The sequence below is a fragment of the Actinomycetota bacterium genome, assembly GCA_013152275.1.
Lineage (GTDB): Bacteria > Actinomycetota > Acidimicrobiia > Spongiisociales > UBA4744 > BMS3Bbin01.
In genome coordinates, this window is the sequence record JAADGS010000026.1 from 101,016 (window position 1) to 153,770 (window position 52,755).

Sequence of the window (52,755 nt, forward strand, 5' to 3'; positions counted from 1 at the left end):
AGGAGACGAAAGCGGCTGCCACGGCCTCCATTGCTCTCCGGAGATGGGGAACTCCGGCGGAGATCGCGTCTGCAGTCGGCTATCTTGCATCGGACGAAGCTTCGTACATCTCGGGTCACGTGCTCGTTGTGGACGGAGGGTTGGCTCTATGACAGAGAGGAAGAATCATGGATCGAGCGGAGATCGAGGTCAGGCTCAAGAACCTCCTCGTTTCGGAACTGGGAATCGACGAGACGAAGATCACGCCGGAGGCGAGATTCGAGACTGATCTCGAAGTCGACTCACTTGGTGTCGTCGAGCTGCTGATGGCTCTCGAAGATGAGTTCGGGGTCACGATTCCGGACGAGGATGCCGAAGGCATCGGGACCGTGAGCCAGGCCGTCGACGTGGTCATCGCCAAGCTCGGGGCCTGATCGACGTGCATGGTCTTGACCGGCGTGTTGTCGTTACCGGGTTGGGAGTCATCAGCCCCATCGGGAATACCGTGGAGGACTACTGGAGTGCCCTGCTCTCCGGAACGTCGGGCGTTGGACCGATCACGTTGTTTGATGCTTCGCAACTGCCTGTCCGATTCGCAGGCGAGGTCAAGAACTTCGACCCCGAGGAGTACATGGCCCGGCGCACGGCCCGGCGCATGGATCGATTCGACCAGTTTTTCTACGCTGCAACCACCCAGGCTCTCCTGGACGCGGGAATCGACTACTCCGACGACCCTGACTCCGGCACCCGGGCAGGTGTGGTGGTCGGTTCGGGCATCGGAGGGCTCATGTCGATGCAGGAAGGTATGGATACGATGCGGACTCGGGGTGCCGAGCGGATCTCTCCCTACCAGGTGACGAGAATGATCCCGAACATGGCTGCGGGAGACGTGTCGATCGGATTCGGGTTGCTGGGCCCCGTGACCTGCACGGTGACTGCCTGTGCTGCGTCCACAAACGCGATCGGTGACGCGGCCGAGATCATTCGGAGAGGTGCTGCCGACGTGATGGTGTCCGGTGGCGGCGAAGCCTCGATCTGCGAGTTCGGTATTGCTGCCTTCGCCCAGGCGAGGGCGGTGAGTACCCGCAACGAAGACCCGCAAGGAGCGTGTCGCCCCTTCGATGCGACTCGCGACGGGTTCGTGATGGCGGAAGGGGCCGGCTCCCTCATTCTCGAGGAACGTGAACATGCGCTGGCACGAGGAGCGCAGATCTACGCGGAGCTGCTCGGCTACGGGATGTCCTCCGACGCCTACCACATCACGCTGCCCCGCCCTGGTGGCGTGGGAGCAGCCCGAGCGATGCAGGCAGCCCTGGACGATGCCGAGATCGAGCCGTCACAGGTCGGCTACGTCAACGCCCATGGCACCTCGACGCCGGCGAATGACGTGACCGAGACGGCGGCGATCAAGCTCGTTTTCGGTGAGCACGCCGCACGGCTCGCGATCTCGTCGACGAAGTCGATGACCGGACATCTTCTCGGCGGTGCCGGTGCGGTCGAGGCGATCGCCGGCATCCTCGCCATGCGCGACGGCGTGCTTCCCCCGACGATCAACTACCACAATCCCGACCCCGAATGTGATCTCGACTACGTACCGAACGAAGCCAGGAAGCAGGATGTCGGGATTGTCATGAGCAACTCGTTTGGCTTCGGCGGGCACAACGCGGTGCTGATCTTCGGCAGATAGAGGGTGATGCCGGTCGTGAGACACGTAGTCGGTGGATCGTATTCCGTAGTGTGAATTTCGTGCCTCGTATCCCGACCGTGAGGCGATGCAGGACCGATGGGCGGGCGTGGGGGCTCGCGCGTAGGCCTTGCGACCATGCCCATCTGGCTGCATCGGAGACGTGTGCCAGGTGTTGCTCGGCCGGCTCCTGATGAATCGGAAGTAGCCTGATGTCGTGAATTGGCCCGGCGAGTTCGTCTTCTGTCCCCGGTGTGGGATGCGTCTTGGTCGGCGTACGGTGGACGGACGCGACCGAGTCGCATGTCAGGCGTGCTCTTACGTCCACTTCCGCAACCCTGCCGTCGGGGCGGCGGCGATCGTCCGTGACGAGTACGAGCGTCTCCTCCTCGTGCGAAGGGCCTCGGGTCGTCTCAAGGGTCTCTGGTCGGTACCGGCTGGATTCGTCGAATACGGCGAGGACATCAGAGACGCCGCAGCTAGGGAGTTGCTCGAAGAAACAGGTCTCGAGGCGCGGATCGGAGCGGTCGCGTTCGTGGCCTCCAATTTCCACGATCCTGCGAAGCTGACCGTCGGGGTGTGGTTTCATGCGACAGTCACCGGCGGCCGTTTGCAGGCAGGCGATGACGCAGCAGAGGCCCGGTATTTCTCTCTCGATCATCTGCCTTCGCTTGCATTCGAGACGGATCGAGAGCTCTTCACGCAGCTCGCCAAGTGAATGGACCGGCTGCATGATCCGGATCACTTCTGAACCGAGCGGCTTGGCACGGTAGACGCATGAAGCGCAGCCCCTTTGCCGAGCCTGTCTTGCACATCGATGTGGACTCGTTCTTCGTTGAAATCGAACGACGTGACGACCTGTCGTCGTGCAGCCGCCCCGTTGTGGTCGGTGGCATGGAAACCGGGGGAGCGGTCGCGTCGGTGTCCCACGAGGCAGGCGCGAACGGAGTGGCCTTCGCGATGCCCCCGCGCGTTCGGCGGGTCTGTAGCGACCCCGCGGTCCTGCCGGTCGATCACGTCAGATACCGGGAGGCGTCTGGGGACGTCTTCTCGATCTTCCGGAGCTTCACACCGCTCGTCGAAGGAGTCTCGACAGATGAGGCGTTCCTCGATGTATCGGGTCTCGAGCAGCACCACGTGGGTTCCGAACAGGTGGGCGGCTTTGAGCGCGCATGCGAAGGGCAGGGAAGCTTGGAAAGCTGCCGGTCGTGAAGGTCCGTACCAGATTCGGGGACCATGCCATGGTGCCGGCCCGCCTCGCAGCAACCTCCGAGGCAATACCGGAACGAGGGGTATCATGGGTGCAGATGTGATTGAGGACTATCGACTATGCCATTAGATGAGCGCGAACAGAAGATCCTTCAGGAGATCGAGCAGGGCCTCTACGCCGAGGATCCGAACTTGGTGCGCAAGGTCGGCAAACTCGGCAGGGTCCCTTCGAGACGAGCAATGATCGCGGCGATCTTCTTTCTCTTGGGACTGGCGATGACCCTGGGAACCTTCGCCTTCAATCAGTGGCTCGCCCTCGGCGGGTTCGTGGTCATGGTGCTCGCCGGAAGCGCTTTCGTGCACGCCCACAGGGCAATCACAGGGACTGAGGATGCGAGGTGGATGCCCCGGTTTCTGGGTGGAAAACGCAAACGGCAGTGACCGTCTCGCGACGCTAGAGTGAGAGTCCCGGCGCCCATATGCCGGTTCGGAGTTGGCGGTCGTCGTGGCCGCCCATTACATCGGGGAGAGATGACAGGTGGATGGATTCACGGCGCAGCAAGCTTCCAAGCTGACCGGTTGCACAGCACATCAGCTCAGGTACTGGGATCGTGTCTCCCTTCTCGAACCTTCCTTGCAGAGCACCGGCGGCCGTCCTGGTGTGCGGCGGCTCTACTCGTTTCGAGACCTCGTTGCATTGCGCGTGATCAAGAGCCTGCTGGACAATGGGATGTCCGTGCAGCGGGTCCGCAGAGCATGGGGCTACCTTCGGCGCAATGGTGGCATGGACCGCCATCTGGCCGAGGTGAAGCTGGTGACCGATGGTCAGAGTATTTTCTCCATCACCGAGGATGACGAGCAACTTCTCGACGCTCTTCGAGGGGGACAACTTGCGTTCTTCGTCGCGATCGACAGCATCACGCGCTCCGTCGAAGACGATGTGAGCAAGTTCGAACTCGATCGTGAGCGTTTTCTCGAGATGATCCGCTGGAGCGAAGAAGGCGTCAACGAGGAAGCCGTGGACGGCTGAGCCGGCAGCCGGTTTCCCATGGCCGGTGGTCGGTGCGGCGCCGGGTTGTCTTTTGCGGCTCGCGGCGTTCTCTTCCTCGACACGCCTGAGCCGCTACACCCGCCCCGCGGTCTTGCACAGGCCCGCGGTCGCGATACGAAGTACGAAGTGCAAGAGCGGTCTAAGTGGACCCTCCGGGTCGCAACAATGACTTCAGGCGCAACCTCGCTCGAATACGATCTCCGATCGGGTGGATGGTTCGCAGGTATGTCTCGGTTTCTGCAAAGGACGCGGCTGCCCGGTCGATGAGCCGATCGTCGAGACGTCCCTGCGGTCCGAACACCTGTGCCGTGACGCCATCGGCGAGGGGGCCCATCGAGTGGTGTACCGACGCTGCCACCTCCAGGGGTGTCCAGGAGGGTGAAGATACGTCTCCGTAATCGGTGAGCCGATCGACGATCTCATCCCAGGCGCCCGAAATATCGCCATCTCGAAAGCGAGCGAGTCTTCTCCGTCTGCGGATCGCTTTCGCCATCGGCACCGATGAGAACATGAGCAACACCGCAAGCAGGACGAGTCGTGTCGGCGTGACGATTCGTAGTGGAGTCCGATCCGAGTCCGCCGAGGAGGATCCGGGCACGAGTTGTCGCTCGTCGAAGTTGGGATCGAATTGTCGTGGCGCAGCGGGCTTTTCCACATCGGGCGATTCTGTCACTTCGGGCGGCGGAGGGATGTACTCGCGAGGGTCGAAACCGACGGTGCTCATCGTCGACGGATTGTCGCCGAGTGATCGCGGTGTCGGATCGAATCGAACCCAGCCTTGGTTGTTCATCCAAAGTTCCACCCAGGCGTGGGCATTGCGATCCCGGACGATGATCGTTCCATCCGCCTGGACTTCTCCGGGCCCGAATCCGGTGACGACTCTGGCGGGGATTCCGATCGAACGAGCCATGACGGCCATTGCCGTCGAGAACTGCTCGCAGTAGCCGGTCCGGTAGCTGGGGCTGTCGGTCGTGAAGAGCCAGTCTGCAAGATCCTTGCTCGCGTGGCCCGGGTCGACGTCGAGTGAGTACGTGAAAATGGTTGGATCACGAAACCAGGCCTCGAGCAGGAGCGCCTTCTCGAACGCGCTGGTGCCGCCCTCGGTGAGTGCGCGTGCCTGGGTGCGGATGATCGGGTCGAGCGTCGGAAGCTCCAGGGCGTCGGAGAGCGAGGCAGGCCTGTTGATCGCCGGTGTCGGAACCGCCTTTCCATCGAACGCGCCGCGGTCGGCAGCCTCCTGGAAAATGGGGGTGAGTCTGCCCCCGGTGCTTGCGAGGGCGTTCAGGTCCGGTGCCGGCATCAGTGCGGCTTCCTGGTAGGTGAGGTCTTCCCAGGTGAGCAGGTCGAACTGGATGGAACCATCGGTCCGGACGCGAAAGCTGTCGTTGAACAGTGCCGAGTCGGAACCCAACCACGTGGGGGAGTACACGATCGGCAGGTAGTTCTGACGGAGTTTCGCGATCGTCACGGACGCAGACACCGGGACGACCGGGCCGAAGAACGACATGTCCGGATCCTCCCACACGTTGCTGTCGGGTCCGTGGGTTTCTCGCGCCTTGGGGATCCAGTTCTCACCGTCGAACGTTTCGAGGGTGATCAGCTCCCAGTAGATGGATGAAGGGTCCACATCGCCTTCGACTCTCGCAGTGAAGACGGGTGTGTCGGTTTGCGAGACGAGTTGCTGTCGGATACCGGTGAAAAGGTTATAGGACACTCCGACGAGGATCCCTCCGCCGATACTCGTGTGGCTGCGCCAGTCGATGAGACCGGTGGGGGGGATCACTTTGGAGACGAGTCCGGTGCCGCCGAGCGCGATCAGGACCGAGATGGCGACGAACGCGCCCGGATACACGTATGCAGGCCTGGCAGGACCGCCTGAGCTTCGCATCTGGAGCGTCGATGACGATCGTTGATCCTCGGCCACGGCGATGAACGCCAACGCCACGGCCCCGAGAAATGCGGCTTTCCACAGGAGTCCCGGAGCTGCCTGGTCGATGACCGCCAGCTGAAGGTAGAACAGCAGCGGTGGTGCAAGAGCGATGATGGGATGTCTGTGGCGGATACTCCACGCCATCAGAGCCGCCAAGCCCCAAAAGATGGCGGTAAGGATGAGGACGAGCCCGGCGACCGGTGAGACAGGGGCGACACCGAGCCGAATCAGATCGGTGCCCAGGCGAAGCTCTGCCAGGAATGCAGGCAATGTACCGGAGCTCGGTAGCAGTCCGAAGGTGAGCGTTCCGGGTACCGTAATACGCAGGCCGACGAGGGTCAGCGCACCGGCGTTGGCAAAGATGGTGGTCCACCGGCCTCGCAGGGCCCAGGTGATGATGCCTCCCATGACCGCCCCGGCGGCCACGGCGATCGGCCAAGGCGCTCCCTCGACCGAGGGTCGCAGGAGGCGTTCGAGGCGCAGAATCGCCAGCGCCATGCCGGCAGTCCCGGCTATCCAACTCCAGCGGTTGCCCATGGCATCGCTTTCATCCAGGCGGTGGCCCACGCCTCTCCAGGTCGGATGGAGACGATTATCGCGCCACCGCGGCCGAAGCTGACAGGTGCCGGATTCGAAGAGACGGTGAGCAGCACCGTTGCTCCTGCGTGGTGGGTGAGGTGCCCTGTGACGGAGGACACCTGCGGGTCGGGCGTCCCTGTGACGATGACAAGCGTGCCACCCCGGCCTTTCAGGCGAAGACGGGTCGCCGCCGAGCTGAAATCGAAGGCAGGGATCGGCTGCAGTCCGGCAAGTACCCGCATGGCAGCCTCGTAGGGGTTCACATCCAGACTCGTGAGGTCACCTCCGGTCCACAGGTCGGCTTCAAGTCCGGCCGAGAAGAAGTGGTGAATTGTCGAAGCCGCCCCGCGTATTGCAGTTTCGAATGCTTCCTGGCTGCCGTAGACGGCAGATCTGGGATCGACGACAACGAGCGCACGCGGTTCCCACGGTGCCTCGAACTGACGGATCATCATTTCATCGCGCCGTGCCGTCGTCGGCCAGTGGACCCTTCGTAGATCGTCGCCGGTCTGGTACTCGCGCAGGCTGAAGAAGTCTTCGCCGCCTCGCTGGACGGTTTCGGAGCGTGCCGCCTGCATCGAAGGGTCTACGCCTCGAAGTGTTGGAAGGCCGCTGAGCCGTTCCACCCTGGGATAGACGATGAGCCTGTCGATGGCGCCGATTCGCCTACTCGTTTTGGTGAACATGAAGGGATCGCTTCTCGAGACCGTTGTCGGTCCGAGTTCATAGATGCCTCTTGTGTGGCAGGAGATCTCGTAGGCGCCGAAGAAGGTGACGCGAGGAGCGAGCGAGCCTATCCGGAAACGCGCTTCTCCCAACTGGCGGATCTCGTCGTCGATCGTGATGTATCTCCATGGCCGCCGTGCGTCGTTCCTTGCGATCAGCTCTACGGAGACGGTGTCTCCCTCCTGCACGAGCGCAGGGTGAAGGTGCCGAGAGACGGTGATGTCCGGGATGCCCCCGCGTATGCTGAGCCAACCGAGGAAGACGGCGGCGGCGATGAGGAGACCGAGGGCTGCGAGTTCGACTTCTCCGAGAAGAGCCCACAAGACGAGGAGTGCGAGGGCGGCACCGAGACCCGCCCATCCTCGCTCTGTGATGGTCATCCCGACCTACCTTCCGGGCACGCGGACATGGCGCAGCACCGAGTCGATCACTTCGGCGATCGTGGTTCCGTGCATCAGTGCTTCCGGGCGTAGCACCATGCGATGTTCGAGCACCGGACGTGCCAGCTCCTTGATGTCGTCGGGCGTCGCGAAGTCGCGTCGCTGCATGGCGGCGCGGACACGGGCGACGCGCTGGAGGTGTAGCGCGGCGCGGGGAGAGGCACCGAGGAGGAGTTCTCCATGGCGACGGGTCGCTTCGACCACGTCGACGATGTATCCCTTGAGGGAGCCGGCCACGTGAATGTTACGAGCGATCTCACTCATTTCCCGGACATCCTCCGCCGTCGCCATCGGTTTGAGGTCGTCGAAACTCGAATGTGTGCCGTGAGTCTCGAGCATTTGTATTTCTTTTCCGTGTGTCGGATAGCCGACGACGAGCCGCATCATGAATCGATCGAGCTGGGATTCCGGGAGTGGATAGGTTCCTTCATGCTCCAACGGGTTCTGTGTCGCGATCACCATGAACGGTGGGGGCAACGGGCGAGTGACACCGTCCACGGTCACCTGGAGTTCTTCCATCGCTTCGAGCAACGCAGCCTGGGTTTTTGGTCCTGCGCGGTTGATTTCGTCACCGAGAACGATGTTGGCGAAAATCGCTCCGGGTTTGAAGATGAACTCCGTCTTGGCTCTGTCCCAGATCGATACACCGGTGATGTCCGAAGGGAGAAGATCGGGTGTGAACTGAACGCGATGGAAGCGGCAGTCCAGAGACCTTGCCAGCGACTTGGCAAGGAGCGTCTTTCCGACTCCCGGGACATCCTCGATGAGGACGTGGCCTTCTGCCATCAAGGACATGGCGATCAGTTCGATGATCTCACGTTTGCCCTGGATGACGGTTTCCACGTTCGAGACGATCGCCTCGAACAGGTCGGCGAAGCGGTCGATACGTTCTGGAGCCGGGATCATCGTTGTCAATAGGGTCTCACCTCCGCGCCGGAGCCTATCAGCGCGACGGAGATGCGTGCAGCGTGCGGAGGGCTCTTGAGGACGAGTAATGGCGACGAAGGCCTCCGTCGGTGGCGAATCCAAACCGGGCGTATTCGAACGATAAAGACCGAGCGTGAAACTGCGCGGTATGATCAACGTGTCCTGGGGAGCTTGAGGAGGCACGTGGGCGGGGTGAAACGGGCAGTTGTCCGCAGACCTGATCTATGGATGGAGGCAGCGCGTTCAGCCTTCGCGTTCGCTCCAAAAGCCTGGTGGAGAAGGTTTCCGTTCCTTCCCATTCCCGAAAGTCGCTATCTCGCGTGGCGCCGTTTTACGGCGTACGGATCTGTGGACCAGGCACTGTCCGGCGAGGATGTCGTCGCGTATCTCGAGTGGCGGCGTCGGCTGAGGACCTCACGATGAGTGAGGTGCTCGATCGCGCGATCAGCGAACTCGACGGAGTTGCATCGGCTCAAATCGAGACAGACGGTCGTTCCGTCGTGGGTATCAAGGTCACTCTCGACGAGGGTGCCGACGAACGAGCCGTCGCGTTGGCAATCGGCAGGATCCTCGAATCACACGGATATCGGTCTCGTGTGGCCCCGGAGCGTGTGAAGGTCGAACCGAGTACTCCACCGATGCCGCCCATCGAAGTCGCCACGCGGCCGAAGCTCGAGCATCCGACGAGTCTGGAATCGGTGAGCGTGGAGGAGGACCGGGCCGGTGCGACGGTAACGGTCGTGGACTCGGCCGGCGACACCGTGACGCTTCGGGCAGGATCCACGGGCGAAGGACGCAGGAAGGCCATCGTCGACGCCGTGGCCACCTTGCTCTCCGAGAGCGCTGCTTTGCCTCCGCGTCTCATCGAAGTGACGGAGCGCGAAGACAGCGTGTTGCTGGTCGTCCTCGAGGATGCCGACGGCGCCAGACTTGCCGGAGCCTCTGTCATTCGCTCAGGGTTGGACTTCGCCCTCGCCGCTGCGGTGTGGGCGGCTCTCACCGGGTAGGAGCGACTCCGAGTGCTCGGCGGTTGGCGATCGATTGTCGGTCAGATGTGACTCGGAACTGCCGAGGGACCGATCGAGTGCGTGGTTCCCGCCGGCACCGGTGGCAGATGCATGCCGAGTCTATGCGCTCTGTGCCGGGATGAGCTCGATCACGACGTCCCCTTCGGAGCCGGCAACGATCTGGTCGTCCGGAGAAGCCGGAGTACCCATGGCCCGTTCGTACTCGGCTCGGCGGGCGAGGACGTCACGTATGAGCAGTCTGGCGGCATCCACCCGAGCGTCGGCAAGTACTTCGACGTCGGCTTCGGCGGTGCTGATCACCCTGACGCCGCGATCGCGCAGATCCTGAAGGATGACTTCCTGTATGAGCAAGTCTGAAGAGAATGCTTCGAGTGAGGGAACCACGATCGCATCGGCATGCCCTGCACCGACGATCTCGAGCAAAGCTCGAAACCCCTCGTCGAGAGGCTCCCCGCTCGGGCTTCTCACATCCTGACACATTGCGAGGAGTTGGTAGCCCTGTTCGGAGCTCCAGCGTCGAATCCGTTCGGATTGAGCGAAGATCGATCCGCCGTGCGAACGGTCGGAAAGCTCTCTCACATAGCCGACGACTCGCATACGCTGAGTCTTGCCCCGGTCACGCTCCGTGTCAAGGACTTGTCGCTTCGGTGCCCACCAGTCATCAGCCATCAGTCGTCGGTAGTTCAGACGGTGCCCTCTTGCAGGGAACGCTCTGCTGTCTGATGTCTAGATGCGAATCAGGAGCACTGGGCATGGGGCACGTCTCGCCAGCCGAGTACTCGTGGAGCCGAGGAGCCCTTCGAACATTCCGCGGCCATGCGCTCCGGCACAGAGCAGGTCTACGTGCTCACGTTCAACCGCCTCGAGGATCGGGCGTGTGGGATCCGCGCCCTCTACGGCGACGGCCTCGGCGTTGAGTCCGGCCTCGGTGAGTGCTTGAACGAGCGGTTCGGCTCTCCGCTCCCGCTGGTCGTCGACGTAGCGGGCGAGGATCGTGTCGTCTCCCGGCCAGTTGGGAGAGAGTGTGGTGATCGGTGTCGGAGATACGTATTCGTCGTCCGTGTCGGCTCCCTGAAGGACGTCCCGCTGTTCGAACAGTGCTCGCAGATCTGAGAGGAGAGAGCGTGGAATCTCTACGACCGTGAGCACCGTCACGCGATCGTCGGGTCTGATGAGATGTTTGAGGAAGTCGGCCGTCTTGCCGGGATCGAGACTGCCGTCGGTGGCGACCATGATGTGCATGAGGTACTCCCGCGGAATGGGCTGGCTCTCAGCCTAGTGTGCAAGGGCCGGTCGGCATGCACAGAATGTCCGTGAGGTCCTCGTTTCGGTTACCGGTCGGCAGCCATCGGCCGCGGACCGAGGCCTCCTCGTTCGGCAAGCCGAGGCATGCAGCACAGGGCACAAGGCGCGGAGCAGTGCTGTCAGCTCGCGTCGATGCCCGTCCACGGGTCGCTTCCGATCCAGTCGCGCGCATCGAAGCGGGATCCGGTTGGTTCGTCGACCTGAGCATGCGCAAGCCGGAGGAAGATCGGAGTGATCTCCATGGGTGTCGGAAGTCGGGTCGGATCCTCGTGCGGAAACGCCGCTGCACGCATCCGGGTCGCAGTCCCTCCGGGGTTGACCGAGTAGACCTTTCCGTTGAGGGTCCACTCGTCTGCAAGAACCTCCAGCCATCCCTCCAGAGCAAACTTGGAAACGGCGTAGGCTCCCCAACCTTTCCTGCCGACTCTTCCCACGGAACTGGAGACACCGATGACGGTCGGGAAGGGGCCGTAGTGAGCGGCCAGGGTTCGATGCAGAAGCTGAACGGCCACGATGTTCACTTCGAGGACTCGCCGGAAGGCCTGCTCCGGATAGTGTGCGAGTTCGGTTCGAGGGGGACCGAGAACACCTGCAGCGTGGACGACGACATCGATACTCTCGCCTTGGAGCGCTTCCACGATCTTTGCCCGAGTCTCCGCGATCGTGATGTCCCCGGAGATCGATCGCGCATCTTCTGTCTGTTCGGTGCGCGCCACCGACCACACATCGGCCCCTTCGTCGCGATACGCGTCAACGAGGGCCCTCCCGATGCCGGAAGAGCTGCCGGTCACGAGGATTCGACGTCCGACGAGATGCATCGTGCTCAGCTTACGGTACGTCCGGCCACACGATGGGGCATGGGGGAGCGAGGTGGTTGACATGTGGCGCGAAATGGGCCATAGTGGGGCACAGTGGAGGACCGTAGATGCAATTATCGGAGACTGAGCCGTGTTCCTCGGTGAGCATCGGCACACGCTCGACCCGAAGGGGCGCGTCGTGCTGCCCGCCGAGTTTCGTGCTGAGCTCGCCGACGGTTGCGTCGTCACCAAGGGGCAGGAGCGATGCCTCTACATCTTTCCTCTCGACCGATGGGCCGAAGAGGTGGAGAGATTGAATCGCCTGCCCCGCACGAACAGAAAGGTCCGCGCCTATACACGTTCGGTGTTTGCCGGTGCCAAGAAGGACACCCCTGATCGGCAAGGGCGGATCATGCTTCCCGAACGTCTTCGCGAATACGCCGCTCTCAACCGAGAGGCTGTCGTGGTGGGTGTTGCGGACCGCATTGAAATCTGGAACCAGGAGAGCTGGGAGCAGCTCTCGTCCGAAGCCGACAATTACTACGCAGACATCGAGGAGGAGTTCGGCATCGAAGGAATCTAGGCGCACCCAGGACTGGTGCATCGCCAGCCCCCCGGAACCATGAGGAAAGCCCCTTACTCCGCCCGCTTCCCAATGGTGCCAGCGCCCGGGGGGCTGGCAATGAATCAGACACCGGACAAGAATCGATATCACAGGCCCGTCATGGTCGACGAGGTCGTTGAAATGTTGCGTCCCATTCCGGATGGCATCATCGTGGATGCCACCTACGGCGGCGGCGGCCACAGTCGAGCCCTGACCAGGCAACTGGGCCATCCGATCCTCGCGATCGACAGGGATCCGGATGCCGTTGCTCTCTCCGCCGGGGTCCGCGCACGAAACTTCCGAGATCTCGCGACCTTGCTCGAGGAGGAAGGTGTCGAGGAGATCTCTGGTGCCTTGTTCGATCTGGGCGTTTCTTCACATCAACTCGACGAACCGACTCGCGGCTTCTCGTATCGAACCCACGGACCCCTGGACATGCGTATGGGGCCGGACGCGACGACGGCTGCGGCCGAGATGGTCAACGAGTGGGACGAGAACGACCTCGCGCGCATCTTGCGGACATTGGGTGAGGAACGATTCGCCGGCCGTATCGCAAGGGCCATCGTCCGGGCGCGCCCGATCCGAGACACCGTGCAACTCGCGGACGTTGTACGCGATGCCATCCCTGCAGCGACCCGCCGAACCGGTGGACATCCGGCCCGTCGCACGTTTCAGGCCCTCAGGATCGCCGTCAACGACGAGCTCGAAGCGCTCGAGGCGGGGCTCGACACTGCAATCGACTCGCTGACCCCCGGAGGCCGGTGCGTGGTGATCTCCTACCACTCTCTCGAAGATCGCATCGTCAAGCGCCGGTTCCTCAGTGGCGGCCAGGGATGTGTGTGTCCTCCCGATCTGCCGGTATGCGGATGTGGCCAGAGCGCGGAACTCCGCATTCTGACGCGGCGACCGGTGACACCTCGAGCAGAGGAAATCACCGATAACCCGAGAGCGCGCAGTGCGAAGCTTCGGGCTGTCGAGAAGGCCGCGGCATGACGGCTCGACCAGAGAGCGTTCCCCAGGCGGGAGGCCGACTGAAGGTTATTGTCGGCAGGCGATCGGTGCGGCCGAGAGTCGGCACGTGGGTGCTGTTCACGGTGCTTGCCATCGGACTCTTCTTCGCTCTCATCCTTTCTCGTGTGGCGCTGGACAAGCCGGCACTCGAACTGAATGATCTCTCCAAACAGATCGAGGCCGAGCAGGTCCAGTACCAGCAGCTACGCCTCGAGGTCGCGCGCCTGCAGGCTCCGGAGCGCATCGTCCCACTCGCGGAGGAGTTGGGACTGACATACCCCGAGCAGGTCCGCGTTGTCATTGCCGACGGTGTGGGCGACCGCCGGCCTCCAACCGAGGACCGCTTCGCCGATGTGAAGTCGATTCTCACCGCATCGCCATGAGGATTACCGGAACCAGTGCTGGCGGCCGGAGCCTCGCGGAGAGAGTGTCCCCGGAGGCGCTCACCGCGATCTTTCGGCCGCGGAGCTAGTCATGGGCGGTGGGCCGGGAGGCCGCCGCTCGGGCCGAGGACGTTTGCTCGTCGTGGCGGTGGTGATACTCCTTGCCTGGTTCGGCGTGGGCATGCGCCTGTTTCAGCTACAGATCGTCCAAGCGGCGGATCTCAAGGAGATGGGCCTCGAGCAGAGGGCGAAGGTCAAGGTGCTCGCTGCCGAGCGCGGCACGATCTATGACAGGGATGGGCGTGAGCTGGCCATCACCGTCCAGGGTAAGACGATCGGTGCGGATACGAAACATCTCCAGCAGCCGACCCAGGTCGCCGAGCTTCTGGCCGTTACCCTGGGTCTCGATCAGGCGCAGGTGCTGGCGACCCTTCGGTCCGGTCGAAGATGGGTGACGGTCGCACGTCAGATCGATGCCGAGACCGCGGCGCAGGTGGAGAGACTCGAACTGCCCGGCATCTACTCGTATCCCGAAGCCATGCGTGTCTACCCCGAAGGGTCCCTGGCCGCGCAAGTCCTCGGCTTCGTCGACCCCGACGGCAACGGTCTCGAAGGTCTCGAGTACCGATACGACAAGCAACTCAGCGGCACACCGGGAGAGGTCCGATTCGAGCAGGGCCTGGACGGGAATGTGATCCCCCAGGGCCAGTACGATGTTCGCCCTGCCATTCCTGGCAGCGATCTGGTGACAACGATCGACCGAGATATCGAGTTCATCGCCGAGCGCGAGTGCAAGGCGACACTCGAACGGACGGAAGCGGAACGCTGCACGGCCGTCGTGCTCGATCCCTCCACCGGAGAAGTACTGGCCATCGCGGTAGTACCGGGTTTCGACCCCAACGATCGCAGCGCATCCACTCCAGACAGGTGGGTGAACTGGGCGGTGCTCGGTACCTATGAGCCGGGAAGCACCGAGAAGCTCATCACGATCGCCGCGGCCCTCGAGGAGCGTGCGGTCAACGCCGCCACGACGTTCGAGGTCCCAGATGTGATCGAGGTGGTGGATGGAGCCTGCGAAGGCCGTTTCAGCACCGCGGGTGACCAGATCAACGGTTGCTACCACGATGCGGAGCGACATCCGACCGAAATCCTCAGCGTGAAAGACATCGTGACCAGATCGTCGAACGTCGGGACGATTCTCATCGGTCAACGGCTCGGTGACTCGAATCTCGCACGCTACATCGATGCGTTCGGCCTCGGCAGGAAGACCGGAGCGGATGTTCCCGGAGAGTCCACAGGCAGACTGAACCTCGACCCGACCTGCCCTTCCTGCTTTGCCTCTGCAGCCATCGGCTACGCGGTCTCGGTGACTCCGCTTCAGATGGCAGCGGCCTATGGAGCGGTAGCCAACGACGGGATCTGGGTCCAACCGCATCTCGTCCGTGAACTCGTCGATGGGTCCGGAGTCCACCGTCCGATAGCGCCCGAGGAACGGCGAGTCGTCTCGGTCGACACGGCCCGCGTCATGAGATCTCTCCTTCGCAATGTGGTGGAGAGCAGCGAAGGAACAGGCGGGAAGGCGCGAATCCCCGGCTACACGGCGGCAGGGAAGACCGGCACCGCCCGCAAGTTCGTGGAAGGAGAGGGCTATACGGACGACTACGTGGTGAGCTTCGTCGGGATGGCCCCGGCGAGCAATCCTCGGATCGTTGTCGCGGTTGTCGTCGACTCGCCCAAAGTGGGTTCGAGCGGCGGCAGGGTCGCTGCACCGGCATTCTCCAAGATTGCCGAAGACACGCTGCACCGACTTGGAGTGCCTCCCGATGCCTCCTGAATCGGCAACGCTCTACGCTCTGGCCGCACACGTCGGTGGGCGCGTGGTCGGATCGGACGCTCTGATCGAAGATGTCGAGCATGACAGCAGACATGTCCGGCCCGGAAGTCTGTTCGTTGCGATTCGTGGGTTCAGGACGGATGGCCACCAGTTCGTCGACGCGGCCGTTGCAGCCGGGGCGGAGGCGGTATGTGTCGAGCATCCGGTCCAGGTTCCGGTTCCGCAGCTGATCGTGGGCGAGACCCGTGCCGCTCTGGGTCCCCTCGCCGCGGCCGTTCATGGATACCCTGCGCGGGAAATGGCCGTCGTCGGGGTCACGGGCACCAACGGCAAGACGACGGTCACCTATTTTCTCGACACGATCTTGCGCAGCGCGGGCGTGCGCTCGGCGTTGATCGGAACCATCGGAGCTCGCATCGGTACGGAAACCATTCCGCTGGAACGCACGACGCCCGAGGCATCAGAGCTGCAGCGTCTGCTGGCACGGATGCGCGATGAGCGCGTTCAAGCGGTCGCCATGGAGGTATCATCGCATTCGCTGGTCTTACATCGCGTCGACGGCACGGTGTTTCGGGTCGCAGCCTTCACGAATCTCACGCAGGACCATCTCGACTTTCACCAGGATATGGACACGTACTTCAACGCGAAAGCTCAACTCTTCTCACCGACGAAGGCGGAGGAGGCGGTCATCTTCATCGACGATCCGTACGGTGCCAGGCTTGCCAGGTCTACCGAACTTCCGATCACCACTGTTGGATTTGGAATAGATGCAGACATCCGTGCCGTCTCCGTGCATTCCGATGCTGCTCTCAGCAGCTTCACTCTCGTCGGTGCCGAAGGACGATTCGCCGTGGACCTGCGGATCGGAGGGGTGTTCAACGTGGCGAATGCCTTGGTCGCCGCGGGGTGTGCTCGTAGCGTCGGGATCAGCATGGACGAGATCGCATCGGGCCTCAGAAACGTCGAGCCCGTGCACGGCCGTTTTGAAATCGTCAGCGGTGACCACCCGGTCGCCGTGATCGTCGACTATGCGCATACGCCCGACGGTATCGAAGCCGCCATCGATGCTGCCAGAGGAGCGGTTCCAGGGAGGGTGATCGTCGTCTTCGGGGCGGGCGGCGATCGGGATCATGGCAAACGCCCGCTCATGGGTGCAGCCGCATCGTCCGCCGATATCGTGGTCATCACCAACGACAACCCAAGGTCCGAAGATCCGGCGGCGATCGCAGACCAGGTCGCTTCGGGCATGAATGGATCGGAGGCGCTGATCAATCTGGACCGACGGAGTGCGATCTTCGAAGCCGTGCGAGTCGCGGAGCCGGGAGACATCGTCCTGATCCTTGGCAAGGGACATGAGCGTGTCCAGGAGTTCGCGGATCGAACGGTACCGTTCGACGACCGGGAGGTGGCCCGCGAGGCGTTGGAGTCCCGCGCATGATCACCCTCTTGATCTCCGCAGGCGTTGCCTTTGTCGTTTCGATCCTGGTGACCCCGTGGGCGGTCCGCAAGCTCCGGCAGCACAACATCGGTCAGTTCATCCAAGAGGAGGTCTCCGGCCATCTCCACAAGCAGGGGACTCCGACGATGGGTGGTGTGGTGATGATCGGCGCCGTCCTCATCGGCTATTTCCTGTCGCACATCAGGCTCTGGGGGCTCGAGGGCTTCCACTTCTCCATCATCCCCTTTTCAAACGGCGGGCTGCTTGCGCTGTTCGCACTCACCGGCATGGGTGCGCTCGGTCTCGTCGACGACTACCTCAAGGTTTCCAAGAAGCGCAGCCTGGGACTCGGAAAAGCGGCGAAGTTCGGCGGTCAGCTCACCGTGGCTGCGTTGTTCGCCTGGGGAGCGACCAACGCGGGTATCTCGACGGAGTTGTCGTTCACCCGTCCCCTCGGTATCGACCTGGGTGTGTTCTTCGTCATCCTCGTGCTGGTCCTGCTTGCAGGATTCGCCAATGCGGTGAATCTCACGGACGGCATGGACGGGCTAGCTGCAGGGTCCGCCGTCCTCGTCTTCGGAGCGTTTGTGATCATCGGGTACTGGAAGTTTCGGCATCCGGAGTTCTACAGCGGTCTGGACCCACTCGAGTTGGGGGTCGTTGCTGCGGGGATGGTCGGCGCCCTCCTGGGGTTCCTCTGGTGGAATGCCGCCCCGGCGCGGATCTTCATGGGTGATGTGGGATCTCAGGCGCTCGGCGGGCTGATGGCGGCCCTGGCCCTGCTCACCAACACGCAACTGTTGCTGATCCTGCTCGGAGGTCTGTACGTCGCCGAAACGACTTCGGTGATTCTGCAGGTTGCGAGTTTCAAGCTGACGGGTCGCCGTATCTTCCGTATGGCTCCGTTCCACTATCACTTCGATCTCGGCGGTTGGCCCGAGACCACGGTCGTTGTGCGTTTCTGGATCATCGCGGGGCTCTGTGTGGCGTTGGCCCTCGGTATCTTCTACGGCGACTTCGTCAACAGCGGGCTTCTCGACATCCCATTCAGGGCCAACTGATGCGTACCCTGATCATCGGTGGCGGGGTGTCCGGATCCGCTGCAGCGCGGCTTGCGGCGCGGCTTGGATATCGGGTGACGGTGTACGACGCCGACCCGGCGGTTGCCCAGTCCGTGCTCGCCGAAGGGTTCGCGGCAGTTGGCGGACCGTGGAGCACAGACCTCCTGATCGGCATGGAATTGGCCGTCGTCAGCCCAGGAGTCCCGGAACGCTCCGCGCCTGTCACCGACACGCTCGAGGCGGGGATACCCCTGTGGTCGGAACTCGAGTTCGCAGCCAGAAACATCGAGGCGCCGTTGGTTGCCGTCACCGGTACGAATGGCAAGACGACCGTTACGTCTCTGATTGCCGCCATGCTGCGGGCCGGCGGACTTCGAGCGATGGCAGCCGGCAACATCGGCACGGCCCTGTCCGATGTCGCCGGGGGACGGTGGGACGTCGTTGTCGTCGAGGCATCCAGCTTTCAGCTGCGTTTTGTCGAGGAGTTTCATCCACAGGTCGCCGTGGTGCTCAATCTCGCACCGGATCATCTCGACTGGCACGGTTCGCTTGCGGCCTATGGACAGGCGAAAGCACGAATCTTCGAGAATCAGACGGAGGACGACGTCCTGATCTATGACGCCGAAGACGAGGGGGCGGCACGGCTCGTCGAACCCGCCGTCGCTCGCAAGATCCCTCTCTCCTATCGTGAGGGTTTCACCTACGGGGCACTCTCGATTCCACCGGAGCAGGTTCCGGTTCGAGATGCTGCGTTCATCACCGACCTGAAGGCTGCAGCGGTAGCTGCGCTGGAGATGGGGGCTTCGCTCGAGGCCGTGCAGGCAACCGTCCGGTCCTTCCGACCTGCTGCACACAGGCGCACCCTCGTCGGAACCTGGCACGGGGTGCAGTGGGTAGACGACTCGAAGGCGACGAACCCGCACGCCGCCGTTGCTTCGATACGGGCGTTCCCGTCGGTGGTGCTGATCGCAGGTGGTCGCAACAAAGGGACGGACCTGTCTTCCGTCGCAGCGGTCGGGTCGATCCGACATCTCGTACTGATCGGTGAGGCAGCATCCGAGTTGGCAGAGGCCGCGGGCGATACCCCGTGGACGGCTGCGTCCACCATGGAGGAGGCGGTCGCGATGGCGGATGCCGTGTCCGAGACCGGTGACACGGTGCTGCTCGCACCGGCCTGTGCGAGTTTTGACATGTTCTCGTCGTATCGGGCACGTGGCGACGCATTCGTGAAAGCAGTTCGCGACCTGAAAGAGCGACGATGAGCACAGGAGTCACTTCGATCACCCGTGCCAGGACCGCCCGGCGCAAGGTTACCCGGCGACGCTCCGCCAACGCGCGGTACGCAGTCCTCCTGCTGGTTCCCGTCGCGCTACTCACCGTGATCGGTCTCGGCGCGATCAGGTCGGCATCATCGGTGGTCGGGATCGAGTTGTACGGCGACGGCTGGATCTACTTCAAGAAGCAGGCGCTCTGGATTGGGGTCGGAGTGGTTGTGGCGATCATTGCTGCGAGAGTTCCCTATCGCGTCTACCGAAAGGCTGCGGGCCCACTCCTCGTCGTGGCAATTGCGGGTCTTGTCGCCGTGCTGCAGTTCGGCGTTGTGGCCGGAGGCTCGAGGCGGTGGATCGAGATCGGCTCGCTGACGATCCAGCCATCGGAGTTCGCGAAGTTCGCCGTTGTCGTCTACCTCGCGGCTGCTCTGGAGAGAAAGGAGCGCCTGCTCGGTGACATGTGGCACCTCGCGGTGCCGCTGGGAGTGTCCGGGGGTGTTGCCGTGCTCCTGATTCTCCTGGAGCCGGATCTGGGTACGGCGATGGTGATCTTCGGCGCAGCGTTCGCCGTCTCCGCCGTGTCGGCGGCACGACTTCGCCACCTTGCGGTGACGGCATTCGGTGGATCCGCGGTCGCATTCCTCCTCGCAATGGTGTCCCCGTACCGGCGCGCACGACTCACGTCGTTTCTTCATCCGTTCGCCGATCCGCTCGGTAGCGGCTGGCAAGTCGTCCAGAGTTACGTTGCCCTCGGAACCGGGGGAGCGTTCGGCGTTGGGCTCGGTGCCAGTCGCGCCCGATGGTCGTTCCTCCCCAACGCCCACACCGACTTCATCTTCGCCATTATCGGTGAGGAGACCGGATTCGCAGGAGCGGTGACGGTGCTCGCGATGTTCGCCCTGATCGGCGTCGTTGGTTACCTCATTGCGATGCGTGCACCCGACCATTTCGGCCGCATGCTCGCAGTTGGGATCGTCTCCTGGCTCTCGCTCCAGGCCCTCGTCAACTTGGGGGGTGTCGTCGGCCTCCTTCCGATCACCGGAATGCCGCTGCCGTTCATGTCCGTCGGGGGGAGTTCTCTCGTCACGGCTTTCGGCGCGATCGGCGTGCTTGTCAACATCGCACGGAACGGGACGAATCCAACCGCATGAGCTATGCCATCGCCGCAGCGGGTACCGGGGGGCACGTCTACCCGGGCCTTGCCATCGCCGAAGAACTGGAACGTCACGGAGTGGCCAAACGGGACGTTCTGTTCGTCGGAGGAGATCGATTGGAGGCACAGGTCTATCCGGAAGCGGGTTTTCCGTTTCTCGCTCTCCGGCTACAGGGCCTGAGGCGAAGTCTGGCGATCGACAACCTCAAGCTCCCCTTCGTGGTGCGCACGGCATCTCGACGAGCACGAAGTGAGTTCGAGTCACGAGGAGTGAAGGTGGTCCTCGGCATGGGCAGCTACGTGACCGTACCGGTCGGATGGGCCGCGCACCGGATGGGGATACCCCTGTACCTGCACGAGCAGAACGGGGCAGCCGGAGTAGCGAACAGGATCATGTCCCGGTGGGCCCAAACGACGTTCGTATCCTTCGATGGGACCAAAGGTGTTCGCCATCCCGAAACGGTCGGCACACCGATACGGCGAAACTTCTTGACGAGTCGCTCCGATCTGCGCCACGTCGCCCTGGCGCGCTACGGTCTCGATTTGGGCACGGTGGTCGTCGGGGTGTTCGGAGGCAGTCTCGGGGCAGGGGTTCTCAACGCTGCGATCGGGGACCTTGCGCGCCATTGGGACGGTCCTCCGATCTCGCTGCTTCATCTCGTCGGTACGCGGAATGTGGATGCTGTCGATACGGCCGGAGCGCGCATACCTTGGATCGTCGTGGGCTATGAAGATGCAATGGAGTACTTCTACGCGGCGAGCGATCTCGTCGTATCTCGCGCCGGAGGGGTTGCCGTCGCCGAGATTGCGGTAACGCACACTCCTTCCATTCTCGTGCCCGGAGGCTTCGGCGGCGGACACCAAGCGTCGAATGCCGCCGCGATGGAGCGTGCCGGAGCCGCGGTGCACCTCGCCGAGGAGGACATCTCCAGTCTCCGAACTATTGTGAGAACGCTCGTGGAAGACCCAGGGAAACGCAGGAAGATGGCCGAAGCGGCGATCTCGATGGCCCGCGTCGATGCCGCCGAACGGATTGCCGCCACACTCGTGTCTGCCCATGGCTGAACTTGCCGAACGCGTCCACATCGTTGGAGTTGGAGGCTCCGGGATGAGCGCGCTGGCGAAGCTGCTGTCGGGACTCGGTCATCGGGTGAGCGGCTCGGATATCCGTCCGAGCATCGCGCTCGAGCGCCTGTCGGATCTTGGAATCGAGACATGGGCAGGCAGCAGTCCGGACGCGATGGCAGACGCCGGGCTCGTGGTCGCCTCCTCCGCCATTCCTGACTCGGACCCGGAGCTTCGTGCCGCAGTCGCCGCGGGAATTGCAGTCTGGGACCGTCCACGGCTTCTCGAGGCGTTGACCTCCCACATGCCTGCCGTAGGAGCCACCGGAACCCACGGAAAGACAACCTCGAGTGCCCTGTTGGTTGCTGCAGCGAGAGGCGCAGGCCTCGAACCTTCCTTCGTGGTTGGCGGCGAACTCATCGGGCTGGGAACCAATGCCGCCGTCGGGACCGATGATCTGTTCATTCTCGAAGCCGACGAGGCCTTTGGCACGTTCCTCTCGGTGCATCTGCGTGCGCTCATGGTGACCAATGTCGAAGCAGAGCACCTCGACTACTACGGATCGATGGATGCGCTCGAGGACGCGTTCGTGGAAGTGGTCCGCAAGGTGGACGGCCCGGTCGTGATCTGTGCGGACGATCCGGGATCTCAAAGGGTCGCACAGCGCAGCAACCGGCCCACGTACGGGCTCAGTGATGATGCGCGTTGGAGGATCCGAGACCTCACTCTCGCCAGCGATGCGGTGCATTTCACGTTCATGCACACTGCCGTGACGGTCCCCAGGCCGGGTCTACATATCGCTCGCAATGCGGCAGGCGTCCTCGCTTTGGCCGCCGAACTGGGTTTCGATGTCGAAGGGGCTGCGGCCGGCATCCAGCAGTTCCGTGGAGTGCGACGCCGATTCGAACTCCGTGGCCGCGTGGCCGGGGTGACAATCATCGATGACTACGCTCATCATCCGACGGAGATCGCAGCAACCATCGAGGCGGCGACTCGCGGCGAATGGCGTCGTGTCTGGGCCGTTTTCCAGCCGCACCGCTACACCAGAACCAAGGAGCTCCACCGCGAGTTCGGCGCAGCGTTCTCTGCTGCCGATGAGGTCGTCGTCACCGATATCTACGCCGCGGGAGAAACGCCGGTGCCGGGTGTGACGGGGGAGTTGGTCGCCGACGCGGCGCGGGCGCGTACCAACAGTCATGTCACCTATGTCCCACACAGGGTGGACCTTGGTGACTTCCTCGCCGGGAAGGTCCAGGCCGGTGATCTCGTGCTCACCCTCGGCGCGGGCGACATCACCCTGTTGGGCTCCGAGTTGGTGAAACTGTTGGAGGAAGGATGAGTGTGTGGGACTCACTGGTCGCCGAGGGATTCCTCGACCGTGATGTTCCGCTCGGACCGCTGACCACATACAAGCTCGGCGGGCCGGCCCGCTACCTGGTCACGGTCGAGGGAGAGGATGCACTCGAGCGAATTGCCCGGCATCTCGCAGAAGAACCGATCGAGGTGGTGGTGTTCGGGCGCGGGAGCAACATCCTCGTCTCGGACGAAGGTTTCGACGGCCTCGTCGTGCGCCTCGGAGCCGGGTTCTCCTGGGTGCGCATCGGAGACACGGTCTCGGCAGGCGCTGCGACCTCGCTGCCGCTCCTGGCGAGGACGGCGGTGAAGGCCGGTCGGAGCGGCCTCGAGTTCTTCGTGGGCATTCCGGGATCGGTGGGGGGTGCGGTGAGGATGAATGCCGGCTGTCATGGTTCCGAGACGCGCGACCATCTCGTGTCGGCGATGGTGATCGACCTCGCACGTGGGACGTCGAATCGACTTGGCCCCTCGGATCTGAATCTGTCCTACCGTCATTCACGCCTCGGACCGCTCGACGTCGTGACGAGCGCCGAGTTTTCGACCGAGCCGGGGGAGCGCGCAGCGAGCGAGAAGCTGATTCGTGACATCATCCGATGGAGAAAGGAGCACCAGCCGGGAGGAGTTCTCAACGCTGGGAGCGTGTTCAAGAATCCACCCGGAGATAGCGCAGGACGGTTGATCGACGAAGCCGGCCTGAAGGGTCTCACCGTCGGCGGAGCGCGGGTGTCGATGATGCATGGCAATTTCATCGAGGCGGGACCGGAGGCGACTGCGGCGAATGTATATGCGCTCATACGCGGCGTTCAACATCGGCTACAGGAGATGGGTGTTGCTCTGGAGCCGGAAGTTCGGCTGGTGGGCCGGTTCGGGGACGATGCATGAGCATCGAGCCGCGTCTGGAGCGTCGGCGTCGCCAAGTGAGAGAGACGGCGGCTCGCAGGCGGCTGAGGACGGTCCTGTGGATGATGGCGCTGGCGAGCCTGCTTGGTGTCGGGGCATGGTTCATTCAATCGCCGGGGCTGGCCGTGCAGGAGATTGGTTTGTACGGGGTGGAGCATTCCGATGCTGCAACGATCATCGAGGATGCAGGTGTTCGCGTGGACGTACCGATGTTGAGTGTGCGGCCTCGCACCGTCGAAAGACTGCTCGAGCAAGACCCTTGGATCTCCGGGGCCAAGGTCAGCCGAACGTTCCCTCATACCGTGGAGATCCAAATACGTGAGCGAACGGTGGCAGCAGGTCTGCAACGGGCAAACGGATGGTTGCTGATCGCTGCGGACGGCATGCTCCTGGGCCCGTCCGATCATGTTCCGGAGGATGCGGCGCTGCTTCTGTTTGGCGACATCGATCCCGGAGCACCCGGCGAACTTGCAGGTCGGGGACTGGTCGGCGGTGCGGTCGAATTCGTGGCGGCTCTCCCGGCGGCGATGCGTTCGGGGACCGTGATGGATGTCCGCGACGGCGAGCTGTGGTCACGTACCGCCGCGGTGTACGTCCGGTTGGGAGCACCCGCCGACATGGCGGCCAAAGCCGCCGCACTCGAAGCGGTGCTGGCCGATGGAGTGCCGGAGGGGTCTGTGATCAACTTGATTGCGCCATCCCGTCCGGCAGTAGAAGGCTCTAGTTGAGGGTGAGGGGTTTTGGCTTTACATGAAGGTACAGTGACCTAAAGTTGTGGTGGAGATTCAAGTGAGGAAGTTGCTATGAGTGGGCCCGCAAAGAAGAGTACATCTCCACAAAGCTACCTGGCCGTCATCAAGGTCGTAGGAGTTGGAGGCGGCGGCGTCAACGCCGTCAACCGTATGGTGGATGCGGGCGTTCGGGGTGTGGAGTTCATCGCGGTGAATACGGACGCGCAGACTCTGCTCATGTCGGATGCAGACGTCAAACTCGACCTTGGGCGGGATATCACGCGCGGCCTCGGGGCCGGAGCAGATCCCGACGTTGGCAGATCTGCCGCGGAGAGCCATCGAGAGGAGATCGAGGAGATCCTCAAAGGGGCCGACATGGTCTTTGTCACGGCCGGTGAAGGTGGTGGAACCGGCACGGGAGCGGCTCCCATCGTGGCCGAGATCTCGAAGGAGATCGGAGCGCTGACCGTCGGTGTGGTCACGAGACCTTTCGGATTCGAAGGCCGGCGCAGATCGGTGCAGGCCGAGCAGGGGATTCAGAGTCTTCGCGAGGCGGTGGACACCCTCATCGTGATTCCGAACGATCGCCTTCTCGAACTGACGGACCCGAAGACACCGATGGTGGAAGCGTTCAAGATGGCGGATGAGGTGCTGACCGGTGGTGTGGCGGGGATCACAGGTCTGATCACCACACCGGGGCTCATCAACGTCGACTTCGCGGACGTCCGCACGATTCTGACCGACGCGGGCACGGCGGTGATGGGAATCGGCCGGTCGTCCGGAGAGGGGCGAGCCGCACAGGCGGCGCAGCGAGCGATCTCCAGTGGCCTGCTGGAAACATCGATGGAAGGTGCCAGAGGCGTTCTGCTCATGGTCGCGGGTCCAGAAGACATGACACTGCACGAAGTGAACGAGGCAGCAACGCTCGTCGCCGACAAGAGCGACGATCAGGCCGATATCATCTTCGGCGCGGTCGTGGACGGCGCGCTGGGCGACGAAGTTCGCGTTACCGTCATCGCCTCCGGTTTCGATCGTTCCCGGAGCCCGTCGGGATTCGCATCTGGGAGACTTCATGGGGACGATGATCTGATTCCCAGCTTCGTCCAGGGATGAATCAGGGCCGTACTGCGTTCAGCACCGCCGAGGCCGGCGACCTGCGATCCGACGCCGGGGCACGCGCCACGTTCGCCGCAGCACTCGGGATCAGTTCCGAATGGGCGACGGTCCGTCAGGTACACGGCGGAACCGTCGTCCGAGTGCACCGGCCCGGGGATGCCGGCATGGCCGATGCCCTGTTCACGACCGCATCCGGGCTCCCTGTGGTCATCTTCACCGCGGACTGCTTTGCGGTCGCTCTCTATTGCGATCACGGTGTGGGTATGGCGCACGCGGGGTGGCGCGGTCTGTCCGCTCGGGTGATTCGCAATCTGAGAGAGGCCATGACCGATGCCGGGGCAGAGCCGACGCACGCGACGATCGGACCGGGAATCGGCCCCTGCTGCTTCGAGGTGGGCGAGGAAGTGGCTTCCGCGTTTGGCGGGCATGAGGCCGTTACGACGTGGGGAACGCCCAGCGTCGATCTCGCCGGGGTGGTGCGAGACGAACTCGACGGTCTCGAATGGTGGGAAGATGGGCGATGCACGCACTGTGGAAGTGGATTCTTTTCACACAGGCGTGATCGAACGACGAAGAGGATGGCAGGCGTGGCATGGTTGCCGTGAGATTGGCCGAGATCGAGACTCGAATTCGACGCGCAACGGAGCGTTCAGGACGCGATCGTGGGGACGTTACGCTCGTTGCGATAGGAAAAGGACAGCCGGTTGACGTGCTGCAGGCGGCGTACGACGCAGGACAGAGGGTGTTCGGTGAGAACCGGGCACAGGAACTGGTCGCGAAGGTAGAGCAACTTCCGGGTGACATCGAGTGGCACTTCGTGGGGCACCTTCAACGCAACAAGGCACGGTTGGTGCGCCCCATCGTTTCGTTGCTGCATTCGATGGACAGTGTGGCGCTGGGAGCGGCGTGGCTGAAGGGCCCGGGTTTGGCGCCTCCGGCGCTGATCGAGGTCAACATCGGTGACGAGCCCCAGAAGCCGGGCGTTCGGATCGAGATGGTCGAGGAGATCACGGATCGTCTGATCGCTCTGGGTGTCGACGTTCGCGGTCTGATGGCTGTCCCTCCGATGGCTCAGGATCCCGAGGAGGTCAGGCCGTTCTTTCGCAAGTTGGCGGTACTGCGAACCAAACTTGCGCAACGCCGACCGGCGATCACCGAACTCTCGATGGGTATGACGGATGATTTCGAAGTGGCAATCGAGGAAGGATCAACGATGATACGTCTCGGACGGGCTATCTTTGGTCCTCGCATGACAAGAGGGATCGTATGAGTTCGTTGTTCCAGAAGGCGCTGCTCTATCTGGGGCTCGTTGACGAAGAAGGCCTCGATGAAGAGCGGTCGGAGGGCGCGGCCGTTGCGCCGCTTCAGTCGAACATTCGCACGGTGTCCGGCAACGAAGCGCAAGTTCGTGGGCGCAGAGTGGAGCCACCTGAAGAGATCGGTCGACAGGGTGTCTCTGCCATGCGGGCCACTCCTCGATCCGAGACACGCGCGGATATCGTGACGGCGGTCACGTTCGATGATGCGAAGACGGTCGCCGACCGAATTCGAGGCCGTCAGCCGGTGGTGCTGAACATGCGAGACACGGATCCGGACATGGTGCGGCGTCTGATCGACTTCGCCAGCGGTCTCACGTACGGCCTCGACGGTACGATGGGAAAGATCGCCGAAGGTGTGATCCTCATCCTCCCGCACGGCCTCAGTCTCGGCCGCGCCGAACGTCGACGTCTCGCAGACCTCGACCTCTATGCCGTGGATGACGAGTAGATGGCGCTCCTCTGCAATCTGATCTTCTTTTACGAACTGGTGGTGTTCGCTCGCATTCTCATCGACTGGTTCCAAGTGCCGTTCGATCATCCGGTGGCGAAGTTTCGTGATGTGCTTGCCGTTGTCGTGGATCCGGTGCTGCGACCCTTGCGGCGCGTGATCCCGCCGCTTCGCATGGGAGGGATGGCGCTGGACCTGTCGCCGCTGGTGCTATTGATTGGTTTGTCCCTTCTTCAAGGAATCGTATGTTGAACCGGGCTATGCTGCCGATGGCGGACGCTCAAAGGTGGTTGCATGTCGTTGAATCCGATTGATATCGAACAGAAGACGTTCCGTGTTGCTCTCCGGGGCTATGCCGAAGAAGAAGTCGACGCGTTTCTCGATGAGATCGTTGCATCGATGAGATCGTACGAGAAGGGGCTCCAGGAGGCCCAGGAACGCATCAGAGAGCTCGAACGTCGGCTTTCGGAAACCCAGGAGTCCGAAGATCGGATCAGGAAGACTCTCGTCATCGCGCAAAAGACCGCAGACGAAGTGGTTCGCGAGGCGCGCTTCGAGGCGCAACAGATCCTGTCCGAGGCGCGGCTCGACGCTTCGGAGATCGAGACCGAACAGGCCAGGCGCCGCGAACGTCTGGGATCAGAGGTCGGCATGCTCCAGAGAGTCGTCGGAGAGTTGCGGACCCACGTGCGCGACCTGACGGAGCGTCTCTTGACAGAGGTGGAGGATGTGGAGGCCACCATGTCGAGTGTCATTCCAGACGAATACAGGGAACCGGAACCGGAACCGGGCTCCGAGCCGATCGAAGAGGGATTCGAGGGCGTCGGTGCCGCGGACGAATCCTCCGAGGCCGTGGAGCGGACGGACGAGATCGACGATTCTGAGGACGAAGAGAGCTTCGACGAAGTTGAGACCGGAGAAGTCTATCTGGACTCGGGTCGACGTCCGTGGGAACGCTACGGCGACTGAGCCGGCCGGGAACCAGGTACTCGAAATCCGGTACTCGAGCGAAGCTCGCCTCGCCTAACTCGCTCGTTCGATGTGCACGTGGACCGTCGCGCCGTCGATGTTCAACGTCTGACCATCTTCCACAGTGCCGACGTGCTCGAAACTGCGCGCGAGCACCTCGGTCATGATCAGCTCACGATGCCGCTCGAGTGCTTCTGTCAGGCTCGCGTCATCAGTCGACCATAGTGCCGTGATGCGGTCGCTGACGGCGAGTCCACCGTCACGGCGCAGCTGCTGAATCCGGTTGATGAGTTCTCGGGCCAACCCTTCGGCACGGAGCTCGTCGGAGAGGTTCACGTCGAGGACGACCGACAGGGGCCCCTCGGCCGCGACGACCATCCCGGGTTTCGGGCTGCGTTGCACGACGATGTCGGCGGAGGTGATTCGGCGACCCAGGATCTCCACGGGCGTTCCGGCGAGGATCGACTCGATCGAGTCTCTGGACAGGTCGGCGATCGCTGAGGCAACGTCGCGAATCGCCGCTCCGAGACGCGGTCCGAGAGCCCTGAAGTTGGCCTTCGCGCGGATGTCGACCGCAACGCTCTCATCGACACCGGTGAGGACCTGTTTGACGTTCAGTTCGTCCGCGATGATGGATGCATGGGCGTTGATCGCCTCGAGGATCAGCTCGTCGCCGGCGAAGACGGTGATTGATCGCAACGGCTGTCTGACTCTGAGGCTGTTCGCAACCCTGAGCGAGCGACCGAGCGTGACGACCGAGCGTACGGTCGCCATCTGCCGTTCGAGCGTGCCGTCGATGAGATCTCTTCTCGCAAGGGGGTAGTCGGAGAGGTGCACGCCGGCAGGTCCCTGCTCGCCAGGTTCCCGCTGGGTGACGACCAGGCCCTGGTAGATCTCTTCGGTGACGAACGGAAGGACGGGTGCAATGACCTTCGAGAAGGTCACCAGGACGTCATAGAGGGTCGCAAACGCACTGAGCTTGTCACTGTCGCTTGCTTCACGGGCACGCCAGAAGCGCCGCCGCGAGCGTCGGATGTACCAGTTGGTGAGATGATCGATGAACTCGATCATCGGCGGTACGACCGCGTACAGGTAGTAGCCCTCCATCATCTCGTTCACTCTCGAGATCAGGCTTTGCAGCATCGACAGAATCCACCGGTCGAGCTCAGGTCGGTCACCGGGCGGTGGCGCCGCAGCGAGGTCCTGGCGCGTGATGCCGTCGGCCTCCGCGTACGTCGTGAAGAATGAATACGCATTCCAGAGGGGGAGGATGACGGTCCGGGTCACCTCTTTGACGCCTGCCTCCGTGAAACGCAGCGGTTCGGCTCTCAGCAGTGGTGAGTTGATGAGGTAGGCGCGCAACGGATCTGCGCCATAGGAGGAGAGCACCTCCATCGGGTCCGGATAGTTCTTCAGGCTCTTGGACATCTTGTGTCCGTCCTCTGCGAGGATCATGCCGTTCACAACGCAGTTGCGGAAGGGCATCTCATCGAAGATCGCACTGGCAAGGACGAGCAGCGTGTAGAACCATCCTCTTGTCTGATCGAGTCCCTCGGCGATGAAGTCTGCAGGGAACTTGAGATCGAACGTGTCGGCGTTCTCGAACGGGTAGTGGTGCTGCGCGTACGGCATCGAGCCCGACTCGAACCAGACGTCGAGAACCTCGGGGACGCGGTGCATGACGGCTCCGCACTCAGGGCACGGGATAGTGACCTCGTCGACGATGTGCTTGTGCAGATCGGTGAGACGAACGCCCGATTCTGCTTCCAGTTCGTCAACGGAGCCGATGCACGTCTGGTGGCTGCACGACTCACATTCCCAGACCGGGATACAGCTTCCCCAGTACCGATTCCTGCTGATCGCCCAGTCCCTGGCGTTTTCGAGCCAGTTGCCGAAGCGCTTCCTGCCGACGTAGTCGGGAACCCAGTGGATTTGCTCGTTGAGGTCGACCATCCGGTCCTTGATGGCCTCCACCTTGACGAACCAAGTTGGGATCGCCTTGTAGATGAGCGGGGTGTGGGTGCGGTAGCAGAAAGGGTAGGAGTGGCGAATCTGCTCGCGTTTCACCAGCAGACCGCGTCGCTCGAGCAGCTCGATGAGCACTGCGTCCGCATCTTTGACGTACATGCCGGCAACATCGGGCACATCTTCGGTGAAGCGCGCCTCGGCGTTCACCGGGTCCACGAGCACGTCGAGTCCGGCGTTCCGTAGAGCGTAGAAGTCGGCTTCTCCATACGCCGGTGCCATGTGGACGAGGCCGGTCCCGTCTTCGGTGGTCACCTCGGCGCTGGAGATCACCCGGAAGGCGCCGTTCTCCCGTTCGGTCTCGAAGTAGTCGAACGGAGGCTTGTATGCGGCACCGACGAGCTCTCGTCCCGATGCCGTTGCCACCACCTCGCCATCCGGCCAGAGGTCGTCCTTGCGGGCTTCGGCCACCCAGTGTCGCTCATGGTCGCGCAGGACCGCCACATAGGAGATGTCTTCCCCGACTGCGACAGCGAGGTTTCCGGGCAGCGTCCACGGGGTCGTCGTCCAGACGACGAAATAGTCGCCTTCGCGTACAGGCCCGTGCGACCGCAAGACGGGGAGGCGTACGGTGATTGCCGGATCGTCGACGTCACGGTATTCGAGGTTGGCCTCGAAGTTCGAAAGGGGTGTTGAAGCTCCCCATGAATACGGGAGTACCTTGAAGGCGCGGTAGATGAGGCCCTTCTTCCAAAGCTGCTGGAAGACCCACCAGACACTCTCCATGAAGTCGAGGTCCATGGTCTTGTAGTCGTCCTGGAAATCCACCCAGCGTCCGATGCGGCGGGTGATCCGCTCCCACGCCTCGGTGTTGGTCTGGACCCGGGCCCGGCATGCCTCGTTGAAACGTCGAACGCCGTAGGCCTCGACATCTCTGGGACCGTTGAGACCGAGAGCCTCCTGTACCTCCATCTCGATGGGAAGACCGTGGGTATCCCATCCGAACCGCCGTACGACCTTGTGCCCACGCATCGTCCAATAGCGAGGCACGATGTCCTTGATCACTCCGGCGAGGAGGTTCCCGTAGTGGGGACTGCCCGTTGCGAACGGAGGACCGTCGTAGAAGGTGTACTCGGACTCCTGGGGGCGCATCTCGACCGATGTGTGGAAGGCGTCGATCTCGTCCCACAGATCGAGGATGCGTTCCTCGAGTTCCGGGAAGGATACGCTTGGTTGAACTCGGGTGAAGTGCTTGTCGTTCATGTCGGTTCGAGCATCGTAGCGGCCGGCGTCCAGGATCCGGTTTCCGAACCTCCGAGTTGCTTCTCCACGATGCCTGAACATCGGTGGTGGCCCACTCGTTACCCTTGTGTCGTGTCGCCGTTTCATGCCCATCCGGAAGGAACCGAGGTCGTCGTCTGGGTCGTTCCCGGCGCATCGCGGACCGAAGTGGCCGGTCTGCACGACGGAGCGCTGAGAGTGCGAGTCGCTGCTCCTCCCGAAGGCGGGAAGGCGAACAAGGCCGTGGTACGTCTGATTTCGGCGAAGACCGGTGGGAGAGTTCGTCTGCTGTCCGGCACTGCCTCGCGTCGGAAACGCCTGCTGATCGAAGGCAAGACTCCGCGAGAAGCGGCGGGGAGTCTGTTGAGTGGCGCCGGTTCGTAGTTCGTGCTTCGTATTCCGAACCTGGTATTTCGTATTTCGTATCGCGATGCAGCAGTGATGCAGGACCGCGGGGCGGTGTGACGCCTCGAGTGCAACGGCCCCGTGTTGATCGGTGGGCAAACCAGTCGCCGGTTTCGCTCTGTCGGTTCTCGGCAAGAGTGTGCGGTTCCGGTTACCGGAGACTGAGCTTTGGGCACTCCTCATCTCATGATCTGTGCACAGGCCGGCAAGGTGCTATCTTCTCGTGGACTATGACCCGTCAACTCTCGCCCTCCACCCTGGAGAAGTACCGGCGCCGCCTCGAGAAGGACCGGCAGGAGTTTCGACAGACGATCGACGCTCATCTGAAAGATCTCGAGGAAGCTCGGCTGGCCCAGGCGGCCGGAGAGCGCAGTGCCGATCCGACCAGTACGGAGACCGGTTCCGCTGCAACGGTGTTCCAAGCCGAGCTTTCCCTGGTCCGCAACACCAGAGAGTTGCTCGCGCAAGTCGATGACGCTCTCCGCAGGCTCGATGCCGGTAGCTATGGGATTTGTGTGGACTGTGGGAAAGACATTCCGGCTGCACGGCTGTCGGCGCTCCCTTACACGACGTTGTGCGTCGAGTGCGCGGCAAGACGTTGAGGCGAAAGGCGACTGCGGTCGTCCTTGGAGCGTTCGTGGTGGCGCTCGATCAGGCCACCAAGGCGTGGGCCCTCAAGGGGATTCCGCCGAACGAGAGCATCATTCTGATCCCTGGGTGGCTTCGACTCCATGTGACGGAGAACTCCGGTGTGGCCTTCAGCATGCTCCAGGGCGCCGGATCGTTCCTCGTTCTGGCAATCATCGTCGCCGTCATCGTGATTCTTCTGGCGATTCGATCTTCGGAGGGATGGTGGGAGACGCTCAGCCTGGGTCTGGTTCTCGGGGGGGCCATGGGCAACCTGGTCGACCGGCTGACCAGAGGCCCCGGCTTCTCCGACGGCAGGGTTGTCGACTGGATCGACCCGTCGTTCTTTCCGACATTCAACCTTGCCGACATATCCATCACCGTCGGGGTCGCGCTGCTGCTGCTTTTCAGTGTTCTGTCACGTGAATAGCGTGTGGGGCGGCCTTGGGGTCAATAAGAGTCTTCGAGAGCGGACATGATCATTCGAGTCGATGCCGGGCTGGCCGGCGAACGGGCAGACAAGATCGTTGCGATGCTCGCGCAGGTAAGTCGTGGTGTGGCTCGCCGACTGATCGACTCGGGAGCAGTGCAGATCGAGGGATCTCCGGTGGCACCGAAGGATCGCCTGGATGTCGGCGCGGTGATCTCGGTCGAGTTCCCGGCGGTCGAGATGCTGGAGCCCGAGGAGGTTGCCTTCGAGGTGCGCCACGAAGATGCCGATGTCGCAGTGATCGACAAGCCTGCGGGCATCGTCGTTCATCCGGGCACAGGGGTGATCGGAGGGACGCTTGCCGGTGGTCTGCTGTTCCGGTGGCCGCAGATCCGCGGCGTCGGCCAGGAGAATCGGTGGGGGATCGTCCATCGATTGGACCGGGATACGTCAGGGCTTCTTGCCGTAGCACTCACCGAAGCTGCTTACGAAGGCTTGACAGCGGCCATCAGGGCTCGCGAGGTCTCCCGGACCTACCTCGCTCTTGTTCAGGGCGGTTTCGTGCTTCCCGGCGGCACGATCGATGCACCGATCGGACGGGACCCACGGCGTCCGACACGTCGTGTCGTACGACGGGAGGGTCGACCGGCCAGGACGCACTATCGGCGCCTCGCCGGCTGGAGCGATCCAGGTGTCAGCCTTCTCGAAGTGCAACTCGAGACGGGGCGAACCCATCAGATCAGAGTTCATCTCGAATCAATCGGGCATCCCGTCATCGGTGATCGTGCCTACGGGTCGACCGGTCCCAGGATGCCTTGTGTCGAACGGATGTGGCTTCACGCGGTGTCGCTGTCGTTCGAGCATCCGATAACCGGAGTGAGCGTCGACGTCACATCTCCGTTGCCGAGCGACCTGCAGAGCACGCTCGACGAGTTGGGAAATGCCGACGTCGGGGGTTACCCGAAGAACACCTGAGCCGTGTCGTAGAGGGCTTCGTCGACACCGCGTGTGCTCTCGCAGGCCACTTCGAGGGAGACGGCACCGATATGCCTTCCCCTCAGCGCAACCATCGTTCCCCACCGTTCTTCTGCAGCGAGGTCCGCTGCGCCGACGCCAAGCCTGGTTCCCAGGACGCGATCGTAGGCGGACGGAGTGCCACCTCGTTGGATGTGCCCGAGGACGGTGACGCGCGACTCGAAACCGGTCATATCTTCGAGGACAGGGGCGATCTGATAGCTGACACCGCCGAGACGCTCGAATCCGAAGGCGTCCACCTGCTGGGGCATCGCGCACGGGGCCGGTGGCTGTACCCCCTCGGCGACGACGACCACCGAGTACTTGTGACCTCGGCGGTGGCGCGCTCGGATGATATCGGCACACTGTTCGAGATCGCAGGGGATCTCGGGGATGAGGATCGCGTCTGCACCGGCTGCGATACCCGCGTAGGTGGCGATCCAGCCTCGTGTGCGGCCCATGACCTCGACCAGCATGATGCGATGGTGGGCCTCGGCGGTGGTCGTGATCCGATCGATGGCCTCGGTGGCGATCTCGACGGCGGTGTTGAAGCCGAAGGTCGTGTCGGTGGCGTTGATGTCGTTGTCGATCGTCTTGGGGACTCCCACGACGTTCAACCCATCCTCGGAGAGCCGCAGCGCGGTTGCGAGCGTTCCATCGCCGCCGACCACGATCACGCCGTCCAGCCCGTTGTTACGCACGGTCGTGGCGATACTCGCGTAGCCGTTGCCGTGCACGTATGGATCCTTCCTCGACGAACCGAGGATCGTGCCACCTCGTTGCAGGATGCCCCGTACGGCATCGCGATCGAGTGGCACGACGTCGCCGTCCATCAGCCCTTCCCATCCATTGAGGATGCCAACGACCTCTACTCCGTGCGTGATCGTCGCTCGCGACACGACCGCCCTGATTACGGCGTTCAACCCGGGACAGTCACCTCCTGCGGTCAGTATCCCAAGGACCTTCATCAGTACAGGAACATCGGTTTGCCGGACACGTGGCGGACCTTGGGTCGATAGGTGTCCGAGTTGTACAACTCTTCGACATCGACCCGCTTGACACCCTCTCGTGTGACGCTGATCGGGACGCTGGTGTAGGTTCCGCCTCGGAGGGCGACCATACGTCCCGATGCGCCCTCGATGGCCAGGTCGGCGGCCATGACCGCGTAGTTCGTGGCGACCATCAGATCGAGCGAGTCCGGGCTTCCCGAGCGCATCAGATAGCCGATCTGCTGGTAGACGATGCCCTGACCGGTCTTTTCCTTCAGAAGCTGTCCGGTGAGTGCACCGATGCCGCCGAGCTTGCGATGGCCGTACGCGTCGGCATCCCCGCTGAGCATCATCTCGCCACCTTTGATGGTTGCACCTTCCGAGATGGTCATCATCGCGTAGTTACTCGGATTCCGGTTCCGGTCTTCCATGAGGAGGGCGGCCAGTTTGTCGATATCGAACGGGACCTCGGAGATGATCGCCCGGTCGACTCCGGCGAGATAGGCCGTGATCAGCGATGTCTCTCCGCTGTAACGGCCGAAGAGCTCGACCACCGCGAGGCGCTCGTGTGAGCCTGTCGAGGTGCGCAGGTTGTGGATGAACTGAACCCCTCGGGTCACTGCGGTCGAGAAACCGATGCAATAGTCGGTGCCGTGCACGTCGTTGTCCATCGTCTTGGGGATGGCGATGACCGGTACGCCTTCATGGTGCATGCGCAGACCGTATGACAGCGTGTCGTCACCACCGATCGGGATCAAGACATCGATCTTCTGGGCTTCGACGATGTCGAGGACGTGTCGGGTGAAGTCATATGGCGCATCGCCCGATGTCTGATCCTGAAGGAACTCGGGCACGTCTGCGGCCGGTACCTTGCCCGGATTCGTGCGAGACGTGTGCAGAAAGGTTCCACCGGTGCGATCCACCGTACGGACCCTGGCTCTGTCGAGCGGGATGAAGTTGCGGTCGAGACTTTCCGGATCGCTCGGGTTGGCTTCGAGGAGGCCGCCCCAGCCTCGGCGAATCCCCAGAACGTCGTGGCCTTCGTCGCTGACCCTGTCGACGACCGCCTTGATGCAGGGGTTCAGCCCTGGTACATCACCGCCGCCGGTGAGGATGCCGATTCTCATGACGATGCTCCCTCGTAGATGTCGATAAAGTGACGGAAGTTGGCGGCGATGTCGGTAACGGCTTCGGAACGGCTCATCGTGCCGTCCTTGAGTCCTTCCACACCTGCCCACCAGATGGTCCGGCCGATGGCGAATCCCACGTAACCTGGGGTGCCTGCGCCGACGGCGAGCCAGCGGGCGACTCTGGCACTGTCGGCCCAGCGTCCGAGGACGACGGCGGAGACGTGATCCCTTCCACCCCGACGAATCAGTTTGGAGATGAGATCACAGTCGATGGCGCGATCGAGTCCTTCGATCTTCCAGATATCCGGTTCGACGCCGGCAGCCTGAATCTCATCGATCGTCTGCAACATCAGGTGCGGACGAATCTCGGTGTCGTACGCGTCCACGTTCCCCCCGACCAACGCGAGTTGCGCCTCCGCGGCCGGCACGAGAAGCTCGAAGAGAAAGGTCCTGTCATGATCGTGGAGCCAGTTGCCAAGGCGAGCGAGCCTTGCTCCCTGCTGTTCCTTGATCTCGTCTGCGTCGTCCGGATTCCACCACACGAGCACCTTCGAGAGATCGGGATCGAATTCCTCGATGTGGCTTCCGAACGCCTCCCCGTACTCGAAGTCGAACGTAGTTTGATCAGATTTCTCGACGGGCATCGCCAGTCTGATACCACTCGCCTTGGCGTCGCGAGCCACATCGGCTCCCATCTCTTCGTCGACGAGAATGCCGATGGAATCGAGGGGGGCACCATCGGAGATAGCTTGCTGGACACCTTCGAAGATGAGCCGCTTCGCGTCGATGACACGTGCCTTTTCGTCGGCGCCGGGTTCCCTGCCTGTGATTCCGAACATCTTCTTCATGAAGCTTCCACGATGATCGAAAGCCAGGATGTAGTGGTTCCGGTTCACAGGGTCTCCTTGCCGATCAATGAGCCTTCATGCTACCCGTCGGGTTCGTCGAGGCCACTTCGGGTGGGGCCGACAAACGCTGGTAGGGTGGAAATTTCAGCGGTGTAATTCATGGACGGCTTCGCACATCTGCATCTCCACACTGAGTTCTCCATGCTCGATGGAGCAGCCCGCGTCCACGACGTGGTTCGTGCCGCGCGTGAGGACGGCCAGCCTGCAGTGGCGATCACGGATCACGGCGTCATGTACGGAGTCATCGATTTCTATCAGGCAGCGCGCGACGAGGGTGTCAAGCCGATCATCGGCGTCGAGGCCTATGTCACTCCCGGCTCACGGTTCGACAGGCCCCCGAGAAACCGAAATGTTCGCTTCCATCTGACACTCCTTGCCGAGAACAACACCGGCTACCAGAACCTCATGAAACTGGTGAGTAAGGCGTATCTCGAGGGGTATTACTACAAGCCCCGGATGGACCTCGACCTGCTCGCCGAGCACAGCGAGGGAATCATCGCGGCGTCAGGCTGTCTCGGCGGAGAAGTCCCGCAGCTCCTCGCACCGGATGCCTCGCGGGAAGAGGGGAACCAGGGCCAGGTCCGTGATTTCGACGCCGCGCTCACTGCGGCCGCTCGCTATCAGGACCTCTTCGGCAAGGAGAACTTCTACATCGAGTTGCAGGACCACGGGATCGATGCGCAGCAAAGGGTGCTTCCCGACCTGGTCGAGATCGCACGGCGGATCGGTGCACCGTTGCTCGCAACCAACGACTCGCACTACACACGACAGGAAGAGGCAGACACCCATGATGTCCTCCTGTGCATCCAGACCGGTGCAACGATCAGTGACCCGAACCGTTTCAAGTTTCAGGGTCAGGAGTTCTATCTCAAACCCGCTCGAGAGATGCGTTCTCTGTTCCCGGACGACCTCTATCCGGGCGCGGCGGACAACACGCTCGCGATCGCAGAGCGCGCCGACGTCGAGTTGAGATTCGGTGAGATCCTTCTTCCCCAGTTTCCGGTCCCGGAAGGCGAAACGGAGATCTCCTATCTGAGAGATCTCGTCTTCGAGGGAGCACGAACCCGGTATGGTGAACCACTTTCCGCAGAAGTGATCGAAAGGGCCGAACACGAGTTGAGGATCATCGAGGAGATGGGTTTCCCCGCCTACTTCCTGATCGTGTGGGACTTGATTCGATATGCCCGCGAGAACGGGATTCGCGTCGGACCGGGCCGCGGAAGCGCTGCAGGATCGATTGTCTCCTACTGCTTGCGGATCACCGACCTGGACCCGCTTCGCTACGCGCTGATCTTCGAGCGGTTCCTGAATCCCGGACGGCGCCAAATGCCGGATATCGACATGGACTTCGACGAGCGTTATCGGTCCGACGTCATCCGGTATGCCGCCGAGCGTTACGGCAGCGATCATGTAGCGCAGATCGTGACGTTCTCCACGATCAAAGGTCGTCAAGCGCTGCGGGACTCGGCGCGCGTGCTTGGCTTTTCCTACGGATTCGGTGATCGCATCGCCAAGATGATGCCGCCGGCGATCCTCGGTGCCGAGGCCTCCCTGACCCAGTGCCTCACCGATCCGGGCAAGGGTGTCGATCCGGCCCTGCGCGATTTCTTTGCCAACGCCGCGCAGCTACGAGCGGTCTACGAGACGGAGGAAGATGCCCGGAAGGTGATCGATACGGCCCGCGGCCTCGAGGGGCTTCGCAGACAGGACAGCATTCACGCCGCAGCGGTCGTGATCTCTCCCGAGCCGCTCACCAACCTGGTTCCACTGCAGCAGAAGGGTGAGGGAGCCGAGATCGTCACCCAGTATGAGATGCACGGTGTCGAGGATCTCGGACTTCTCAAGATGGACTTCCTTGGCCTACGGAACCTCGCGACGATCGACCGTGCGCTCGAGCTGATCGAACAGTCGACGGGTGAGAAGATCGACATCGACGCCATCCCGCTCGACGATCCCGAGACGTTCGAGATGATTCGTGCCGGCGATACGATCGGCGTCTTTCAGCTCGAGGGCTCGGCGATGCGTTCCCTGATCCGGGCTCTTCAGCCGGAGACGTTCGACCACATCATCGCCGTGAACGCCCTGTTCCGACCTGGCCCCATGGGCATGAACATGCACTACGAGTATGCGGACCGAAAGAACGGTCGTAAACCCGTCGAGTATCCACATCCTGCGATCGAGCCGTTCTTGCGGTCCACCTACGGGATCATCGTCTATCAAGAACAGGTCATGCAGGTTGCCCAGGCTGTTGCCGGCTACTCGATGACAGAGGCCGACATGTTGCGCAAAGCCATGGGCAAGAAGGTCAAGTCGATGATGGCACAGGAGCGCGACAAGTTCGTGGCGGGGTGCGTCGCGGCCGGGAATCCCGAGAAGCTGGGCAAGGAACTCTGGGATGCAATCGAACCGTTTGCAGGATACGGCTTCAACAAGTCGCACAGCGCGGCGTACGGATATGTCGCCTACCAGACGGCGTGGCTGAAAGCCCACTATCCGGCCGAGTACCTCGCTGCGCTGCTCACGTCCACGAAGAAGGACAAGGATCGCACGGCTTTGTACCTGAGTGAGTGCCGCAGTCAGGGCATCGAGGTGCTGGTCCCCGATGTCAACCGTTCAGAGTTGGATTTCGTGGTGCGCGACGGCCGGATCGTGTTCGGCATGTCTGCCATCCGCAATGTCGGCGAGGGTGTTGTCGAACGCATCCTCGCGGCGAGGCGAGAGGCCGGTCCGTTCAAGGATTTTCAGGATTTTGTCGATCGCGTGGACCTGTCTGCGCTCAACAAGCGTACGGTCGAATCGCTGATCAAGGCGGGTGCATTCGACAGCTTCAACGTTACGCGGCGGGGTCTCATGCTGAGCTTCGGGCAGATTCTGGATGCCACCCTGACTCGCCGGCGTAACGAGGAGATGGGACAGTTCAGCCTGTTCGGAGGCGATTCCGGTCCCGGAGACGTGCAGTCGATCTCGATCCCCTCGGTCGAGTGGGACAAGCGGGTCCGTTTGGGCTTTGAGAAGGAGATGCTCGGCTTGTTCATCTCCGACCATCCGCTCCTCGGCGTGGAGCATCTCCTCGGCCGTTTCGTGACGTGCACGATTCCTGAGCTGTGGGAGATGGAGGACACGACTTCGGTCACCGTTGGGGGGTTGGTCGGGTCGGTCAATCGTCGCTTTACCCGCAAGGGGGAGCCAATGGTGTTCTTCGAGCTCGAAGACCTCGAAGGGTCTGTCGAGATCATCGCGTTTCCGAAGGCGGTGATGGCCGCAGGCCCCATGATCAGAGAGGACGCCGTCCTCGTCGTCAGCGGCCACCTGGATCATCGCGGCGATGACATCAAAGTGATCGCCCGCGAGGTCATCGAGCCTGAGCTTCGTTCTGAGCAGTCCGTGCGTTTGAAGGTGCCGGCCGTCCAGCTTTCACCCGATCTCGTGTCGAGACTTCAGGAGATCCTCGCGAATCATCCAGGTCCGGCTCCCGTCTATATCGAGATGATGTCGAATGGTGACTCGAAGGTGTGGCAGCTGTCCGATGAGTACCGGGTGGAGCCGAGGAGCGCACTGTACGCCGAACTCAGAGAGCTGTTGGGCTCCAAGGCGGTCACGTAGGAAGGTTCCGGCAGTCGGGTGGAGGCCGGCTACCGGGCCGCTCCAAGCAGGCGGTCCAGATCCAGGCCTTCCGCCGAGTCGATCATCGCAGCGAGTCGCTCCAGGTCCGTCGGCGCGCTGGATTGCCAGGGGATCGTCGCGGGATGGATATGCCAGCGAGCAGAGAACCGATGGCGGACCGCGGCTTGGCGGTGCGCCTCTGTTCCCCACCGGCGAAGATTCTCGGCGATGGGCCCGGACACGGGAGACTCGGCTCCGTACCAGGCTTCGGGCAGCGTGCGGTTGAAGACGACGAACTCCGGTGGTCCCGGTTCGAGTTCAAAGAAGCGGGCGGCTTCGGCGATGGGCGAAGGATCTGCGGTGGTGACCACCACCGTGTGAGCGCTGCGGAGGAGGCGTTCGATTTCCTTGCTTCTCTTGGCAATACCGTCGTACGCAGCACGAAGATCGAGCAGGAAGTCTGCAACTGCTTCGAGGAGCTCGGAGCCGAGCGCGACATCCGCGATCCGGAGTGCGGGACGAGCGGTGAACTGGTAGAAGAGTTTGCGTCCCGGCAGCGAGCCGCCGGTCAGCCACTTGAGCAGGCGGCCACCGATGAGATCGCGCATCCTGGCCGGAGAGGTGAAGAATTCGATACCGCCGGCGGCAGGCGGGGTATCCACGACGATCACATCCCATCGCTCGCTCTGGGCATGCACGGTCATCTCTTCGGCGGCGGCGAATGCCTGGGATGCCGGGAAGTGCTGTGTTGCGGCCTCGAAGAACGGGTTCGAGGTCAGCCTCGGCGCAACTTCCGGTGGCGCGTAGTGCTGGGCGATCTCATTCCAGGACCGGGCGGCGTCGACCATCGCCCCCCAGAGCAGCGGCTCCTCTACCAAGGGAGTGGGATCTGCACCCAGATCGTCGAGTCCGAGGGCCGTTGCGAGCCGTTTGGCCGGATCGATGGTGACAACAAGCGTGCGATGACCGCGTCGGGCCGCGGCCAGGGCCAGCCCTGCGGAGAGGGTCGTCTTGCCGACACCGCCGCCGCCGGTGATGAGCACGATGCGAGTGCTCACAGGGCCCGCCACAGGTCCGCGATCCGTGCTGCAACCTCGGGTGGCGTGTGCAATCCGAACAGGTATGGGATCTGTGGCCCATCCGGCAGATCTCGGAGCCACCGTTGCTGTTCTTCGTACAGGGCCGTGTGGAGCAGCGCCGCCTCTTTGGCGGGTCCGTCTTCGAGATGATCGATGTCGTCCGCCGCCGTACCGAGAGCCGGCAGAGTTCGATTCACGACGACGGCGGCCGTGGTGATGAGTCCCTCGTCGCGCACATCCTCGAGGCTTTGGAGAGTTTCGGTGACGGGGAGCTCCTCGGGGATCGTCACGACGACGAGACCTGTCGCGGTATCGTCGGTGAGCAGGTGGGTCATCCACGCCGTTTGATCACGAACACGACCGGTCCCAACGAGTCTGGCGACGGTCGTGGGGGCTCGCAGGTGCGAGCCGATCTGGCCGGTCGGAGGGCCGTCCGCCACGACGAGGTCCCACGGGCCGCTTCTGGCCTCGTAAAGGACCTTCCCGATGGTGATGACCTCTCGGATACCGGGTGCCGTCGACGCAACGGCATCGAATGCCCTCGCCACCGGGCCAAGCTGGGCGACCCTCGGCACGCCGAGTTGAACCCGAAGATATTCGTTGAGCGCAGCAGGTCGCTGGATCGCCATGGCTTCCAGGCCGGGTCGGATACGGGTGGGCGTGTAGCTGAGCCTGTCGACGCCCAAGTGGGCCGCCAGGCCTGCGCCGTCGGTCATCGCGACTGCGAGCACCCTCTTCCCGTCGTAGGCGGAACGAAGCGCGAGAGCGGCACTGACGGCAGATCTGCCGACACCACCCTTGCCGGTGATGATGAGCAATCGCTTGTCGAACACGTGATCAGCGTAGTGCGCCCGGGCGACACGACCGGTTCGAGACCTTCGCAAGACGGTAGCCTTCCGGGGGTCTGCCGGGCAGCGGCGGTGCACGCGCCAAGCAGTGTTCGGCGGGCCCCGAGTGAAGGAGGAATCATGGCCGAGTTCGACGTAGACGAGTTCTTGCGGCGTTTCGAGGAACGAGCGAAGGCGGTGAAGGAGCGAGGTCTACCGCCCGTGGCCGGGCCGGAGCGCAAAACCCTCATCGAGCAGGCCGAACGCGACTATATGGACTTTTCTCTGGTGGCTGCTGCCGACTGGTCGCTCGAGGAGGGCTCGTTGGTGCTGAGAATCCCGCTGCGTCGCCCGTAGGACCCTGCTCGGCGTTGGCGGGCGTAGGGGCGACCGGGCGCATCACGTACATCGTGCCGGGTCGCGGGTACTCCCGCACTTCGTATCACGGCCTCAGGTCGATGCAACGGTGTGGGGCGGGTGAGACGGCTGCTGCCATCAACTTCGAAGAGTCGCAAGACGTGACGGATCGATGCAGATCACTCCGGCCCGGTTGAGAACCGATCGGGTAGATCTGTGCCGATGACTGGTACACGGCCGTCGAAAAGCGTGCCGTTCATCGTGCAACGGCTTCGTCGTCGGGTATCGTCGCCGGAGATCGGCAGGCGGCTCAAGGAGCGGTGTTCCGCCTTTGTTCGGCACGACGTTCACTCTCGAGGCGCTCCAGATCAGGTTCCGAGTAGTCGACATACCGCATCGCGTCGGCGATCAAATGATGTCCTGCGATGTCGCGGATCTGACGGTGCATCTCCTGGACCACTTTGCGGTATCCCGGGTGACCGGCAGGCTGACTCCGCAGCTCGAGCAGGTGAAATGCCTCGCGAGCATTCATCTCCATGACGAAGCGGATGTTGAAGCCGAAAGGAACGACGTACTGGGCGACCGTCGAACCCACAGAATGTTCCAGGGTGTCGTGGAGTGTTGCGGCCTCGGTCATCGCTCGGTTCCATGAGTCCTCGAGGTGGGCATCGGCCAGATCGTGAGGTGTCTCTTGGCCGTGGCCGGTCGTCAACTCCTGCCAGTCGATGGTCAACATGCGGTGCCGCTGGAGGTCACGAAACGCCCCGTAGTCACACAACACGTCGAAACGGTACATGGGACGTTCCATTGCTCGCCCCGGCCGATGTCGTCTGTTCCTCCGATCACCTACCAGGGTCGTAATCACTTTGGCGCGCTCGTCCGCGGGCATGGCGTCGGCGATCCGGAGCAGCTGGGCGTCAGGCAGATTCGATGCCGGGTACAGGGCGGCGGCAACCAGTTTCACTTCGGCGTCGGGATCCCAGTCGGTGAGCGTTACGAACGGCTGTGGGTCGGGTATGGCACCGAGGTCATCCGCGATGGAGCGAACTGCAGCCTCGGTCTCGGCCAGGTACCTGCTCCACGCCACGCCGCGGTCCTTGATGTCGACCCGTCGCAGGAACGAAGGGATGACGGTGCGTAACTCGACGAGCATCATCTCCCCGTAGTCACGGACCTCGGCGAGGGGATGTGCCTGCATGCGCATGAGCGCCATCTCATATGCCTGACCCGACGCGTAGATTCCGACGTTGGACAGCGTGGAAGCCGGAAGCAGTCCTCTCGCCGTGTCGCATGCCTTCGCTCTGATCGTGGCCTGCCAGACCCCTTTCGAATCATCCTGTCGGGGAAAGCGTCGCGCGTAGATGTCGGTCATCGTGCGCACAACCTGGGAGTAGGTGTCGAAGAGCAGGTCCATGGTTCGGTGATAGGCGCCGGCATGCTCCGAAGCGGTGACCTCGGGAGGGGTCATGTAGCGGTAGCGGTCGCCGAGTTTCGTGTCGTAGTAGATGTAGCGGGTGCTCTGTTCGAGATATGCGGCGAGTCGGCCGCGTTCGAGTACCTTCGTGAGCAGGTTCGATGCCTGTTCACAGGCGATATGTGCTCCCCCGAGCTGCGCGACGGAATCATCGCCGAACTCGAAAAAGACCCGGTCGTAAAGTCGTTCCGCCCTGCGAAGGCTGTAGAGACGGTCGTTGGTGTCGATGTGCCGCGCGATCGTCGCGATGCCGGTCTCGGGGTCCGCCAGGAACTCGTCGAGGAAGAGACGCCGTAACGACTTGGAGCTACGGCTGTACCGGGCGAACAGGGCACCTTTGACCACTTCGGGGAGGTTGATCAGGGCAAAGACGGGACGGTCCACGTTGCTGAAGAACGGAGAGAGGACGCTGATTTCTTCAGCCGTAAACGGTTCCCGATAGAACTCCACCGATCGGATTGTACCGGGAGGGCGCCGGGAGGCGGGTACCCTTGTTTCCCGTGACGTGGCTTCGCATCCTTCTCGGCGTGCTTCTGGTTGCCGCCCTGACCGTGGCGGTCGTACCGTTGCTCGTGCTGCTCAATCTCGCCGGGGGCGGGACCGGCTACGGGCTTTGTCCACACGGTCTCGAGTCGTGTGGCGTCGGATTCACAGACGGCCTCGAACTGCTGCTCCTACTCACGCTTGCGCTGTTCGGCCTCCTGGGGGCAATCCGCGTCGTGGCGCGCGGTATTCGACACGTTCAACGGCGGGCCGAAGTGGAAGAGGCGATGCGCCGCCTCAATGAGCAGGTGTGATCGCCTCCGCAGCAGGGAGAGCGTCCGTGTCCTTGGTGCGTGCCAGCACGAGGTAGATACCGACGAGAATCAATCCGGCGCCTGTCCATCCTCGTGCGTTGAGACGCTCCTGGAGGATCCATGCAGCGGAGAACGCGGCAACGGCGGGTTCAAGGGAGAGCATCACGGCCGTTCGAGTCGGGCCGACGACGGTCTGAGACCAGATTTGGAGGAGGAACGCCCCCGCACTGACGGCCAGACCTGTCATGATGAGCGCCGGTAGGACATCCACGTTCGGCAATGGGAGCCCCTCACGAACGAATGAGACGGCGAGCGCCAATGCGGCCGTGACCAACAGCTGGACGGCCGTGAAGGGAACCACGGGGTGGCGGGCAACGACTCGTGACAGCACGACGATGTGGGCTGCGAAGGCGACGGCGCACCCGAGAGTCAGCAGATCGCCGGTCGAGAGCGATACTCCCTGTCGCAGGGTCAGCAGTGCAAGGCCGACAAAGGCGACACCGGTGCCACTCAGTGCCCAGCCCGAGGGTTTTGCGCGTCGGACGATGGCGGCGATGAGCGGGGTGAAGACCACGTACAAGCCGGTGATCAGCCCGGAGTTCGAAGCACTCGTTCTGGCGAGCCCTTCGGTCTGAAGAGCGAAGCCTGCGAACAGGAGAGTTCCTGCCAGCAAGCCGTCGCGCCAGATGCCGAGGCGTCGCGGGAACGCCAAGACGAGCAACGCCAGGGCGCCGATCAGGAAACGCCATCCGACGAACGCCATCGGTGGAAGGATGATCACCGCCCGTTTGACAACGACGAAGGTCACCCCGAAGAGAACCGCGGCGAAGGTCAGTGCGACGTAGGCGATGAGGGGGCGGCGCATCGAGAAGTCAGCCGGCGAACGTGATCACACCGCTCCAGAGAGATGTGGCTCGAGCGTGAGAGACAATTGGCTGGGGATGGCGGGCGAACAGGGCCTGCCGGTCGGGGCCGGGCCGGCGCTTGCGGACACACTTCTTGACGGGGATGAGCGCCAGCCTCTTGTGCCGGGTTGCCGTCGTCTCGTGTGGGATTCGTCCGGCTTCAGAAGGGGAGATCACCTCGGGGTTGTGGCGGATCGGTTGTTCGGCAAGCGGTTCGCCGATACCGGGCATCCTCTCGGCGACGACTTGATCACCGGGAAACGGGTCCATCATCGGCGACTCGGCGCCTACGCGTTTGTGGTCCGGCATGGCATGTCGTAGCAGCATGGCGGCGATGGTAGCGACGCATAGGAGCCCGCCGAGCACTACATGGCACGCATCTCGACGACCGTGCATCGCCGCTCGCAGCGTTCTCCGTCTCGACGCACCCCGGGCGGTGCGCCTTCGTTGTGCGGCCTTGCGAGCGACACGCACAGCCGCCGATCTCCACACCGGCATTACTCGGCAGACTCCTGGAGCCCGCCGAGCACTACATGGCACGCATCTCGACGGTGCCGAGGAACTCGGTCGGGAAGCCGGCCGCCGGCTTGCTCTTCTTCGGTTCTCGGCAGAAGCCGCCATCCTTGCCCTGCAGTCTTGAGGCGGGGTAGGTCGCGAGACGAAGTACGAAGTACGAGATACGAACTACCTCATCACGCACGTGACACGCAAAGGCCGCCGATCCGCATACCGACATCACCGGTCGAGCCCGGCTGTGTCGCGCCCCGCTACGATGCCGGACGTGATCGACAGTGAACGCGCCTTGGAGATTCTCAGTCGCCTCGAACGAAGATACCCGAAGGCACGAATCGCCCTCACATATCGGGATCCCTGGCAGCTCCTCGTGGCGACGGTCCTTTCGGCACAAACCACCGATAACAACGTGAACAAGGTGGTTCCGGAGCTCTTTCGTGCTTTTCCGACTCCCGAGGACCTTGCGGCAGCAGACCCGGAGGAAGTTGAACGGATCGTGTTCACGACGGGTTTCTACCGGCAGAAGACCAAAGCGATCATCGGGCTGTCCCAGGTGCTCGTCGACCGCTTCGGCGGCGAGGTACCCGACGATCTCGACAAACTGGTCGAACTCCCCGGTGTCGGTCGCAAGACCGCCAGCGTCGTTCTGGCCGAGGCGTTCGGCCGTCCGGCGATCGCCGTGGATACGCACGTCAAGCGTCTCTCCAACCGTCTTGGCTTCACGACGCACAAGGATCCGAACAAGATCGAGCAGGACCTCAAGAGACTGTTTCCAGAGTCGGCTTGGCGGGGGCTCTCGTTGCGATTGATCCAGTTCGGGCGTGATGTGTGTACGGCGAGAAAGCCGCACTGTGGCGAATGCGAGCTGGCCGATTTGTGTCCATTCCCGGACAAGAGCTTCGAGTAGCCGGTCTCAACTCGAGACCCGGAGGTTTCTCGTCAATGCAAGCGTCGCCATTCGACGCTGCTATTGACAGGAAACGAGGGGGTTGGTTTCTGGTCAATGCCGGCGTCTCTATGCGACGCTCGCATTGACGAGAAGGGGTTGGCGGGCAGGAGCCCAAACCTCCTATCCCGCTTCCAGGATCCGACCTCGTGTCTCGGGGATTGCCAGTACGAGGCCGGCGGCGATGACCATGCATGCTGCGAGCGCGGTGATCGTCGTCGAAAGCCCGAATCGGTCGATGATCTCCCTGCCGGCCGTCAGACCCGAGACCGCACCCAGCACTCCCGCCACGTTCAGCCACATCACGGCCGTTGCCCGTATCCTGGTTGGGAACAGCTCATTACGCAACGCACCGAGCGATGGCACCGTGGCAAACGCTCCAAAGCCGGAGACGGCTGCTGCGGCGGCGAGGGCTGCCGGCGAGGTGAACCGGAACATGCCGACGCCGCCGGCACCCGCCATCAGGAGCGCTCCGAACAGCACCGGTTTGCGCCCCCACAGATCCGAGAATCTTCCTCCGACGAGGAATCCGAGGCCGCCCAAGGTTCCGCCGGCGAGGAGCACCCCAACGGCGACCGGAGTGCGAAGGCCGACGTCGTTGACGAGTCGCTCCATGGCGAACGTTGCAGCCGGTGCGGAGAAGGCGGCCGAGAGGAACGACAACGCGGCGACGATCCAGAAAGGGCGTCTCTCCATGTGCAGCAGCGGGGCCCAAAGGGCGGGTGGCTCTGTCGGCGCCACGAAGAGGGGACTTTCGTGGAGGCGGTGGGCGACGAAGGGATAGAACACAAAACCGAGCGCACTCGCGCCGTACAGGAACCTCCAGGATTCGGGACCGAGATCACTGATCGGGACGAGAACGAGTGCGACTCCCGCGCCGAAGCTGATCGCGCCCCCGAAGATCGAGATGCCGTATGCCCGAATGGCAGGGGCGAGCGATTCGGCCAGCATGACGAGGGCGACGGCGCCTACCGCCGAACCGGTCATACGAACCACGGTCTGCAGGATCGTGAATGTGGCGGCGTTCGGGGCGAGTGCCGTCGCTGCGTTGGCGACGAGCATGGCGGAAAAGGCGCCGAGCAGGACCCTGCGCCTCCCTCTTCGGTCTCCGAGGAGCGAAAGCAGGACCGCCACGATGGCGCCGAGCCGAACGATTCCGAGCAACTGGCTCATCTCGCCGGTCGTGATGGCGAGCGAGCGTCGAACGAATGGCAGGGTGTTCGCTGCCTGGGCAAGGGCATGACCTTCGAAGAACCCCAGGATCGAGGTCAGGACGACGATCCGTATGTCGGATCGGGTAGGTGGGACGGGAGGTTGTACGAAGCGGGGCAGCTTCATGCCACGCCGGTGCCTTCGGCGACGTGCTGATCGGGTTTCAGGAGAACGACTCCTTCAGGGCTCATGGCTCCGAGGACGAGCACGTCGGAGCGAAAACCGCCGACCCGCATCGGTTCGAATCCGGTGACGGCGACGATCTGGCGGCCAACCAGGTCATCGGGCGTGTAGCGATCCGTCAGCCTTGCGGAGGACTGCAGGATGCCGAGTTCACCGAAGTCGATCCACATACGGTACGAAGGGTTACGTGCCGTTGTGTTGATCTCTGCCCGCACGACGGTCCCGATGCGGACCTGGAGCGCTTCCCAGTCTTGGTACGTGGCCATGGGCGGTCAGCGTAGCGAGGAGTCTGCCGAGTGATGCGGTGTTGTGGATCGCTCAGAGTCGTTTCGAGCGTGTATTTCGTACTCCGTATTTCGTATTTCGAGGACGCGCAGATAGGCGGAGTTGGTTCTCGAGTCGCATGGGAATGGCGTGTGCCGAGGGTTCGTCGACCAGCGAGAACCTTCTGGCTGCCGAGCATGGCGAAGCGCTGTGTCCTCAGGTCGTTGCCCTGTCGGCCGATCCGTTTCGTATCGCGATCCAAGTTCGACCCAAGGGGGCGTGGTGGGTGTGACTCCTTCGTGTGCCACCTCGGGGGCGAGAACATGCGAGTAGGGATGTTCGCCGAGCTGTGTGTCATGCATGGGCCGGCAGCCCTCGCCATGCCGACCTCCGGGGTTGGCCGACGAATCCGGCCGGTGCATGATGCTTCGTGCCAGAGGATCTCAACTATCCTGCCCGCCCATGGCCGACGTTGGCATCATTACCGCATTCGTTTTCGGCATCGTCTCGTTCCTTTCCCCATGTGTGCTGCCGCTGCTGCCGGGGTATCTCAGTCTGATGTCCGGATACTCGGTGGGAGACCTCCAGAGTGGGGACGCTTCGTCCACGAGGATGTTTCGGGTCACACTCACATTCGTGATCGGCTTTACGATCATTTTCGTCATCCTTGGCGCGGCAGCGACCTCGGTGGGACACTTCTTCCTGCAGCACCAGCGCATCGCGCTGCAGGTCGCGGGATGGATCGTGATCGCGTTCGGCCTGCTGATCGTCGTCTCGGCGTATTCGAGTTCGCGATACCTTGGTTTCCTGACGAGAGAACGGCGTATCGATGTCAAGCCATCGAAACTCGGGGGATGGGCGCCGCTCGTCATGGGTCTCGCTTTCGGATTCGCGTGGACACCGTGTATCGGTCCCGTGCTTGCAGCGATCCTGGCGGCTGCTGCCGTTCAGGAGACAGTCGGTCAGGGGATGATCCTGCTGCTCGCATACGGCCTCGGTCTCGGAGTCCCATTCATCTTGTCAGGAGTGGGCCTGTCGAAGGCGTTCAGGGCGGTGGGGTTCCTGAAGCGGTATCTACGCCCGATCAACGTGGTGTCCGGGCTGCTCCTCGCCGGCTTCGGCGTCCTGATGATCACCGGGAAGATGGCCATCCTCTCGGGATGGGTGCAGGAGATCTTCTCCAAACTCGGCCTCGAATGGCTCGCCACGATCTGAGTTCGGGAGGTCCTGCCGTCGAGCGCCTCACGTCGTGAACGCGCACAGCGGTTGCCATCAATGTGCACGGGGCTGCGCTCGTGCACAGTCGAAGCGCCTGGTCGTTTCTGCAGGCCTCATCACCCAAGATCTCGGCTGGGCACGTGTCGGAGTTGGGCCAGGGAGGGGCATCGATGTGCGACGGGTGGGTCGCTCTGCGGGCGCCGTCGTGCATGACTTGCCGATCCGGCCTTTTACACAATGCTGACATTTCCTCAACGGTTTGCTCGCATCTGCCGATGATCCTTTTCGATGACGCGCCCACCGACAATCATGGAGGGTCTCATGGACCGCGGCCGCATCCTGCTGATCGAAGATGAAGAACCGATTGCCGATATGTTGCGCGTATTCTTCGAGCGTGAGGGGTATCGCCTCGTCCATGCGGTCTCTGGCGAGATCGGGTTGCAGCGTTTGGAGGAGCGACCGGCGCGAGCCGTGCTTCTGGATCTCAACCTTCCCGGAATCGACGGTGTCGAAGTGTGCCGACGCATCCGTGCCATCTCGGACATCCCGGTGATCATGCTCACCGCCAGGGACTCGGAGATCGATAAGGTCGTCGGCCTCGAGATCGGAGCGGACGACTACGTGACCAAGCCGTTCTCGCCTCGCGAGCTGCTGGCACGAGTCAAGGCGGTCCTTCGGCGGTCCGAAGAAGCTCCGGTAACCACGAAGGCACTGTCGGTCGCCGGCTTCGAGATCGACGCGGGACGCAGAGAAGTCCGAGATGCGGAAGGTAACGTGATCCGACCGACGGCCAGGGAGTTCGATCTCCTCTGGTATCTGGCCGAGCACGCCGGCTTGGTGCTTTCCCGGGGTCAGATCCTCGAAGCGGTTTGGGGTTACGAGTACTTCGGTGAGACGCGTACGGTCGACGTGCACATCCGCCAGCTGCGCAAGAAGCTCGATGGGATTCCCATTGAGACGGTATGGGGTGTCGGGTACCGGTTGGAGGCGTCGTGACCGCCATGTCTCTTCGGCCGTCGACACGGTCGGCGGCGTTCAGATGAGAAGAAGACTGTTCTGGAGCATGCTCGGGATCGCCACGCTGGCGTTGGTGCTGGTTGGAGTCTTCGGGGCGATCCTCGGTCAGGTGGCCGTGTCCCGAGAGACCATCCGTCAGATGTCCCAGGAAGCTGCCGCGATCGAGCGTCTGGTCGGGAACCAGTTCCTTGAAGAGACCGGTGACCGGGTTACGCTGCAACGCCTTTCTTCAATCCTGCGCAACGGTGAACTCCCGAAGGATTCGACACTCGGCAGACGCCTACGGACACTCCTGGCAACGGCAGAACAGATTACCGGTGGTCGTCTCGTCGACCTCGGATGGATCGATGCACAGGGTCGGCTGCACCTCTTCCTGAATCCGACGATCGGTGAAGCGCTGCGTTTCAACGTCACGACCTTACGGGAGGGGAACGACAGTGTCGTCCGCAGGCGGATTCCCGGTGAAGAGCAAGCCGTACTCGCCGTGGCACACCCGATGAAGGCGAGCCGTCTCGTCGTCGTCGTGTTCCAACGCACAACGCTGATCAATGGGCGGAGCTTCTTTCGTGTGATGCTGATCGCGTTCGGTCTTGCCGCGCTCCTGTCTGCAATCGCCGCCCGCCTGCTTGCCAGGCGGCTGAGCAAACGTGGCGCGAAGCTGGCGGAGGCCGCGCGAAACCTCGCCGATGGGGATTCTTCGGCCAGGGTCGACCTGCCGGGTGACGACGAAGTGGCCGACATCGCTCGAGCGTTCAATGAAATGGCCGACCGGCTCGAAGCAACCCAATCCGGAGAGCGAGAGTTTCTGATGAGTGTCGGTCACGATCTGCGTACTCCTCTCACCACGATCGGTGGGTACGCGGAAGCTCTCGAGGAAGGGGGCCTGGACGAGGAATCTGTTGCTCGCATCGGCGGGGTCTTGTCCAGCGAGACCGGCCGACTGCGTCGTCTCATCGAAGACCTGATGATGCTTGCACGGCTCGACGCCCGAGAGTTCACCCTGCGCCCCGAGTTGGTGGACGTGGCTGCCCACCTGCGAGGGATTGCCGACACATTTCGTCAACGTGCAGCAGATGCCGGGTTGCGGTTCGTTGTCGATGTCGAGGAGACAGGTTCGTTCGAGACGGATCCCGATCGGCTTGCACAGATCTCGGGGAACCTCATCGAGAACGCACTGCGGTACACCCCAGAGGCGGGAACCGTGACGTTTCGCGTCGCCAATGGGGAGCGCAGTGTTGTGCTGGAGGTCGTCGATTCCGGTCCGGGTATCGAGGCCGAGGACCTTCCCCGGGTGTTC

General features: G+C 62.7%; 55 protein-coding genes (1 of these 55 cut by a window edge). 37 read left to right on the forward strand and 18 right to left on the reverse strand.

The genetic code is table 11. The features are described 5' to 3' along the window. The 7 genes from fabG to GXP34_03425 all read left to right on the forward strand — a co-directional run. Positions 1 to 152, forward strand: partial view of a 3-oxoacyl-[acyl-carrier-protein] reductase gene (gene fabG, locus GXP34_03395; GenBank protein NOY55010.1) — the end only. 586 nt of this gene lie to the left of the window's left edge; 152 of the gene's 738 nt are visible here — the last part of the coding sequence; its start codon lies beyond the left edge, outside the window; its stop codon occupies positions 150 to 152. 15 nt (positions 153 to 167) lie between these two features. Continuing rightward, positions 168 to 413: an acyl carrier protein gene (acpP, locus tag GXP34_03400; protein ID NOY55011.1), complete on the forward strand. Its 246-nt coding sequence runs from the start codon at positions 168 to 170 to the stop codon at positions 411 to 413. Next, complete coding sequence (fabF, locus tag GXP34_03405) at positions 410 to 1,666, forward strand: beta-ketoacyl-ACP synthase II (GenBank protein ID NOY55012.1); 1,257 nt, start codon at positions 410 to 412, stop codon at positions 1,664 to 1,666. The genes acpP and fabF overlap by 4 nt, the downstream gene beginning before the upstream one ends. A gap of 256 nt (positions 1,667 to 1,922) precedes the next feature. Continuing rightward, positions 1,923 to 2,381 carry an NUDIX domain-containing protein gene (locus GXP34_03410; GenBank protein NOY55013.1) on the forward strand — a complete coding sequence of 153 codons (459 nt, stop codon included), beginning with the start codon at positions 1,923 to 1,925 and terminating at the stop codon, positions 2,379 to 2,381. A gap of 59 nt (positions 2,382 to 2,440) precedes the next feature. Next, complete coding sequence (locus GXP34_03415; protein ID NOY55014.1) at positions 2,441 to 2,875, forward strand: hypothetical protein; 435 nt, start codon at positions 2,441 to 2,443, stop codon at positions 2,873 to 2,875. A gap of 117 nt (positions 2,876 to 2,992) precedes the next feature. After that, positions 2,993 to 3,313 (forward strand): DUF3040 domain-containing protein, encoded by a 321-nt coding sequence (locus tag GXP34_03420; GenBank protein NOY55015.1) that lies wholly within the window; start codon positions 2,993 to 2,995, stop codon positions 3,311 to 3,313. 97 nt (positions 3,314 to 3,410) lie between these two features. Further along, complete coding sequence (locus tag GXP34_03425) at positions 3,411 to 3,902, forward strand: MerR family transcriptional regulator (GenBank protein ID NOY55016.1); 492 nt, start codon at positions 3,411 to 3,413, stop codon at positions 3,900 to 3,902. Positions 3,903 to 4,062: 160 nt separating this feature from the next. Here the strand turns inward: GXP34_03425 and GXP34_03430 are convergent, their stop codons facing one another. From GXP34_03430 to GXP34_03440, 3 genes are read right to left on the reverse strand one after another with little or no spacing between them, the layout of a single operon-like run. Then, positions 4,063 to 6,390 carry a DUF3488 domain-containing protein gene (locus GXP34_03430; protein ID NOY55017.1) on the reverse strand — a complete coding sequence of 776 codons (2,328 nt, stop codon included), beginning with the start codon at positions 6,388 to 6,390 and terminating at the stop codon, positions 4,063 to 4,065. After that, a complete protein-coding gene (locus GXP34_03435) occupies positions 6,366 to 7,538 on the reverse strand; it encodes a DUF58 domain-containing protein (protein NOY55018.1) in 1,173 nt (390 codons plus the stop codon). The genes GXP34_03430 and GXP34_03435 overlap by 25 nt, the downstream gene beginning before the upstream one ends. A 6-nt stretch (positions 7,539 to 7,544) precedes the next feature. After that, positions 7,545 to 8,504 (reverse strand): MoxR family ATPase, encoded by a 960-nt coding sequence (locus GXP34_03440; GenBank protein NOY55019.1) that lies wholly within the window; start codon positions 8,502 to 8,504, stop codon positions 7,545 to 7,547. Positions 8,505 to 8,944: 440 nt separating this feature from the next. Here GXP34_03440 and GXP34_03445 point away from each other — a divergent pair, with 440 nt between their 5' ends. After that, positions 8,945 to 9,532: a hypothetical protein gene (locus GXP34_03445; protein ID NOY55020.1), complete on the forward strand. Its 588-nt coding sequence runs from the start codon at positions 8,945 to 8,947 to the stop codon at positions 9,530 to 9,532. Between the two features lie 120 nt (positions 9,533 to 9,652). Here GXP34_03445 and GXP34_03450 read toward each other — a convergent pair whose 3' ends face one another. From GXP34_03450 to GXP34_03460, 3 genes are all read right to left on the reverse strand, one after another. Further along, entirely contained in the window at positions 9,653 to 10,222 is a 570-nt protein-coding gene (locus GXP34_03450) for a recombinase family protein (protein ID NOY55021.1), read from the reverse strand. Positions 10,223 to 10,279: 57 nt separating this feature from the next. Next, complete coding sequence (locus GXP34_03455; protein NOY55022.1) at positions 10,280 to 10,795, reverse strand: universal stress protein; 516 nt, start codon at positions 10,793 to 10,795, stop codon at positions 10,280 to 10,282. A gap of 182 nt (positions 10,796 to 10,977) precedes the next feature. Further along, positions 10,978 to 11,676: an SDR family NAD(P)-dependent oxidoreductase gene (locus GXP34_03460; protein ID NOY55023.1), complete on the reverse strand. Its 699-nt coding sequence runs from the start codon at positions 11,674 to 11,676 to the stop codon at positions 10,978 to 10,980. A gap of 130 nt (positions 11,677 to 11,806) precedes the next feature. Here GXP34_03460 and mraZ point away from each other — a divergent pair, with 130 nt between their 5' ends. From mraZ to GXP34_03550, 18 genes are all read left to right on the forward strand, one after another. Continuing rightward, complete coding sequence (mraZ, locus tag GXP34_03465; GenBank protein NOY55024.1) at positions 11,807 to 12,238, forward strand: division/cell wall cluster transcriptional repressor MraZ; 432 nt, start codon at positions 11,807 to 11,809, stop codon at positions 12,236 to 12,238. A 99-nt stretch (positions 12,239 to 12,337) separates the two neighbouring features. Further along, positions 12,338 to 13,252, forward strand: a complete 915-nt coding sequence (gene rsmH, locus GXP34_03470; protein ID NOY55025.1) for a 16S rRNA (cytosine(1402)-N(4))-methyltransferase RsmH — start codon at positions 12,338 to 12,340, stop codon at positions 13,250 to 13,252. Continuing rightward, positions 13,249 to 13,653, forward strand: coding sequence for a hypothetical protein (locus GXP34_03475; GenBank protein ID NOY55026.1), 405 nt, complete (start codon positions 13,249 to 13,251; stop codon positions 13,651 to 13,653). Before rsmH ends, GXP34_03475 begins: the two co-directional genes overlap by 4 nt. Positions 13,654 to 13,795: 142 nt before the next feature. Continuing rightward, a complete protein-coding gene (locus GXP34_03480) occupies positions 13,796 to 15,487 on the forward strand; it encodes a penicillin-binding protein 2 (GenBank protein NOY55027.1) in 1,692 nt (563 codons plus the stop codon). Continuing rightward, on the forward strand, positions 15,477 to 16,925 hold the full coding sequence (locus GXP34_03485) for a UDP-N-acetylmuramoyl-L-alanyl-D-glutamate--2,6-diaminopimelate ligase (protein ID NOY55028.1): 1,449 nt from the start codon (positions 15,477 to 15,479) through the stop codon (positions 16,923 to 16,925). Before GXP34_03480 ends, GXP34_03485 begins: the two co-directional genes overlap by 11 nt. Further along, positions 16,922 to 17,986: a phospho-N-acetylmuramoyl-pentapeptide-transferase gene (locus tag GXP34_03490; GenBank protein NOY55029.1), complete on the forward strand. Its 1,065-nt coding sequence runs from the start codon at positions 16,922 to 16,924 to the stop codon at positions 17,984 to 17,986. The genes GXP34_03485 and GXP34_03490 overlap by 4 nt, the downstream gene beginning before the upstream one ends. Next, positions 17,986 to 19,248 carry a UDP-N-acetylmuramoyl-L-alanine--D-glutamate ligase gene (gene murD / locus GXP34_03495; GenBank protein ID NOY55030.1) on the forward strand — a complete coding sequence of 421 codons (1,263 nt, stop codon included), beginning with the start codon at positions 17,986 to 17,988 and terminating at the stop codon, positions 19,246 to 19,248. Before GXP34_03490 ends, murD begins: the two co-directional genes overlap by 1 nt. Next, positions 19,245 to 20,408, forward strand: a complete 1,164-nt coding sequence (gene ftsW, locus GXP34_03500) for a putative lipid II flippase FtsW (protein ID NOY55031.1) — start codon at positions 19,245 to 19,247, stop codon at positions 20,406 to 20,408. Before murD ends, ftsW begins: the two co-directional genes overlap by 4 nt. After that, positions 20,405 to 21,475 carry a UDP-N-acetylglucosamine--N-acetylmuramyl-(pentapeptide) pyrophosphoryl-undecaprenol N-acetylglucosamine transferase gene (locus GXP34_03505; GenBank protein NOY55032.1) on the forward strand — a complete coding sequence of 357 codons (1,071 nt, stop codon included), beginning with the start codon at positions 20,405 to 20,407 and terminating at the stop codon, positions 21,473 to 21,475. The genes ftsW and GXP34_03505 overlap by 4 nt, the downstream gene beginning before the upstream one ends. After that, positions 21,468 to 22,814: a UDP-N-acetylmuramate--L-alanine ligase gene (murC, locus tag GXP34_03510; protein ID NOY55033.1), complete on the forward strand. Its 1,347-nt coding sequence runs from the start codon at positions 21,468 to 21,470 to the stop codon at positions 22,812 to 22,814. The genes GXP34_03505 and murC overlap by 8 nt, the downstream gene beginning before the upstream one ends. Then, positions 22,811 to 23,713, forward strand: a complete 903-nt coding sequence (gene murB, locus GXP34_03515; protein NOY55034.1) for a UDP-N-acetylmuramate dehydrogenase — start codon at positions 22,811 to 22,813, stop codon at positions 23,711 to 23,713. The genes murC and murB overlap by 4 nt, the downstream gene beginning before the upstream one ends. Then, positions 23,710 to 24,459 carry an FtsQ-type POTRA domain-containing protein gene (locus GXP34_03520; protein ID NOY55035.1) on the forward strand — a complete coding sequence of 250 codons (750 nt, stop codon included), beginning with the start codon at positions 23,710 to 23,712 and terminating at the stop codon, positions 24,457 to 24,459. Before murB ends, GXP34_03520 begins: the two co-directional genes overlap by 4 nt. A 75-nt stretch (positions 24,460 to 24,534) precedes the next feature. Further along, entirely contained in the window at positions 24,535 to 25,575 is a 1,041-nt protein-coding gene (gene ftsZ / locus GXP34_03525) for a cell division protein FtsZ (protein NOY55036.1), read from the forward strand. After that, positions 25,572 to 26,183, forward strand: a complete 612-nt coding sequence (locus GXP34_03530) for a polyphenol oxidase family protein (protein ID NOY55037.1) — start codon at positions 25,572 to 25,574, stop codon at positions 26,181 to 26,183. The genes ftsZ and GXP34_03530 overlap by 4 nt, the downstream gene beginning before the upstream one ends. Further along, the gene (locus GXP34_03535) at positions 26,171 to 26,848 is read left to right on the forward strand and encodes a YggS family pyridoxal phosphate-dependent enzyme (GenBank protein NOY55038.1); all 678 of its coding nucleotides are present in this window, start codon (positions 26,171 to 26,173) and stop codon (positions 26,846 to 26,848) included. Before GXP34_03530 ends, GXP34_03535 begins: the two co-directional genes overlap by 13 nt. Next, a complete protein-coding gene (locus tag GXP34_03540; GenBank protein NOY55039.1) occupies positions 26,845 to 27,345 on the forward strand; it encodes a cell division protein SepF in 501 nt (166 codons plus the stop codon). The genes GXP34_03535 and GXP34_03540 overlap by 4 nt, the downstream gene beginning before the upstream one ends. Continuing rightward, complete coding sequence (locus tag GXP34_03545; GenBank protein NOY55040.1) at positions 27,346 to 27,597, forward strand: YggT family protein; 252 nt, start codon at positions 27,346 to 27,348, stop codon at positions 27,595 to 27,597. 42 nt (positions 27,598 to 27,639) lie between these two features. Further along, the gene (locus tag GXP34_03550; GenBank protein NOY55041.1) at positions 27,640 to 28,314 is read left to right on the forward strand and encodes a DivIVA domain-containing protein; all 675 of its coding nucleotides are present in this window, start codon (positions 27,640 to 27,642) and stop codon (positions 28,312 to 28,314) included. A 54-nt stretch (positions 28,315 to 28,368) separates the two neighbouring features. Here the strand turns inward: GXP34_03550 and GXP34_03555 are convergent, their stop codons facing one another. After that, positions 28,369 to 31,542, reverse strand: a complete 3,174-nt coding sequence (locus GXP34_03555) for an isoleucine--tRNA ligase (protein ID NOY55042.1) — start codon at positions 31,540 to 31,542, stop codon at positions 28,369 to 28,371. Between the two features lie 69 nt (positions 31,543 to 31,611). Here GXP34_03555 and GXP34_03560 point away from each other — a divergent pair, with 69 nt between their 5' ends. The 4 genes from GXP34_03560 (at position 31,612) to GXP34_03575 (ending at position 33,997) form a co-directional block, all read left to right on the forward strand. After that, complete coding sequence (locus tag GXP34_03560) at positions 31,612 to 31,944, forward strand: DUF167 domain-containing protein (protein ID NOY55043.1); 333 nt, start codon at positions 31,612 to 31,614, stop codon at positions 31,942 to 31,944. A 251-nt stretch (positions 31,945 to 32,195) separates the two neighbouring features. Further along, complete coding sequence (locus GXP34_03565) at positions 32,196 to 32,567, forward strand: hypothetical protein (protein NOY55044.1); 372 nt, start codon at positions 32,196 to 32,198, stop codon at positions 32,565 to 32,567. Further along, on the forward strand, positions 32,549 to 33,022 hold the full coding sequence (gene lspA, locus GXP34_03570) for a signal peptidase II (GenBank protein NOY55045.1): 474 nt from the start codon (positions 32,549 to 32,551) through the stop codon (positions 33,020 to 33,022). Before GXP34_03565 ends, lspA begins: the two co-directional genes overlap by 19 nt. Positions 33,023 to 33,067: 45 nt before the next feature. After that, complete coding sequence (locus GXP34_03575; GenBank protein NOY55046.1) at positions 33,068 to 33,997, forward strand: RluA family pseudouridine synthase; 930 nt, start codon at positions 33,068 to 33,070, stop codon at positions 33,995 to 33,997. On the opposite strand, the gene GXP34_03580 is transcribed toward GXP34_03575, so the two are convergent. Genes GXP34_03580 through GXP34_03590 form a run of 3 tightly spaced genes read right to left on the reverse strand, consistent with a single transcriptional unit; the run spans position 33,979 to position 37,003 of the window. Further along, on the reverse strand, positions 33,979 to 35,004 hold the full coding sequence (locus GXP34_03580; GenBank protein ID NOY55047.1) for a 6-phosphofructokinase: 1,026 nt from the start codon (positions 35,002 to 35,004) through the stop codon (positions 33,979 to 33,981). The two genes, GXP34_03575 and GXP34_03580, sit on opposite strands and share 19 nt — an antisense overlap. After that, positions 35,004 to 36,152: a phosphofructokinase gene (locus GXP34_03585; GenBank protein NOY55048.1), complete on the reverse strand. Its 1,149-nt coding sequence runs from the start codon at positions 36,150 to 36,152 to the stop codon at positions 35,004 to 35,006. Before GXP34_03585 ends, GXP34_03580 begins: the two co-directional genes overlap by 1 nt. Then, positions 36,149 to 37,003, reverse strand: a complete 855-nt coding sequence (locus tag GXP34_03590; protein NOY55049.1) for a DUF2090 domain-containing protein — start codon at positions 37,001 to 37,003, stop codon at positions 36,149 to 36,151. Before GXP34_03590 ends, GXP34_03585 begins: the two co-directional genes overlap by 4 nt. 159 nt (positions 37,004 to 37,162) lie before the next feature. On the opposite strand from GXP34_03590, the gene dnaE reads away from it, so the two are divergent. Continuing rightward, positions 37,163 to 40,666 carry a DNA polymerase III subunit alpha gene (gene dnaE, locus GXP34_03595; GenBank protein ID NOY55050.1) on the forward strand — a complete coding sequence of 1,168 codons (3,504 nt, stop codon included), beginning with the start codon at positions 37,163 to 37,165 and terminating at the stop codon, positions 40,664 to 40,666. A 29-nt stretch (positions 40,667 to 40,695) separates the two neighbouring features. On the opposite strand, the gene GXP34_03600 is transcribed toward dnaE, so the two are convergent. Together GXP34_03600 and GXP34_03605 are read right to left on the reverse strand one after the other, a co-directional pair. Beyond that, positions 40,696 to 41,724: an AAA family ATPase gene (locus GXP34_03600; protein ID NOY55051.1), complete on the reverse strand. Its 1,029-nt coding sequence runs from the start codon at positions 41,722 to 41,724 to the stop codon at positions 40,696 to 40,698. Continuing rightward, entirely contained in the window at positions 41,721 to 42,578 is an 858-nt protein-coding gene (locus GXP34_03605) for an ArsA family ATPase (protein ID NOY55052.1), read from the reverse strand. Before GXP34_03605 ends, GXP34_03600 begins: the two co-directional genes overlap by 4 nt. Positions 42,579 to 42,713: 135 nt before the next feature. Between GXP34_03605 and GXP34_03610 the strand changes: the two genes are divergently transcribed. After that, entirely contained in the window at positions 42,714 to 42,929 is a 216-nt protein-coding gene (locus GXP34_03610) for a hypothetical protein (GenBank protein NOY55053.1), read from the forward strand. 310 nt (positions 42,930 to 43,239) lie between these two features. Here GXP34_03610 and GXP34_03615 read toward each other — a convergent pair whose 3' ends face one another. Continuing rightward, positions 43,240 to 44,853, reverse strand: coding sequence for a thymidylate synthase (locus GXP34_03615; protein NOY55054.1), 1,614 nt, complete (start codon positions 44,851 to 44,853; stop codon positions 43,240 to 43,242). A gap of 50 nt (positions 44,854 to 44,903) precedes the next feature. On the opposite strand from GXP34_03615, the gene GXP34_03620 reads away from it, so the two are divergent. Beyond that, entirely contained in the window at positions 44,904 to 45,200 is a 297-nt protein-coding gene (locus GXP34_03620; GenBank protein NOY55055.1) for a hypothetical protein, read from the forward strand. Here the strand turns inward: GXP34_03620 and GXP34_03625 are convergent. From GXP34_03625 to GXP34_03635, 3 genes are all read right to left on the reverse strand, one after another. Continuing rightward, complete coding sequence (locus GXP34_03625; protein NOY55056.1) at positions 45,184 to 46,065, reverse strand: DMT family transporter; 882 nt, start codon at positions 46,063 to 46,065, stop codon at positions 45,184 to 45,186. The genes GXP34_03620 and GXP34_03625 overlap by 17 nt on opposite strands. Before the next feature lie 7 nt (positions 46,066 to 46,072). Then, positions 46,073 to 46,432, reverse strand: a complete 360-nt coding sequence (locus tag GXP34_03630) for a hypothetical protein (protein NOY55057.1) — start codon at positions 46,430 to 46,432, stop codon at positions 46,073 to 46,075. A gap of 202 nt (positions 46,433 to 46,634) precedes the next feature. Beyond that, positions 46,635 to 46,805, reverse strand: coding sequence for a hypothetical protein (locus GXP34_03635; protein NOY55058.1), 171 nt, complete (start codon positions 46,803 to 46,805; stop codon positions 46,635 to 46,637). Positions 46,806 to 46,877: 72 nt separating this feature from the next. On the opposite strand from GXP34_03635, the gene nth reads away from it, so the two are divergent. Continuing rightward, complete coding sequence (gene nth / locus GXP34_03640) at positions 46,878 to 47,525, forward strand: endonuclease III (GenBank protein ID NOY55059.1); 648 nt, start codon at positions 46,878 to 46,880, stop codon at positions 47,523 to 47,525. A 162-nt stretch (positions 47,526 to 47,687) separates the two neighbouring features. Here nth and GXP34_03645 read toward each other — a convergent pair whose 3' ends face one another. Both GXP34_03645 and GXP34_03650 read right to left on the reverse strand, forming a co-directional pair. Beyond that, positions 47,688 to 48,902, reverse strand: a complete 1,215-nt coding sequence (locus tag GXP34_03645) for an MFS transporter (GenBank protein NOY55060.1) — start codon at positions 48,900 to 48,902, stop codon at positions 47,688 to 47,690. Further along, entirely contained in the window at positions 48,899 to 49,225 is a 327-nt protein-coding gene (locus GXP34_03650) for a tRNA-binding protein (protein ID NOY55061.1), read from the reverse strand. Before GXP34_03650 ends, GXP34_03645 begins: the two co-directional genes overlap by 4 nt. Positions 49,226 to 49,685: 460 nt before the next feature. Between GXP34_03650 and GXP34_03655 the strand changes: the two genes are divergently transcribed. The 3 genes from GXP34_03655 to GXP34_03665 all read left to right on the forward strand — a co-directional run. Continuing rightward, the gene (locus tag GXP34_03655; protein ID NOY55062.1) at positions 49,686 to 50,438 is read left to right on the forward strand and encodes a cytochrome c biogenesis protein CcdA; all 753 of its coding nucleotides are present in this window, start codon (positions 49,686 to 49,688) and stop codon (positions 50,436 to 50,438) included. Between the two features lie 324 nt (positions 50,439 to 50,762). Further along, positions 50,763 to 51,437, forward strand: a complete 675-nt coding sequence (locus tag GXP34_03660) for a response regulator transcription factor (GenBank protein NOY55063.1) — start codon at positions 50,763 to 50,765, stop codon at positions 51,435 to 51,437. Between the two features lie 43 nt (positions 51,438 to 51,480). Beyond that, on the forward strand, positions 51,481 to 52,755 hold a 1,275-nt coding region (locus tag GXP34_03665; protein NOY55064.1), incomplete at its 3' end, for a HAMP domain-containing histidine kinase.

What these genes read in the sequence shown, in the direction of transcription:
- acpP (NOY55011.1), top strand. Translation starts at nt 168, where the DNA reads ATGGATCGAGCGGAGATCGAGGTCAGGCTCAAGAACCTCCTCGTTTCG.
- GXP34_03410 (NOY55013.1), top strand. Translation starts at nt 1,923, where the DNA reads ATGCGTCTTGGTCGGCGTACGGTGGACGGACGCGACCGAGTCGCATGT.
- GXP34_03415 (NOY55014.1), top strand. Translation starts at nt 2,441, where the DNA reads ATGAAGCGCAGCCCCTTTGCCGAGCCTGTCTTGCACATCGATGTGGAC.
- GXP34_03420 (NOY55015.1), top strand. Translation starts at nt 2,993, where the DNA reads ATGCCATTAGATGAGCGCGAACAGAAGATCCTTCAGGAGATCGAGCAG.
- GXP34_03430 (NOY55017.1), bottom strand. Translation starts at nt 6,390, where the DNA reads ATGGGCAACCGCTGGAGTTGGATAGCCGGGACTGCCGGCATGGCGCTG.
- GXP34_03435 (NOY55018.1), bottom strand. Translation starts at nt 7,538, where the DNA reads ATGACCATCACAGAGCGAGGATGGGCGGGTCTCGGTGCCGCCCTCGCA.
- GXP34_03440 (NOY55019.1), bottom strand. Translation starts at nt 8,504, where the DNA reads ATGATCCCGGCTCCAGAACGTATCGACCGCTTCGCCGACCTGTTCGAG.
- GXP34_03445 (NOY55020.1), top strand. Translation starts at nt 8,945, where the DNA reads ATGAGTGAGGTGCTCGATCGCGCGATCAGCGAACTCGACGGAGTTGCA.
- GXP34_03450 (NOY55021.1), bottom strand. Translation starts at nt 10,222, where the DNA reads ATGGCTGATGACTGGTGGGCACCGAAGCGACAAGTCCTTGACACGGAG.
- GXP34_03455 (NOY55022.1), bottom strand. Translation starts at nt 10,795, where the DNA reads ATGCACATCATGGTCGCCACCGACGGCAGTCTCGATCCCGGCAAGACG.
- GXP34_03460 (NOY55023.1), bottom strand. Translation starts at nt 11,676, where the DNA reads ATGCATCTCGTCGGACGTCGAATCCTCGTGACCGGCAGCTCTTCCGGC.
- rsmH (NOY55025.1), top strand. Translation starts at nt 12,338, where the DNA reads ATGAATCAGACACCGGACAAGAATCGATATCACAGGCCCGTCATGGTC.
- GXP34_03475 (NOY55026.1), top strand. Translation starts at nt 13,249, where the DNA reads ATGACGGCTCGACCAGAGAGCGTTCCCCAGGCGGGAGGCCGACTGAAG.
- GXP34_03485 (NOY55028.1), top strand. Translation starts at nt 15,477, where the DNA reads ATGCCTCCTGAATCGGCAACGCTCTACGCTCTGGCCGCACACGTCGGT.
- GXP34_03490 (NOY55029.1), top strand. Translation starts at nt 16,922, where the DNA reads ATGATCACCCTCTTGATCTCCGCAGGCGTTGCCTTTGTCGTTTCGATC.
- murD (NOY55030.1), top strand. Translation starts at nt 17,986, where the DNA reads ATGCGTACCCTGATCATCGGTGGCGGGGTGTCCGGATCCGCTGCAGCG.
- ftsW (NOY55031.1), top strand. Translation starts at nt 19,245, where the DNA reads ATGAGCACAGGAGTCACTTCGATCACCCGTGCCAGGACCGCCCGGCGC.
- GXP34_03505 (NOY55032.1), top strand. Translation starts at nt 20,405, where the DNA reads ATGAGCTATGCCATCGCCGCAGCGGGTACCGGGGGGCACGTCTACCCG.
- murC (NOY55033.1), top strand. Translation starts at nt 21,468, where the DNA reads ATGGCTGAACTTGCCGAACGCGTCCACATCGTTGGAGTTGGAGGCTCC.
- murB (NOY55034.1), top strand. Translation starts at nt 22,811, where the DNA reads ATGAGTGTGTGGGACTCACTGGTCGCCGAGGGATTCCTCGACCGTGAT.
- GXP34_03520 (NOY55035.1), top strand. Translation starts at nt 23,710, where the DNA reads ATGAGCATCGAGCCGCGTCTGGAGCGTCGGCGTCGCCAAGTGAGAGAG.
- ftsZ (NOY55036.1), top strand. Translation starts at nt 24,535, where the DNA reads ATGAGTGGGCCCGCAAAGAAGAGTACATCTCCACAAAGCTACCTGGCC.
- GXP34_03530 (NOY55037.1), top strand. Translation starts at nt 25,572, where the DNA reads ATGAATCAGGGCCGTACTGCGTTCAGCACCGCCGAGGCCGGCGACCTG.
- GXP34_03535 (NOY55038.1), top strand. Translation starts at nt 26,171, where the DNA reads ATGGTTGCCGTGAGATTGGCCGAGATCGAGACTCGAATTCGACGCGCA.
- GXP34_03540 (NOY55039.1), top strand. Translation starts at nt 26,845, where the DNA reads ATGAGTTCGTTGTTCCAGAAGGCGCTGCTCTATCTGGGGCTCGTTGAC.
- GXP34_03545 (NOY55040.1), top strand. Translation starts at nt 27,346, where the DNA reads ATGGCGCTCCTCTGCAATCTGATCTTCTTTTACGAACTGGTGGTGTTC.
- GXP34_03550 (NOY55041.1), top strand. Translation starts at nt 27,640, where the DNA reads ATGTCGTTGAATCCGATTGATATCGAACAGAAGACGTTCCGTGTTGCT.
- GXP34_03555 (NOY55042.1), bottom strand. Translation starts at nt 31,542, where the DNA reads ATGAACGACAAGCACTTCACCCGAGTTCAACCAAGCGTATCCTTCCCG.
- GXP34_03560 (NOY55043.1), top strand. Translation starts at nt 31,612, where the DNA reads ATGCCTGAACATCGGTGGTGGCCCACTCGTTACCCTTGTGTCGTGTCG.
- GXP34_03565 (NOY55044.1), top strand. Translation starts at nt 32,196, where the DNA reads ATGACCCGTCAACTCTCGCCCTCCACCCTGGAGAAGTACCGGCGCCGC.
- GXP34_03575 (NOY55046.1), top strand. Translation starts at nt 33,068, where the DNA reads ATGATCATTCGAGTCGATGCCGGGCTGGCCGGCGAACGGGCAGACAAG.
- GXP34_03580 (NOY55047.1), bottom strand. Translation starts at nt 35,004, where the DNA reads ATGAAGGTCCTTGGGATACTGACCGCAGGAGGTGACTGTCCCGGGTTG.
- GXP34_03585 (NOY55048.1), bottom strand. Translation starts at nt 36,152, where the DNA reads ATGAGAATCGGCATCCTCACCGGCGGCGGTGATGTACCAGGGCTGAAC.
- GXP34_03590 (NOY55049.1), bottom strand. Translation starts at nt 37,003, where the DNA reads ATGAAGAAGATGTTCGGAATCACAGGCAGGGAACCCGGCGCCGACGAA.
- dnaE (NOY55050.1), top strand. Translation starts at nt 37,163, where the DNA reads ATGGACGGCTTCGCACATCTGCATCTCCACACTGAGTTCTCCATGCTC.
- GXP34_03610 (NOY55053.1), top strand. Translation starts at nt 42,714, where the DNA reads ATGGCCGAGTTCGACGTAGACGAGTTCTTGCGGCGTTTCGAGGAACGA.
- GXP34_03625 (NOY55056.1), bottom strand. Translation starts at nt 46,065, where the DNA reads ATGCGCCGCCCCCTCATCGCCTACGTCGCACTGACCTTCGCCGCGGTT.
- GXP34_03630 (NOY55057.1), bottom strand. Translation starts at nt 46,432, where the DNA reads ATGCTGCTACGACATGCCATGCCGGACCACAAACGCGTAGGCGCCGAG.
- nth (NOY55059.1), top strand. Translation starts at nt 46,878, where the DNA reads ATGCCGGACGTGATCGACAGTGAACGCGCCTTGGAGATTCTCAGTCGC.
- GXP34_03645 (NOY55060.1), bottom strand. Translation starts at nt 48,902, where the DNA reads ATGAAGCTGCCCCGCTTCGTACAACCTCCCGTCCCACCTACCCGATCC.
- GXP34_03650 (NOY55061.1), bottom strand. Translation starts at nt 49,225, where the DNA reads ATGGCCACGTACCAAGACTGGGAAGCGCTCCAGGTCCGCATCGGGACC.
- GXP34_03655 (NOY55062.1), top strand. Translation starts at nt 49,686, where the DNA reads ATGGCCGACGTTGGCATCATTACCGCATTCGTTTTCGGCATCGTCTCG.
- GXP34_03660 (NOY55063.1), top strand. Translation starts at nt 50,763, where the DNA reads ATGGACCGCGGCCGCATCCTGCTGATCGAAGATGAAGAACCGATTGCC.